53 protein-coding genes, 33 tRNA genes and 1 rRNA gene (1 of these 87 only partly in view) are annotated in these 57,321 nt (G+C 38.4%); 15 read left to right on the top strand and 72 right to left on the bottom strand.

Annotation, left to right across the window (positions count from 1 at the left end; translation table 11 throughout):
- The 6 genes from QNJ52_RS08960 to QNJ52_RS08935 all read right to left on the bottom strand — a co-directional run.
- On the bottom strand, positions 1-865 hold the 5' portion of the coding sequence (locus QNJ52_RS08960; RefSeq protein ID WP_283722407.1) for an enolase C-terminal domain-like protein. 95 nt of this gene lie to the left of the window's left edge; the window shows 865 of its 960 coding nt (coding positions 1-865); the start codon lies at positions 863-865; its stop codon lies beyond the left edge, outside the window.
- The gene (gene menE / locus QNJ52_RS08955; protein WP_219492894.1) at positions 852-2,234 is read right to left on the bottom strand and encodes an o-succinylbenzoate--CoA ligase; all 1,383 of its coding nucleotides are present in this window, start codon (positions 2,232-2,234) and stop codon (positions 852-854) included. Before menE ends, QNJ52_RS08960 begins: the two co-directional genes overlap by 14 nt.
- A 170-nt stretch (positions 2,235-2,404) precedes the next feature.
- Entirely contained in the window at positions 2,405-3,226 is an 822-nt protein-coding gene (menB, locus tag QNJ52_RS08950) for a 1,4-dihydroxy-2-naphthoyl-CoA synthase (protein ID WP_198549578.1), read from the bottom strand.
- A complete protein-coding gene (gene menH, locus QNJ52_RS08945) occupies positions 3,216-4,004 on the bottom strand; it encodes a 2-succinyl-6-hydroxy-2,4-cyclohexadiene-1-carboxylate synthase (protein WP_283722353.1) in 789 nt (262 codons plus the stop codon). The genes menB and menH overlap by 11 nt, the downstream gene beginning before the upstream one ends.
- Positions 3,991-5,643: a 2-succinyl-5-enolpyruvyl-6-hydroxy-3-cyclohexene-1-carboxylic-acid synthase gene (menD, locus tag QNJ52_RS08940; protein ID WP_283722352.1), complete on the bottom strand. Its 1,653-nt coding sequence runs from the start codon at positions 5,641-5,643 to the stop codon at positions 3,991-3,993. The genes menH and menD overlap by 14 nt, the downstream gene beginning before the upstream one ends.
- The gene (locus QNJ52_RS08935; RefSeq protein ID WP_283722351.1) at positions 5,636-6,910 is read right to left on the bottom strand and encodes an isochorismate synthase; all 1,275 of its coding nucleotides are present in this window, start codon (positions 6,908-6,910) and stop codon (positions 5,636-5,638) included. The genes menD and QNJ52_RS08935 overlap by 8 nt, the downstream gene beginning before the upstream one ends.
- Before the next feature lie 143 nt (positions 6,911-7,053).
- Between QNJ52_RS08935 and QNJ52_RS08930 the strand changes: the two genes are divergently transcribed.
- Positions 7,054-7,974, top strand: coding sequence for a 1,4-dihydroxy-2-naphthoate polyprenyltransferase (locus tag QNJ52_RS08930; protein WP_283722350.1), 921 nt, complete (start codon positions 7,054-7,056; stop codon positions 7,972-7,974).
- Positions 7,975-8,042: 68 nt separating this feature from the next.
- Here the strand turns inward: QNJ52_RS08930 and QNJ52_RS08925 are convergent, their stop codons facing one another.
- The 13 genes from QNJ52_RS08925 to QNJ52_RS08865 all read right to left on the bottom strand — a co-directional run bounded on the left by QNJ52_RS08925 (position 8,043) and on the right by QNJ52_RS08865 (position 10,598).
- A complete protein-coding gene (locus QNJ52_RS08925) occupies positions 8,043-8,306 on the bottom strand; it encodes a hypothetical protein (RefSeq protein WP_120786840.1) in 264 nt (87 codons plus the stop codon).
- Between the two features lies 1 nt (position 8,307).
- Positions 8,308-8,781: a PH domain-containing protein gene (locus QNJ52_RS08920; RefSeq protein ID WP_219492901.1), complete on the bottom strand. Its 474-nt coding sequence runs from the start codon at positions 8,779-8,781 to the stop codon at positions 8,308-8,310.
- Between the two features lie 114 nt (positions 8,782-8,895).
- Positions 8,896-8,984 (bottom strand) — tRNA-Ser (locus QNJ52_RS08915).
- Between the two features lie 40 nt (positions 8,985-9,024).
- Positions 9,025-9,096: transfer RNA gene (locus QNJ52_RS08910), tRNA-Glu, on the bottom strand.
- Between the two features lie 3 nt (positions 9,097-9,099).
- A tRNA-Asn gene (locus tag QNJ52_RS08905) sits at positions 9,100-9,174 on the bottom strand.
- Between the two features lie 4 nt (positions 9,175-9,178).
- Positions 9,179-9,252, bottom strand: a tRNA-Gly gene (locus QNJ52_RS08900).
- 7 nt (positions 9,253-9,259) lie between these two features.
- A tRNA-His gene (locus tag QNJ52_RS08895) sits at positions 9,260-9,335 on the bottom strand.
- A 22-nt stretch (positions 9,336-9,357) separates the two neighbouring features.
- A tRNA-Phe gene (locus QNJ52_RS08890) sits at positions 9,358-9,430 on the bottom strand.
- Between the two features lie 5 nt (positions 9,431-9,435).
- A tRNA-Asp gene (locus QNJ52_RS08885) sits at positions 9,436-9,511 on the bottom strand.
- A gap of 8 nt (positions 9,512-9,519) precedes the next feature.
- Positions 9,520-9,593 (bottom strand) — tRNA-Met (locus QNJ52_RS08880).
- Between the two features lie 210 nt (positions 9,594-9,803).
- Positions 9,804-9,891: transfer RNA gene (locus QNJ52_RS08875), tRNA-Ser, on the bottom strand.
- A 1-nt stretch (position 9,892) separates the two neighbouring features.
- Positions 9,893-9,967: transfer RNA gene (locus QNJ52_RS08870), tRNA-Asn, on the bottom strand.
- Positions 9,968-10,052: 85 nt separating this feature from the next.
- Positions 10,053-10,598 (bottom strand): competence protein ComK, encoded by a 546-nt coding sequence (locus QNJ52_RS08865; RefSeq protein WP_219492903.1) that lies wholly within the window; start codon positions 10,596-10,598, stop codon positions 10,053-10,055.
- Between the two features lie 259 nt (positions 10,599-10,857).
- On the opposite strand from QNJ52_RS08865, the gene QNJ52_RS08860 reads away from it, so the two are divergent.
- Positions 10,858-11,064 (top strand): IDEAL domain-containing protein, encoded by a 207-nt coding sequence (locus QNJ52_RS08860; RefSeq protein WP_219492904.1) that lies wholly within the window; start codon positions 10,858-10,860, stop codon positions 11,062-11,064.
- Between the two features lie 64 nt (positions 11,065-11,128).
- On the opposite strand, the gene lplA is transcribed toward QNJ52_RS08860, so the two are convergent.
- Genes lplA through hemE form a run of 4 tightly spaced genes read right to left on the bottom strand, consistent with a single transcriptional unit; the run spans position 11,129 to position 15,497 of the window.
- Positions 11,129-12,118 (bottom strand): lipoate--protein ligase, encoded by a 990-nt coding sequence (gene lplA, locus QNJ52_RS08855; protein ID WP_283722349.1) that lies wholly within the window; start codon positions 12,116-12,118, stop codon positions 11,129-11,131.
- 12 nt (positions 12,119-12,130) lie between these two features.
- Positions 12,131-13,501, bottom strand: a complete 1,371-nt coding sequence (hemY, locus tag QNJ52_RS08850; RefSeq protein ID WP_283722406.1) for a protoporphyrinogen oxidase — start codon at positions 13,499-13,501, stop codon at positions 12,131-12,133.
- 14 nt (positions 13,502-13,515) lie between these two features.
- Positions 13,516-14,436 (bottom strand): ferrochelatase, encoded by a 921-nt coding sequence (hemH, locus tag QNJ52_RS08845; RefSeq protein WP_283722347.1) that lies wholly within the window; start codon positions 14,434-14,436, stop codon positions 13,516-13,518.
- A gap of 14 nt (positions 14,437-14,450) precedes the next feature.
- Positions 14,451-15,497, bottom strand: a complete 1,047-nt coding sequence (hemE, locus tag QNJ52_RS08840; RefSeq protein WP_283722346.1) for a uroporphyrinogen decarboxylase — start codon at positions 15,495-15,497, stop codon at positions 14,451-14,453.
- 134 nt (positions 15,498-15,631) lie between these two features.
- On the opposite strand from hemE, the gene QNJ52_RS08835 reads away from it, so the two are divergent.
- The gene (locus tag QNJ52_RS08835; RefSeq protein ID WP_283722344.1) at positions 15,632-16,126 is read left to right on the top strand and encodes a hypothetical protein; all 495 of its coding nucleotides are present in this window, start codon (positions 15,632-15,634) and stop codon (positions 16,124-16,126) included.
- A gap of 59 nt (positions 16,127-16,185) precedes the next feature.
- On the opposite strand, the gene QNJ52_RS08830 is transcribed toward QNJ52_RS08835, so the two are convergent.
- Positions 16,186-17,397, bottom strand: a complete 1,212-nt coding sequence (locus tag QNJ52_RS08830; protein ID WP_283722342.1) for an ABC transporter permease — start codon at positions 17,395-17,397, stop codon at positions 16,186-16,188.
- Positions 17,390-18,124 (bottom strand): ABC transporter ATP-binding protein, encoded by a 735-nt coding sequence (locus tag QNJ52_RS08825; RefSeq protein ID WP_283722341.1) that lies wholly within the window; start codon positions 18,122-18,124, stop codon positions 17,390-17,392. Before QNJ52_RS08825 ends, QNJ52_RS08830 begins: the two co-directional genes overlap by 8 nt.
- 132 nt (positions 18,125-18,256) lie before the next feature.
- On the opposite strand from QNJ52_RS08825, the gene QNJ52_RS08820 reads away from it, so the two are divergent.
- The 5 genes from QNJ52_RS08820 to QNJ52_RS08800 all read left to right on the top strand — a co-directional run bounded on the left by QNJ52_RS08820 (position 18,257) and on the right by QNJ52_RS08800 (position 21,419).
- Positions 18,257-18,673, top strand: a complete 417-nt coding sequence (locus QNJ52_RS08820) for an HIT family protein (protein WP_283722340.1) — start codon at positions 18,257-18,259, stop codon at positions 18,671-18,673.
- A gap of 61 nt (positions 18,674-18,734) precedes the next feature.
- On the top strand, positions 18,735-19,091 hold the full coding sequence (locus QNJ52_RS08815) for a YtxH domain-containing protein (protein ID WP_219492918.1): 357 nt from the start codon (positions 18,735-18,737) through the stop codon (positions 19,089-19,091).
- A 173-nt stretch (positions 19,092-19,264) separates the two neighbouring features.
- The gene (locus tag QNJ52_RS08810; protein ID WP_241427454.1) at positions 19,265-19,816 is read left to right on the top strand and encodes an HTH-type transcriptional regulator Hpr; all 552 of its coding nucleotides are present in this window, start codon (positions 19,265-19,267) and stop codon (positions 19,814-19,816) included.
- Between the two features lie 34 nt (positions 19,817-19,850).
- Positions 19,851-20,426 (top strand): DUF3267 domain-containing protein, encoded by a 576-nt coding sequence (locus QNJ52_RS08805; RefSeq protein WP_219492921.1) that lies wholly within the window; start codon positions 19,851-19,853, stop codon positions 20,424-20,426.
- An 81-nt stretch (positions 20,427-20,507) separates the two neighbouring features.
- Positions 20,508-21,419: a peptidylprolyl isomerase gene (locus tag QNJ52_RS08800; RefSeq protein WP_283722339.1), complete on the top strand. Its 912-nt coding sequence runs from the start codon at positions 20,508-20,510 to the stop codon at positions 21,417-21,419.
- A 35-nt stretch (positions 21,420-21,454) separates the two neighbouring features.
- Here QNJ52_RS08800 and yhaM read toward each other — a convergent pair whose 3' ends face one another.
- From yhaM to QNJ52_RS08760, 8 genes are all read right to left on the bottom strand, one after another.
- Positions 21,455-22,396: a 3'-5' exoribonuclease YhaM gene (gene yhaM, locus QNJ52_RS08795; protein WP_219492925.1), complete on the bottom strand. Its 942-nt coding sequence runs from the start codon at positions 22,394-22,396 to the stop codon at positions 21,455-21,457.
- Entirely contained in the window at positions 22,397-25,318 is a 2,922-nt protein-coding gene (locus QNJ52_RS08790; protein WP_283722338.1) for an ATP-binding protein, read from the bottom strand.
- Positions 25,308-26,492, bottom strand: a complete 1,185-nt coding sequence (locus tag QNJ52_RS08785) for a metallophosphoesterase family protein (protein ID WP_283722337.1) — start codon at positions 26,490-26,492, stop codon at positions 25,308-25,310. The genes QNJ52_RS08790 and QNJ52_RS08785 overlap by 11 nt, the downstream gene beginning before the upstream one ends.
- A 161-nt stretch (positions 26,493-26,653) precedes the next feature.
- The gene (locus QNJ52_RS08780; protein ID WP_219492930.1) at positions 26,654-28,123 is read right to left on the bottom strand and encodes a coproporphyrinogen III oxidase; all 1,470 of its coding nucleotides are present in this window, start codon (positions 28,121-28,123) and stop codon (positions 26,654-26,656) included.
- 90 nt (positions 28,124-28,213) lie between these two features.
- The gene (locus QNJ52_RS08775) at positions 28,214-28,570 is read right to left on the bottom strand and encodes a YlbF/YmcA family competence regulator (RefSeq protein ID WP_099482157.1); all 357 of its coding nucleotides are present in this window, start codon (positions 28,568-28,570) and stop codon (positions 28,214-28,216) included.
- A 54-nt stretch (positions 28,571-28,624) separates the two neighbouring features.
- Positions 28,625-29,755, bottom strand: coding sequence for a DUF445 family protein (locus tag QNJ52_RS08770; protein ID WP_283722336.1), 1,131 nt, complete (start codon positions 29,753-29,755; stop codon positions 28,625-28,627).
- A gap of 134 nt (positions 29,756-29,889) precedes the next feature.
- A complete protein-coding gene (xdrA, locus tag QNJ52_RS08765) occupies positions 29,890-30,354 on the bottom strand; it encodes an XRE family transcriptional regulator XdrA (protein WP_101040077.1) in 465 nt (154 codons plus the stop codon).
- Positions 30,355-30,530: 176 nt separating this feature from the next.
- Positions 30,531-31,826: a dicarboxylate/amino acid:cation symporter gene (locus QNJ52_RS08760; RefSeq protein ID WP_219492934.1), complete on the bottom strand. Its 1,296-nt coding sequence runs from the start codon at positions 31,824-31,826 to the stop codon at positions 30,531-30,533.
- Between the two features lie 177 nt (positions 31,827-32,003).
- Between QNJ52_RS08760 and QNJ52_RS08755 the strand changes: the two genes are divergently transcribed.
- Positions 32,004-32,876 carry a cation diffusion facilitator family transporter gene (locus QNJ52_RS08755; protein WP_419956620.1) on the top strand — a complete coding sequence of 291 codons (873 nt, stop codon included), beginning with the start codon at positions 32,004-32,006 and terminating at the stop codon, positions 32,874-32,876.
- Positions 32,877-32,916: 40 nt separating this feature from the next.
- Here QNJ52_RS08755 and QNJ52_RS08750 read toward each other — a convergent pair whose 3' ends face one another.
- Genes QNJ52_RS08750 through QNJ52_RS08735 form a run of 4 tightly spaced genes read right to left on the bottom strand, consistent with a single transcriptional unit; the run spans position 32,917 to position 36,676 of the window.
- A complete protein-coding gene (locus tag QNJ52_RS08750; RefSeq protein WP_283722335.1) occupies positions 32,917-33,345 on the bottom strand; it encodes a hypothetical protein in 429 nt (142 codons plus the stop codon).
- Between the two features lie 51 nt (positions 33,346-33,396).
- A complete protein-coding gene (locus QNJ52_RS08745) occupies positions 33,397-34,026 on the bottom strand; it encodes a response regulator transcription factor (protein ID WP_099482152.1) in 630 nt (209 codons plus the stop codon).
- A complete protein-coding gene (locus QNJ52_RS08740; RefSeq protein ID WP_419956621.1) occupies positions 34,023-35,132 on the bottom strand; it encodes a GAF domain-containing sensor histidine kinase in 1,110 nt (369 codons plus the stop codon). Before QNJ52_RS08740 ends, QNJ52_RS08745 begins: the two co-directional genes overlap by 4 nt.
- 5 nt (positions 35,133-35,137) lie before the next feature.
- The gene (locus QNJ52_RS08735) at positions 35,138-36,676 is read right to left on the bottom strand and encodes a bifunctional GNAT family N-acetyltransferase/carbon-nitrogen hydrolase family protein (RefSeq protein WP_283722334.1); all 1,539 of its coding nucleotides are present in this window, start codon (positions 36,674-36,676) and stop codon (positions 35,138-35,140) included.
- A gap of 108 nt (positions 36,677-36,784) precedes the next feature.
- On the opposite strand from QNJ52_RS08735, the gene QNJ52_RS08730 reads away from it, so the two are divergent.
- Both QNJ52_RS08730 and QNJ52_RS08725 read left to right on the top strand, forming a co-directional pair.
- Complete coding sequence (locus QNJ52_RS08730) at positions 36,785-37,606, top strand: RluA family pseudouridine synthase (RefSeq protein ID WP_283722333.1); 822 nt, start codon at positions 36,785-36,787, stop codon at positions 37,604-37,606.
- 59 nt (positions 37,607-37,665) lie between these two features.
- Positions 37,666-38,280, top strand: a complete 615-nt coding sequence (locus tag QNJ52_RS08725) for a nitroreductase family protein (protein WP_283722332.1) — start codon at positions 37,666-37,668, stop codon at positions 38,278-38,280.
- Positions 38,281-38,421: 141 nt separating this feature from the next.
- Here the strand turns inward: QNJ52_RS08725 and QNJ52_RS08720 are convergent, their stop codons facing one another.
- The 4 genes from QNJ52_RS08720 to QNJ52_RS08705 form a co-directional block, all read right to left on the bottom strand.
- Entirely contained in the window at positions 38,422-40,584 is a 2,163-nt protein-coding gene (locus QNJ52_RS08720; protein ID WP_241427520.1) for an RNA degradosome polyphosphate kinase, read from the bottom strand.
- A 49-nt stretch (positions 40,585-40,633) separates the two neighbouring features.
- Positions 40,634-42,169, bottom strand: coding sequence for an exopolyphosphatase (gene ppx, locus QNJ52_RS08715; RefSeq protein ID WP_283722405.1), 1,536 nt, complete (start codon positions 42,167-42,169; stop codon positions 40,634-40,636).
- Positions 42,170-42,186: 17 nt separating this feature from the next.
- Positions 42,187-43,572, bottom strand: coding sequence for a class II fumarate hydratase (fumC, locus tag QNJ52_RS08710; RefSeq protein ID WP_219492942.1), 1,386 nt, complete (start codon positions 43,570-43,572; stop codon positions 42,187-42,189).
- 110 nt (positions 43,573-43,682) lie between these two features.
- The gene (locus tag QNJ52_RS08705) at positions 43,683-43,823 is read right to left on the bottom strand and encodes an SAS053 family DNA gyrase inhibitor (RefSeq protein ID WP_283722331.1); all 141 of its coding nucleotides are present in this window, start codon (positions 43,821-43,823) and stop codon (positions 43,683-43,685) included.
- Positions 43,824-43,902: 79 nt separating this feature from the next.
- Between QNJ52_RS08705 and QNJ52_RS08700 the strand changes: the two genes are divergently transcribed.
- Positions 43,903-44,793: a nuclease-related domain-containing protein gene (locus QNJ52_RS08700; protein WP_283722330.1), complete on the top strand. Its 891-nt coding sequence runs from the start codon at positions 43,903-43,905 to the stop codon at positions 44,791-44,793.
- A 248-nt stretch (positions 44,794-45,041) separates the two neighbouring features.
- On the opposite strand, the gene QNJ52_RS08695 is transcribed toward QNJ52_RS08700, so the two are convergent.
- The 6 genes from QNJ52_RS08695 to QNJ52_RS08670 all read right to left on the bottom strand — a co-directional run bounded on the left by QNJ52_RS08695 (position 45,042) and on the right by QNJ52_RS08670 (position 50,526).
- On the bottom strand, positions 45,042-45,653 hold the full coding sequence (locus tag QNJ52_RS08695) for a 6-phosphogluconolactonase (protein WP_219492945.1): 612 nt from the start codon (positions 45,651-45,653) through the stop codon (positions 45,042-45,044).
- Positions 45,654-45,955: 302 nt separating this feature from the next.
- Positions 45,956-46,690, bottom strand: a complete 735-nt coding sequence (nfsA, locus tag QNJ52_RS08690; RefSeq protein ID WP_283722329.1) for an oxygen-insensitive NADPH nitroreductase — start codon at positions 46,688-46,690, stop codon at positions 45,956-45,958.
- Between the two features lie 14 nt (positions 46,691-46,704).
- The gene (gene trmL / locus QNJ52_RS08685) at positions 46,705-47,178 is read right to left on the bottom strand and encodes a tRNA (uridine(34)/cytosine(34)/5-carboxymethylaminomethyluridine(34)-2'-O)-methyltransferase TrmL (RefSeq protein ID WP_012657482.1); all 474 of its coding nucleotides are present in this window, start codon (positions 47,176-47,178) and stop codon (positions 46,705-46,707) included.
- Positions 47,179-48,300 (bottom strand): tRNA epoxyqueuosine(34) reductase QueG, encoded by a 1,122-nt coding sequence (gene queG / locus QNJ52_RS08680; protein ID WP_283722328.1) that lies wholly within the window; start codon positions 48,298-48,300, stop codon positions 47,179-47,181.
- Positions 48,301-48,359: 59 nt separating this feature from the next.
- Positions 48,360-49,082, bottom strand: coding sequence for an amino acid ABC transporter ATP-binding protein (locus QNJ52_RS08675; RefSeq protein ID WP_283722327.1), 723 nt, complete (start codon positions 49,080-49,082; stop codon positions 48,360-48,362).
- Complete coding sequence (locus tag QNJ52_RS08670) at positions 49,075-50,526, bottom strand: ABC transporter substrate-binding protein/permease (protein ID WP_419956622.1); 1,452 nt, start codon at positions 50,524-50,526, stop codon at positions 49,075-49,077. The genes QNJ52_RS08675 and QNJ52_RS08670 overlap by 8 nt, the downstream gene beginning before the upstream one ends.
- Before the next feature lie 157 nt (positions 50,527-50,683).
- Between QNJ52_RS08670 and QNJ52_RS08665 the strand changes: the two genes are divergently transcribed.
- The gene (locus tag QNJ52_RS08665) at positions 50,684-51,850 is read left to right on the top strand and encodes a pyridoxal phosphate-dependent aminotransferase (protein WP_283722326.1); all 1,167 of its coding nucleotides are present in this window, start codon (positions 50,684-50,686) and stop codon (positions 51,848-51,850) included.
- A gap of 94 nt (positions 51,851-51,944) precedes the next feature.
- On the opposite strand, the gene QNJ52_RS08660 is transcribed toward QNJ52_RS08665, so the two are convergent.
- A complete protein-coding gene (locus tag QNJ52_RS08660; RefSeq protein ID WP_219492952.1) occupies positions 51,945-52,991 on the bottom strand; it encodes a PTS sugar transporter subunit IIC in 1,047 nt (348 codons plus the stop codon).
- 176 nt (positions 52,992-53,167) lie between these two features.
- Here QNJ52_RS08660 and QNJ52_RS08655 point away from each other — a divergent pair, with 176 nt between their 5' ends.
- Both QNJ52_RS08655 and QNJ52_RS08650 read left to right on the top strand, forming a co-directional pair.
- Entirely contained in the window at positions 53,168-53,722 is a 555-nt protein-coding gene (locus QNJ52_RS08655) for an ATP-dependent Clp protease proteolytic subunit (RefSeq protein ID WP_283722325.1), read from the top strand.
- Between the two features lie 306 nt (positions 53,723-54,028).
- Positions 54,029-54,880, top strand: a complete 852-nt coding sequence (locus tag QNJ52_RS08650) for a hypothetical protein (protein ID WP_283722324.1) — start codon at positions 54,029-54,031, stop codon at positions 54,878-54,880.
- Between the two features lie 24 nt (positions 54,881-54,904).
- Here the strand turns inward: QNJ52_RS08650 and QNJ52_RS08645 are convergent.
- The 24 genes from QNJ52_RS08645 to rrf form a co-directional block, all read right to left on the bottom strand.
- Positions 54,905-54,986, bottom strand: a tRNA-Leu gene (locus tag QNJ52_RS08645).
- A gap of 103 nt (positions 54,987-55,089) precedes the next feature.
- Positions 55,090-55,164 (bottom strand) — tRNA-Gly (locus tag QNJ52_RS08640).
- Between the two features lie 19 nt (positions 55,165-55,183).
- A tRNA-Cys gene (locus QNJ52_RS08635) sits at positions 55,184-55,257 on the bottom strand.
- A gap of 5 nt (positions 55,258-55,262) precedes the next feature.
- A tRNA-Gln gene (locus tag QNJ52_RS08630) sits at positions 55,263-55,334 on the bottom strand.
- A gap of 12 nt (positions 55,335-55,346) precedes the next feature.
- A tRNA-His gene (locus QNJ52_RS08625) sits at positions 55,347-55,419 on the bottom strand.
- 2 nt (positions 55,420-55,421) lie between these two features.
- A tRNA-Trp gene (locus QNJ52_RS08620) sits at positions 55,422-55,495 on the bottom strand.
- Between the two features lie 32 nt (positions 55,496-55,527).
- A tRNA-Tyr gene (locus QNJ52_RS08615) sits at positions 55,528-55,611 on the bottom strand.
- Between the two features lie 8 nt (positions 55,612-55,619).
- Positions 55,620-55,695 (bottom strand) — tRNA-Thr (locus QNJ52_RS08610).
- Positions 55,696-55,714: 19 nt separating this feature from the next.
- Positions 55,715-55,787, bottom strand: a tRNA-Phe gene (locus tag QNJ52_RS08605).
- Positions 55,788-55,792: 5 nt separating this feature from the next.
- A tRNA-Asp gene (locus QNJ52_RS08600) sits at positions 55,793-55,868 on the bottom strand.
- Positions 55,869-55,876: 8 nt separating this feature from the next.
- Positions 55,877-55,950, bottom strand: a tRNA-Met gene (locus QNJ52_RS08595).
- Positions 55,951-56,005: 55 nt separating this feature from the next.
- Positions 56,006-56,098, bottom strand: a tRNA-Ser gene (locus tag QNJ52_RS08590).
- 10 nt (positions 56,099-56,108) lie between these two features.
- Positions 56,109-56,182: transfer RNA gene (locus QNJ52_RS08585), tRNA-Ile, on the bottom strand.
- Positions 56,183-56,217: 35 nt separating this feature from the next.
- Positions 56,218-56,291: transfer RNA gene (locus tag QNJ52_RS08580), tRNA-Met, on the bottom strand.
- A gap of 19 nt (positions 56,292-56,310) precedes the next feature.
- Positions 56,311-56,386: transfer RNA gene (locus QNJ52_RS08575), tRNA-Ala, on the bottom strand.
- A 16-nt stretch (positions 56,387-56,402) separates the two neighbouring features.
- Positions 56,403-56,476 (bottom strand) — tRNA-Pro (locus tag QNJ52_RS08570).
- A gap of 13 nt (positions 56,477-56,489) precedes the next feature.
- Positions 56,490-56,566, bottom strand: a tRNA-Arg gene (locus tag QNJ52_RS08565).
- Between the two features lie 15 nt (positions 56,567-56,581).
- Positions 56,582-56,670: transfer RNA gene (locus QNJ52_RS08560), tRNA-Leu, on the bottom strand.
- Between the two features lie 16 nt (positions 56,671-56,686).
- Positions 56,687-56,761: transfer RNA gene (locus QNJ52_RS08555), tRNA-Gly, on the bottom strand.
- Positions 56,762-56,766: 5 nt separating this feature from the next.
- Positions 56,767-56,850, bottom strand: a tRNA-Leu gene (locus QNJ52_RS08550).
- Between the two features lie 17 nt (positions 56,851-56,867).
- Positions 56,868-56,943: transfer RNA gene (locus QNJ52_RS08545), tRNA-Lys, on the bottom strand.
- 6 nt (positions 56,944-56,949) lie between these two features.
- Positions 56,950-57,025: transfer RNA gene (locus tag QNJ52_RS08540), tRNA-Thr, on the bottom strand.
- An 11-nt stretch (positions 57,026-57,036) separates the two neighbouring features.
- Positions 57,037-57,112, bottom strand: a tRNA-Val gene (locus tag QNJ52_RS08535).
- Between the two features lie 10 nt (positions 57,113-57,122).
- A 5S ribosomal RNA gene (gene rrf, locus QNJ52_RS08530) occupies positions 57,123-57,237 on the bottom strand.
- Positions 57,238-57,321: the final 84 nt, after the last annotated feature.

The following is a 57,321-nucleotide window of genomic DNA, read 5'->3' as shown; positions in this document are numbered from 1 at the left end:
CAAAATAAGTGCCTCTCTTTGTAACGTCAGGCACTGTGCCAAACTGTTCTCCAAGCATCGCTGTAACATATTTGCTGAGACCAAATTCATACATCCCTCCTGATACGTAAGTCATTTGCTTCGGTAATGACTGTACTTTCGTAATACCGCCGATACGACTATATTTAACGACTGCTGTCGTCACACCGATATCTCTAAATGCTTGAATCGTTTGACGATCTGTTGCACTTTCGTCGATGGCCAGTGGAATATGCGGGTGACGTTTCAGTAATGCATCGTACAGTTTAATGTGCTTAAACGGCTGTTCGATATATGATATGTCGTATTGTGATAGTGTATTAAGTAATTCGAAGTGATCTTCCTGTAACAGTCCGTTCGCATCGATTACAATCGGTATATTGCTGGACTCACGTATCGTTTGCACCTGTTCGGCAATATTATGATGCATCTTTAGTTTTATGCGCTTTGAATCATGATTAAATGAAGAAACCCCTTGATGCAGTGTCTCACCGATTGGTACAGTAACACTCTTTAACGGATTGAAATATTGATAGGCAATGACATCAAATGCACTGCTTGCGTTCGGGGCATCCACTTTTAAGTAAGGCTGCAATGCTTCGATCGAGGGTATATCAATATGCTTTACGCTATTAAAGATATCTGTACAGTTATCAATCGATGTTGCAATCGTCTCGTAATGATACCATGGTGTCTCAAAGCTGTTTACTTCAGCAAAATATTCCACACCGTCGATAACAACGCCTACTACAAGCACTTTACGTTCATTCATCTGAACGAGATTTGTCTTAATCGGTACTTTGAATGGTGCTTCATATGTATATAAATTAAGCTCAGTACATTCCATCAAACCATTCCTTCACTTTATGACGTGATACTTTACCGTTTGATGTGCGTATGAGTGAATCTGTTCTGATAAATTGTTTCGGATGTTTATATTTCGCAAGACGGTCACATAGGACATTTATAATCTTCTCATCCAGATCGTCATCCGCTTCATATACACAGACCGGTACTTGTCCCCACTGTGCATCACTTTTTGGTATAACAGCTATTGCATGAATTTCTGTATTGTTTAATATGACTTGCTCTATCTCACTCGGGTATATATTCTCCCCACCTGATATAATCAGATCTTTCCTGCGGTCTAATATATATAAGTAGTCGTCCTGAATATAGCCAATATCACCTGTCATAAAGAATCCGTCACGAAAGGCGTGAACGTTTGCTTGTTCAGGATATAAATAACCGTGCATCACATGCTCACCACGCACGCCAATTTCACCGATGCCATCTACACAGTCAAACAGTTTAAAGTTATCATTGATGCGTCCGACACTATTACGGGCTTGTGCGATATCATCAGGCGTTGCTGTGATCATTTGAGAGCATGTTTCAGTCATTCCAAACGACGTATAGATTGGAAGATTGCGTTTAAGCGATTGTGTTAATATACGTTCATCCAGTTTCGCGCCCCCTACCAGAATTCCTTGTAAATAGGATGGCTCAAGGCCATGATGTAATAATCGTTCAAGTGTCTGAGGGACGAGCGATAGATGAGTCACCTTATATGTATTCAGATCGTCTATGATCTGAGCCTCATGAAATCCATCATGCAGTACGACCGTACAATGATCCATTACCGCGCGCAGCAATATGCTGAGCCCACTAATATGGAAGAGTGGCAGTGTATCAAGCCATACGGACTGACTAGAATACGTAAACGTCTGCTTGCATAGTGCAGCACTTGCCTCGTGGTTACCGTAAGTTTGAGGCACTGCTTTTTGTACCCCTGTCGTACCGGACGTGAACATAATCGATAATATATCATCTTTATTATTCTGAACTGGTGTATAAGTCGTATGTGCACGCAGCGCATCGTTTACAAAAGTATTCGTATTTATAGCGTCTATATTCATTTCTTTAGTCGTAAACAACGTATCGACTTGCACCGACTTCATTTGTCGCACAACTTCAGCTGCAGTCAGATGTTTGTTGATCATCACAATTTCAGTCCCGGCAAGCATCGCACCGTGAATCATATAGACATTAACCAGTGTATTCTCTGCAATTAACGCGATACGGTTATAATGATGTAGCGCATGTGCAACTTTCAGTGCATGTCTATATAACATTGCATATGTAATTGTATCGTCGTTATAGATTATCGCTGTCTTATGCGGCACTTTAGTCGCACTATCCTTTAGCCACTCCATGACCATCATCCTTTTGTATAAAGATTAAAATATAAACTTGCAATCCAATAAACGGTGGAACAAATGTTGCCCCATGCGGCAAAACCCGGATAACGCAGAAAACAAAAAGCATTTTCTTAGCATTATCCGGGTTTTGCTTCGGGTCAGAACACATTAGTTCCAACCTCTCTTTATGGGAATTTCGGGAACTGATCGAAGTTTGGCTCGCGTTTTTCTTTGAATGCGTCACGGCCTTCTTTCGCTTCATCACTTGTGTAGTAAAGTAATGTCGCATCTCCTGCGAACTGCTGAAGTCCAGCTAATCCGTCAGTATCCGCGTTCATCGCTGCTTTTAAGAAGCGTAATGCTGTTGGTGAGTGCTGTAAGATTTCTTTACACCATTTCACTGTTTCATCTTCTACTTCAGCTAATGGTACAACTGTATTCACAAGTCCCATATCTAGTGCTTCTTGCGCATCATATTGACGGCATAAGTACCAGATTTCACGTGCTTTCTTATGTCCGACAATACGTGCTAAGTAACCTGAACCGTATCCTGCATCAAATGATCCTACTTTCGGTCCAGTTTGTCCGAAGCGTGCATTATCTGCTGCAATTGTTAAGTCACAAACGATGTGTAATACGTGTCCGCCACCAATTGCATAGCCACGTACCATCGCAATAACTGGTTTAGGAATAACTCGGATTAAACGTTGAAGATCTAAAACGTTTAGACGTGGAATGTTGTCGTCTCCTACGTATCCGCCGTGTCCGCGTACTTTCTGGTCTCCACCTGAACAGAATGCCATATCGCCTTCACCTGTTAAGATGATAACACCAATTCTTTGGTCGTCACGTGCACGTGAGAATGCATCGATCATTTCCATTACTGTGTTCGGTGTAAATGCATTACGTACATGAGGACGGTTAATTGTAATCTTACCGATTCCTTCGAAATATTCGTATTTAATTTCGTTATATTCTTTAATTGTTTCCCAAACTCTAGTCATGATTTTCCTCCTTGATAAACGATACTATTATTGTATCAAATATTTGTGAATTCTCCACATGAATTGTATGACCTGCGTCAATTATTGTATGTGTGCTGTTTGGCAGCATTGTATGCATGCGCTTTGCGATAGTGCAGAACTTCGTGTCAAGACTACCGGTCAGTAATAGTACGGGTTGTTTAAGCTCAGGTAAATGTGGCCAGAGATTTGGCTGCTTCCCTGTTCCGTAATCTATCAGTGCTTTCGCGACAGCTAATGGTTCATGATTGAGTCGTGTATTGCGCTGTCTTACTTCAGCAACGTGTGATAATGGATGGTATGTCTTGAACAGCGGTAACTGTTCCCAGCGTTTAACGAAAGCTGCGTAATCCGTTATCATTGATGCTGACTGCTGTAAGTCTTGTTTAATGCGCGCTATTTGTGCGTCTGTTGTTTCCAGTCCTGGTGTCGATGATTCTAATATGAGCTTATGAATATAGTCTCTATAATGGATGGCTGTATACAGTGCAATGCGTCCACCCATCGAGTAACCATATAAGTAGACGTTGCTATAGTGAAACTGCGCGATAGTTTCAATGAGCGCCTGACTGATATATGGAAAGTCCCACGTTGCTTTAAAGTCACTTCCTTCTCCATGCCCTGGACATTCAACCAGTATGATATCAACATGTTCTTCAAGCTTGGCAATGTAAGGTTCAAAGGTATGTACATTACCGAGAAACCCATGAATCATGACAAGGACATCGGAGTGGTTATGCGTAATGCGTTTATAGTTCAGCATTGAGCTTTTCCTTTAAGGTATGCTGCAGCTGTCTATGTGCATTTAAGTTCTCTTCTCGGTCGGTAATGACTTCGATAATATTTGCCCCGCTTTTTGGCAGTGTAATGTTATCGAACACATTATATTTATAGTAGTTAAATTCATAGAGTGCCGCTGCATGTTTAAAGTCGATGTCGAGCGGTGTACCAAACAATCGCTCGAAATACGTGCCGTCCTCTTTTTGTGGCAAGTAGCTGAAGATGCCACCACCATTATTATTGAACACGACGATATTAATATTGATGCCTTCAAGCTTCTTCATAATGAGGCCGTTTAGATCATGGTAGAACGATATATCACCGATAATGAGCGTGACCTTTTTGTGAACTGCCATCCCCATCGCCGTACTGACAACGCCATCAATACCGTTCGCACCGCGATTACAGAAGGGTTTGCCGTTAAACTGGGTAAAGAATGTATCACAGTCACGTATCGGCATACTGTTGCCGAGAAAGATCACTTCATTGTCTTCTATCTGACTGAAGATATGATAGATGGCACGACCTTCGTCCGTCACAACTTGGGTATGCTGATGAATCTGATTGGTAATGAAGTCATTCAGCGTCTGCCAGTATTTAAGCCATTCTCGGTTATCAACAGGCTGCTCCTCTGCCAGCTGTCTGAAGAAATCATTAGCAGTCATCTCAATAAAGAGATCCGGCACTTTCGGGAAAGTATCCGGTGTCGTGCGTGACTGCACCAGTACTTGCGGGACATCAAGCGCTGCCAGCCACTGATTGATCGGCTTTGATACGACAGCGTGGCCCACACGAATGACGTAGCCTGGCTGAACATTGGTCAATGCTTTAAACGCACTATCACCGGTCGTTATCACGTTCGGATGTCGTGTATCACGCAGTTGACTAAGCGGATCTGCAATTATCGGAATATGATGTATCGTCGAGAAGATAAGCAGCTGCGTCAAATCTTCCTGCTGTGCATCTCCTGCGATAATTAATCCATTACCTAACGAAAGTACTGGACGCATGAGGTGTACATTAAAGGACTTTTGGTAGAGCACTTCTGGGACAGGCATATAGCTGAGCAGATGCTTCTGTTTTATGTCTGGCATCAGTGGCTCTCTAAAAGGTATATTAAAATGCACAGGCCCACGCATCGGCCCTTTGAAATGTGCACTTGCCTGCTGCATCACGTGTTCGATGAAGTTTACAGTGCCTGTCGTATCATCTGCGATTGGAAAGTCACGTTCATACATGATGAAGTTCTGGAACATTCCGACTTGATTGATTGCTTGTGGTGCACCGACATTGCGCAGTTCATGCGGACGATCGCTCGTCAGCACAACAAGCGGCAGATGACTGATAAACGCTTCTGTAACTGCCGGTACGTAGTTGCTTGCAGCAGTACCAGAAGTGCATAATATCGCAACAGGCTTATTTGTTGCCTTAATCAGCCCAAGCGCAAAGAAAGCGGCACTACGTTCATCCGGATGAATATAGGTCGTCATTTGCTCATGCAGTTCACAGGCGATGGCTAATGGTGTCGAACGCGATCCCGGTGAAATCACAACCTCTTCAATCCCGTAATCACGCATACGTTTAACTAAATGAAATACTTGTTGCGTCAATGCATCATTCATGATGTGGCACTCCTAACATTTGTAACATCGGTTTAAATTTAATCTCTGTCTCATACACTTCACTCTCAACTTCACTATCTTCAACAATCCCACATCCAGCAAACAGTATCGCACGATTGTCCTCAATAACCATCGAACGAATCGCAACGATAAACTCACCGTCACCTTGAGCATCCACATAGCCGACTGGTGCACCATATAGACCGCGGTGCTCTCCTGCTTTTTCTAGAAATGCCATCGCCTCAATTTTCGGATAACCGCCTAGCGCAGGTGTCGGATGCAGTGCACGTGTGACACGTAGCGTACTGCCGTTATTCAGCTTTGCTTTGATCGGAGTATAAAGATGATAGAGAAATTGATTCTCGAGAATTTCAGGATAATCTTTCATAATAATATTCTGACTAAAAGGCGCTAAGTCCTGCTCAATACTTTGTACGACGATACGATGTTCATGAAGATTCTTCTCATCGCTCTGAAGTAAATCTTTAGCATCACTTACTGTCTTCGGCATCGTTCCAGCGATTGCATTCGTATAGATGACACTGTCCTTAACTGCGACGAGCTGCTCTGGCGTCTTAGAGATAAATGTCTTACTCCCTGACTCCATCACCATCGTATAGCTCAGCTCGTGATTACGTGACGCTGCATCAATTAACGTCTCAACTTCAATCGGTGACGTCATCGTCAGTTGTCGCTTACGAGACAGCACTACTTTATCGAATGCACTTTGCTGCATCTTTTGAATCGCCTCTATCGCATTCAATCGGAATTTGTCTAATTCCACATCTTCACTGTGAACAAGCGCATTGTGCTGAATATCCACTGAAGGGAGCGACATGAGATCACTGCATATGCGCTCACGGTCAAGCGCAGGGTCCGTAAAGATGATCCATGACGCCGCTTCTTCTATGATAATCTGTATCTTCGGGATTACGAAATGGCTTTTAGAGAACGTATCGAAGTGCGGACTCTCTGCTTCATCGAAATAAAATCCTCCGAACAGCTTCAAATGCAGTTTGGAATCCCCATGAAGCTGCGCATCCGCGGTTTGTTTATGAAACGCCGCTTCTACACCTACTGGATCAATCGTACTGCGTGCAATCAACGACTGAACCCCGATACCGATAATCTTTAATGATTTCTCTTTATTAATATATAGATATCTTTCCCCTTTATATTCGGCAAAGTGACGGAAGATTGCAGCTTCGTGAGTCACACCTTCATAAGGGTATTGATATATCGCCTTCAAAGTTAGATCTACTGGCACAAAAAAACACTTCTTTCTAAACGAAATAATATAATTCCTATTTTACCATTATTCTATAGACTTATGACAATTTATATACTTATTGACTGAAACGTATTTTATGCATAAAATTTAATCATCACATAATAAATGAGGTATATAAAATGTCGGAACATCTTCAAACCCATAGCGGGCTAAAAAAGTACTATCACCTTATGCGTCCACACACGTTAACTGCAAGCTTCGTTCCTGTATTAGTGGGGACGGCCTGTGCCAGATATTTTACAGAAATACGCATGGATATGCTGATATTGATGCTCATCGCATGTCTCTTAATTCAGGCAGCAACAAATATGTTCAATGAATACTTTGATTATAAACGTGGTTTAGATGATCATACATCGGTCGGTATCGGAGGCGCGATTGTACGTAACGGAATGTCTTCGAAATCGGTCTACAATCTCGCAGTAGCATTCTATATTATTGCAGCAATCATCGGTATCTACATCTGTGCAAACTCATCATGGCTCATTCTGTTTGTCGGAATATTATGTATGGCTGTCGGTTACTTCTATACAGGAGGACCAGTACCAATTTCATGGACACCGTTCGGAGAAATCTTCGCAGGCTTCTTTATGGGATATGTCATCATTATGATTACGTTCTATATTCAGACAGGTCACTTACATGCCTATCCTGCAATCGCCAGCATCCCTGTATCTATTAATATCGGTATGATCAATATGGCAAACAACATTCGTGACCGCGTGAAAGATAAAGTAAGCGGCAGAAAGACATTCGTTATTCTTGTCGGTAAGACGCTTGCAATCTATACGATGGCTGCACTTTACCTTGTCAGTTTTCTCGCAGTCTTCTACTTAGTATTTACGAAGCCATACGGTTCGCTATTTATGTTACTTGTACTTCTGAGCTTTAACTTACCGATTAAGGCAGTACGTCGATTCTTACACGGTAATACACCGATTGAACTGATGCCAGCGATGAAAGTAACTGGACAGTTCAATACAGTATTTGGTCTGCTGTTTGCACTTGGTCTTTACCTGGCCGGCCTGACAGCAATTTAATATTATCAATAAAAAGAGCGATGTTAGAAAATTTCTTTTCTAACATCGCTCTTTCTTATAATAACATTTTACGCATGGTCAAAGAATTCGTTTAAACGATCCACAACTTCTTGTGTATCGCTTTCTGTTACCGCATCTTTTAAACCTGCTTGATTCAAATCGATTGTATATTGATCTGAGTGATAATGCACAATAATGTTTGTTCCACTCACTTCGTATGAAGAAGGCTCAATCTCATGTGCTTCTTCTTCACCATGATGTTCTCTATAATCCATGCCAATTTGACCTAATTTTAATTCTGCATATGATACAAGTTTATCGATATTCGTCATATTATCCTCCAAAATTAGTTTCTGATATTTTTATTCTAATAAACTGTGTCATTTCAGGCAAGTCATCGTTCTTAATCATACGAATCGTATAAGACTTATCACTTAAATGTTCACGATTGACCTTTAAGAATAAATTCCCAAAACTATCTTCTTGTTTCTCGAAATCTACATCTTCGACATTATGATATGGAATAATATCATAATACTTACGCTTTGATTTTGGTTTACTATGAATGAGCACGATTCTGTCATTAAGCAATAGAATTAATCCTGACTGATTTAAGTTGATCTGACTATAAGAAGCGAAATAGATCATCTCTTTATTCTTTATATCCTTACAAATTACTTTCAGCAACTTTATAAAGAATCTACGTTCAGATTTTTTAATTCGTTTAAAGATCTTAGAGAATCTTTTATATCGTACTGGATATGTAAGATTCGCGAGAACCTTTCGTGTTGAGAATTTATCTTGCATGACGCCCACCTTTTATCGTTAGTTTATTCATAATTTATACATCCATTAAATGTATTGCACATTAAATAATTATAGTAAAAAAGAGATTCTTTTCGCAAAAAGAATCTCAGTTAGCGGAAGGTAAGGGATTCGAACCCTTGAAACGCGGTTAGCGTTTACACACTTTCCAGGCGTGCTCCTTCGGCCAGCTCGGACAACCTTCCTAATAAAAAAATCAGAAGCGATATTTCACTTCTGATTATATGACCCCTACGGGATTCGAACCCGTGTTACCGCCGTGAAAGGGCGGTGTCTTAACCGCTTGACCAAGGGGCCTTATGGCTCCACAGGTAGGACTCGAACCTACGACCGATCGGTTAACAGCCGATAGCTCTACCACTGAGCTACTGTGGATCAATGGAGCGGGTGATCGGAATCGAACCGACAACATCAGCTTGGAAGGCTGAGGTTATACCATTTAACTACACCCGCTTAACAATGGGGCGACTGATGGGAATCGAACCCACGAATGTCGGAACCACAATCCGATGCGTTAACCACTTCGCCACAATCGCCTTGTATAATAAAATTAAAATATGGCTCAGGACGGAATCGAACCGCCGACACAAGGATTTTCAATCCTTTGCTCTACCGACTGAGCTACTGAGCCAAACATGGCGGTCCCGACGGGAATCGAACCCGCGATCTCCTGCGTGACAGGCAGGCATGTTAACCGCTACACCACGGGACCACTAATAATTGCGGGAGGCGGATTTGAACCACCGACCTTCGGGTTATGAGCCCGACGAGCTACCAGACTGCTCCATCCCGCGATAATAATAAATAATGTCTCAAAAACGAGTACTTATATAATATAGCACTTTAGTTTTGTGAATGCAATATTAAAAAAGTGTAAATAACCTCTTATTTTGCATTAATATAATAAAATCTTTATAAACAATAATATATTCTTCTGCATCTTTAAATGTGAGATGCATCGAAACATAAAAATAAGAACAAGGCGAACGCCTTGTTCTTCATAACGGAGATGGAGAGATTTGAACTCTCGCGCCGGTTACCCGACCTACACCCTTAGCAGGGGCGCCTCTTCAGCCACTTGAGTACATCTCCATGGCTCCACAGGTAGGACTCGAACCTACGACCGATCGGTTAACAGCCGATAGCTCTACCACTGAGCTACTGTGGATTAATTAATCAACAAATACTATTATATCAATTCAAAGCAATTGGTCAATAGTTTTAGCAAATTTTTTTATGCTACTTTTACACTATTAACTCAGTAATGAATACATCGATAGTATTTCGATGAGTTTTGGGTTCATTTGTTCATCTATATTGAGTTTATGTAGTCGATCTTGTTTCTTAAGCTTTGTCCTAAGTGAGTATTCCAGCTTAATGGTATTGATGAACTGTGAATTAAACACATACTTACTGATTGGTACAGAGATATTCGACTTATCATCAAAGTAGACGATTGTATCTAGAAACTCCCCTTCTTTATAATAATCGACATATTGCAAGTTAATCCAGCTTTGTTCTTTAGAACGATCGCTATGGGTCGGGAAGAAATAGGCATTACATACGGGGTCAACAACTACAGGGGGTTTCGTCGTAATATTGGCAATGAGCTTTGTCGCAAGCTTACGGTTATTATAAGATGAATGGTAGAAAACACATGAGGACTCTATAATTGAGAGCGGTCGTTCTTCTACGATAAATGGAGTTTCATTAAATTCTCCGACGAGCGACAGATGCTTCTTCTTTTCAAAATGACTTTTAATATACATTGTACGTTCTGTAATAATATATTTCGCCATCATTAATCTCCTTATCTCACGAATGTTAGCTTTATTATACGTGAATTTTTTTAACATTTGTTAAATTGTCAAAAAATTTAAAAAACTTTACATTTTTTTATTTTTCTTATATTTTTTTTAAATATATCATTGTTAACGTTTAAATTTATTGCGAGCAGGCTATAGTGTTATATATAATAATTTAAATTTTCAGAATTATATTGCAATTTTGTTTTTACTACTTTATACTCATTTATAATCACTTAAGGAGGTCATTAACATGAACCAATATCAAGCACAGCTAAGCGGTCTGGAAACATTCGTATCAAATCTAAATTCACTTTACATTGAATTAATTATCGATGATGCAGTGAAATCACATCATATTAAAGAACTGAAAGTAAAGATTGATGAGGCGCTGATACATGATGACAAGGAAGCTTTCTTTAATTATACAAATGAACTAAAGGCGCTGGAGGAACTATAATTGAACACCGTAATAATAAATTGAGCGTATATTCACTGTTATTATGTGAACATACGCTCTTATATTATATTGCGATTAAACTTAAAAACTCTTCCGCTGTCACTTTGCCAAAATAATGAGTAAAATCTATCTTCTCGATTTGTGCTTCGACAGCCTGCTTTTGGTGCGGCAATCCTTTTAACATCGCTTCTACGTCTGCAATCTCTCCGACACCGAAGAAATCTCCGTAAATTTTAACATCTTGCATAATACCATTTCTTACATCTATTTTAAGCTCCAGCATTCCGCCTGGAAACTTCTGTTTAACTTCATAATTATATTTCGGATTCTTACCATAATTCCAGTCGAAGTTACGATACTTTTCGTTACTGAGTGCTTCAATCTGCTTCCAGTCTTCATCTGTCAGAAAATATTGCTCTACTGATTCACCTTTGAATATTGAATGGAGTAACGTTTTCTTAAACGTTTCCATATCCATTGGTTCATCAAGAAACTCCTGAATATTAGCCACACGTGAACGAATAGATTTAATACCTTTTGTAATCAGCTTCTTCTCGTTAACTGACAAGCTCTTGACAACTTCTTCAATATCACTATCCAGCATTAACGTTCCATGGCTGAACATGCGATCTCCCGACTGAAACATTGCATTTCCGGATATTTTACGTTCACCGACTTGCAGGTCATTACGACCACTCATTTCAGCGTCAATTCCTAGACCGTTTAACGCTTCTACGATTGGTATCGTAAACTTCTTAAAGTTATGGAAACTATCTTCATCTGCTTTAGTGACGAAACTAAAGTTAAGATTACCAAGGTCATGATACACTGCACCACCGCCAGATATACGGCGTACTACATGAATGTTGTGTTCATCGACATAGGATTGATTAATCTCTGCAAATGTATTCTGATTCTTACCAATAATAATAGAAGGTTCATTCACATAGAATAAGAAATATGAGTCATCTTTTGGCAGATGCTTTAATACATACTCTTCCATTGCAAGATTGATTGTTGGGTCTGTTATATTGTTGTTATGAATGAATTTCATATTGCCCTCCTCTTAACGATGTGCAATCTTTAATGCCGCTTTTTGCGCCTGTGAGATACAGTCAGGTAATCCAACTGCTTCAAATGATGCACCCGTAATCACTAAATCAGGATAATGTGTCGATACGTAGTGCTGAATCGCATGGATCTTATCGATATGTCCTACTTCGTATTGCGGCATACTGTTATAGAGTCTCGTAACGATAGAGAACTCTGGTTCTCCAGTAATTTCCATCATCTTGTCTAGATCTTGACGGGCAAGCTTAACAATAGCTGCGTCATCATGATCTTGAACGACAGTGTCTCCCGGTCTCCCTACATAGGCACGCAGTAACGTCTTACCTTTAGGTGCTGCATGAGACCATTTTTTATCTGTCCAAGTACATGCAGTAATAACTGTATCTGAATTACGTGCGATAACAAATCCAGTGCCGTTCTCCTTATTATTTACCTGTGATTCATCGAAGGCCATTACGACTGTTGCTACGCTTGTCGTTTTCATCGTCTGGAAATAATCTAGCGGTCCATCCTTAAACCAGTCTTTAAACACTGTATGTGGTACAGTTACAATAACACTGTCATAAAAATGAGTTTCACCATTCATTGTGATCTCATAGCCTTGTGAAGTCTTATTAATCGCTTCAACTTTGTGGTTATATTTAATTGTAACCCCTTTGTCGACAAGCACTTCAGCAAGACGCTCTATAAAACTTTGCAAGCCGTTTTTGAACTGACGAAACTGCCCTTGTTTTGGTGCTGATTTCGTCTCTCTACGATTACGGCGCATCCCTTTTATTAAACTGCCATGACGTTCTTCTGTCTTCTTGAAGTCCGGAAATGTTGACTTCAAGCTCAGTTTATCAATATCCGCTCCGTATATACCGGACATCAGGGGTTCAATAAGATTCTCAAGTGTTTCATTGCCGAGACGACGTCTAAAGAATGCTCCGACTGAAACATCCGGATTCATCGGTTTCGGTTTGATGATATAATCCATTCCTGCTCGAACTTTCCCAATTGGTGAAATCAATCTTGTTGTAATAAAAGGGCGCAGTTCAGTAGGGATGCCGAGAATAGCACCTCCTGGTATCGGATGGAGCTTATTCTTTGCATATATATAAGACTGGCCTGTATTGTTGACAACAAGATCATCTTTCATTCCAACATCTGCGGCAAGTTCTGTCATGATTTTCTTTCGACCTAAATAAGATTCTGGTCCTAATTCAATCGTATAACCATCTTTGCGATATGTTTTAATCTTACCGCCTGGAACATCACTTGCTTCAATAATATCAATCTCAAAATCGGGTGATTCCTGTCCAAGATAATATGCAGCTGACAGTCCAGTGATACCCGCTCCGATAATTGCACACTTCTTCATAATATAACAGCTCTTTTCTATGAATTAATTACTGATACTATTTCGTCTACCATCGCACCGATAAATAATGGATGCGTGTCTGGCATATGTGGCCTATGATACTTGACACCGAGTTCATCGCATACGACTTTACATTCATAGTCATTATCATAGAGCACTTCCAGATGCTCACATACGAATCCCACTGGTGTATAGATAAAATGCTGATAATGCTTCTCTTCATAGATTGCTCTGGTTAAATCCTGAACATCCGGACCGAGCCAAGGATCAGGCGTATTCCCTTCAGACTGCCAGCCTGTTTCTACATGTTTAATGTCTGATTGTTGTTCAATCAGCTGTGCCGTTTCTTCTAGCTGAGCTGGGTAAGGATCTCCCATCTCTTTAATCTTCTCTGGAAGACTGTGCGCACTTACGATAAGTACTGTATCATCCTGCTCAGATTCAGGGATATGTGAAAGCGTCTGATTTACTTGTTCTGTCCAGTACTGAATAAACTTCTCCTGTTTGTAGAATGCGTCTACATGATACAGTTTAATATCTTTCGTTTCTGCAATCTCACGTGCACGTTTATTGTAGCTGCCGACTGAAAAGTTCGAATAATGTGGTGCAAGTACTATCGTTACCGCTTCTGTAATTCCGTCTTTCGCCATTTGGTCCACTGCATCCTCGATAAATGGTGCGATATGCTTTAAACCGATATACAGTTGATAATTTTCACCTGTTCTTTCATTTAAAGCCTGCACAAGTGCTTCAGCCTGACGTTCAGTCGTTCCTGCAAGCGGAGAGATTCCACCGATTGCTTTGTAACGATCTTTTAAATCCTGCAGCGCTTCTTCACTAGGCTTTCTACCGCGTCGTATATGTGTATAGTATGGTTCAATATCTTCTTCTGTATATGGCGTACCATATGCCATTACAAGTAGCCCTTTTTTTGTCATAAGTCAATTCCCCTTTATGATTTTGATTTATAAGCGCGTGAATAATCATGTACAAACGCACTTACACGTCTTAACGTATCTGGTTGTACTTCTGGAAATACGCCGTGACCTAAGTTAAAGATGTAGCTATCTGATTGTAGTCCTTGATCTAGAATACGCTTAAGATGAGACTCAATTACTTCCCATGGCGCCATAAGGATCGCGGGATCTAAGTTACCTTGAAGTGTCTTTGTAATACCTAACTGACGTGCCTCTTCAATCTGTAATCTCCAGTCGAGCCCTAATACATCTACAGGTAATGCGTTCCACTCTTGGATTAAGTGACTTGCACCAACTCCGAACGTTGTGACCGGTACACCTTTCGCTTTAATTTCTTTAAATATGCGTTCCATGTGTGGTGCAATAAATGTATGATAATCCGCACGATTTAATGCACCTACCCATGAATCAAATACTTGGATCATCTTACATCCTGCATCAATTTGTGCATGTGTATATGTAATACACATATCTGCGAGTTTCTCCATCAGTAAATGCCATGCTTCAGGTGCTTCATACATCATTGCCTTCGTCTTATTATAGTTTTTAGAAGGGCCACCTTCAATCATATAGCTCGCTAATGTAAACGGTGCGCCTGTAAAACCGATCAAAGGAACATTTAGCTGTTCAGTCGTTAATAATTTAATCGTATCAAGAATGTAAGGCACATCCTGTTCTGGATGTATTTCACCTAACTTTTCTACATCCTTCTTTGAACGGATTGGGTTATCGATAACAGGACCGATACCCGATTTGATTTCAACATCCACACCAATAGCACCAAGCGGACTCATTATATCCTTATATAAAATTGCAGCATCTGTATTATATTGATCAACCGGAAGTTTTGTTACATAAGCACACAGCTCCGGATCGTGCGTAATTTCAAATAAGCTATGCGTCTCTTTAATCTTTCGGTATTCCGGCTGACTACGCCCGGCCTGACGCATAAACCATACCGGTGTATGCTCCGTCTTCTCTCCACGTGCAGTTCTTAAGATAGTGTCATTAAATTGATTCAAGCGTATTTCCCCCTACTATTAATATATACTCGATTTTATCATACAAACAGATTAGAATAACTATTATTAAACAATGTCATAAAACTGACATATATCCTTTAAAATCGGGTAGTGTATATAAAGGAGGAATTGTGATGAAAACGTATATTACGTATGGAACAGAATATTTTCTTAAACAAATTGTTAATAACAATAAAACACGTGATATCTTTACTTTTGTTGCAGAAGATAACACGTATTTATATGAAGAAACAGATCAAGAAACGTTATTCAGTGCACCACAGACATTCGATGTTATTCGTCAAGATGCAGTGTTGCTTGAGCTGCCGATGTTAATGATATACTTTGTTGTCAGTAACGCAAGACAAGACGTATTCGATACTCATGAACTACCTCTTGAAGACTTATACCGATATGAAGGCTATCATGCTTTGCGATTACTTAAACCCGTACGTGGTGAAACTTACGCTTACGTGCTGCAATTTGATTCAAAAGCACATATGACAGACTTTAAGAAAAGTAGTTTCTTCCGTAAATATTTAAGCGAAGAAGCATTAAAACAATATCAGTCTGCGGACTTTATCAATAATATTTATTATACGAAGCATCTGTTTCCGCTTGAAGACTAGAATATCAATAAAACCATCCTTTCCAGAACGTTGGAGAGGATGGTTTTTATATGGATATATCAGTCCCTTAAGAGATTCATACGCTTCTCAATCTTCGCTGAAACACTATTCAATGCAAAGAACATCATCACATAAAGGATGATAGCGAAATAAAAGTGTGCTGGATAGATAAGGATATAACAAACAGCAATCACTGTCGTCGTTACAATCGAAAGTTTACGCATAAACTTTCTAAATCCTTGAAGAACGAGCGCTTCAGGTGTCGGCCATACTTTCGGCCACAGACTGAACGCCTGCATCTTATAGAACTGTGAAGCTTGCATAATAATCGCATAGCTAAAGAATAAACCGATGATAAGCCCTACTATATATTGGTGCACGAGCCACATAAGAACGCAGCCGACAACAATCAGACGCACTACAATCCACATACTATCATTACTTCTCACAAAATTTCTGACGAATAAATATTCAAACATATGCTCTTCTGTATAGTGAGACTTTCTCGGAAGCAGTGCATCAAAGTATCGTCTGCGTACTGCTTTATCCTTCATCCCTTTTACATCTGTAAACATATTGATCAGCTTATTCTGTGCTTGATACAGCTGATGCTCATAATCTATATACTGTCCAAAGTTGAGAAGACGGTGTGCTGCATTCTTATTAAATAGATAGATTAACCCTAACGTAAACATAATAATAGAAATAATCGTAACCGGTAATCCTTCCAGTGCAGTATAGATGCCAGACAGCGCCATTAAAAAGATGAGGAAGCTGATATAGCCATTCATAATGCCTAGCTTCATCATCAAATGGCGCATAATAAGTCCGCTATAGATCATCCACACCCCCAGAACAATCGCGCATACATACCCTGTCACCGATGCTGTTCTTTCCATATATAATGGTGCTAACAGGCCACCCATTACGATAAATAATAGTGTGCGCAATATACCGCTCCTAATAATGGCCTGTTTAAAGTAAGGGTCCATATCGCGTTCGAAATTGAGCAGAAATATGCTATCTGCAGATTTCATAAAAGTTCTGAGCGGGGTAACTGTAAACGCTGCAAGTATTACAGCGATGATCAGATTATAGTTGACATTCTCTGGCAGATTCTTGAGCAGCTGAGAATATTGCAGCATCAATGCACCAAATGCAATCGTCAAGAAAACAATAAAATGGCCATTAAAGATAAATTTACTATAATAAGCGACCTCTTTGTCGTTTCTTGCCTTCCTGTCATAAAATAATTGGCGTGCCTTATTCATGTGCGTCACCTGTCACATGAATATAGATGTCATCCAGTGATGCATGCGGCATATCAAACTGACCTTGCAGATTATTAAGGGTCCCATAAGCAATAAGTCTGCCGTGATGCATCAGTAAGAAGCGGTCACAATATTTCTCAGCTGTTGCAAGAATATGTGTACTCATCAATACAGTCCGATTGTTCTGACGTGCTTCAACCATAAGTTCCAGCATCGTTTGAATACCGAGTGGATCGAGGCCGAGAAATGGCTCATCGATAATATATAGTTCAGGCTGAACGATAAATGCACATATGATCATCACTTTCTGCTTCATTCCTTTAGAGAAATGTGCTGGAAAAGCTTTCAATTTATCTTCTAATCTAAAGACTTTCAATAATGGTCGTGCGCGTTCCATCGCTTCATCCAGTGGGATATGATAAGCCATTGCAGTCATATCTATATGCTCTGCTAATGTCAGTTCCTCGTATAAGACAGGAGATTCTGGAATATAAGAAAGCTTATTTCTATATTCATAAGGATGTTCTGCTAACGATACACCATCAATTTGTAGTGTTCCTGAGATGGGTCTCAGTAACCCAAGCATATGTTTGATTGTCGTACTCTTACCCGCTCCGTTAAGTCCGATAAGTCCGATGATCTCACCATTTTGAAGTTCAAAATCGATATCATGTATGACAGGCTGATTGCCATAGCCGCCTGTCAAGTTCGTCACTTTCACTGTCACGTTCATTCTCCATTCTACAAACTATTTTCATCATTGTATCAAATGTATGATTGTTGCTACAATTATAACGTATGTTGTGAATATTTTAATAAAATCTTATATAATAGAGAAAATTGCATAGGAGGCCATACAATGTCAGAAACAGTATTCAGTAAAATATTAAAAGGTGAGATTCCATCATACAAAGTCTACGAGGATGAATATACGTATGCATTCCTCGATATTTCGCAAGTATCTAAAGGACACACGCTTGTTATCCCTAAAAATGCTGCACCAGATATACTTTCAATTGCACCTTCAGACTTACAGCATGTCATCACATCAGTACAGAAGGTTGCCAAGGCCGTCGATAAAGCATTCCAGCCAGACGGAATCAATGTCATCCAGAATAATAGAGCTTATGCAGATCAATCTGTATTTCATCTGCACTTCCATGTCATCCCACGTTATAAAGATGATATAGATGGCTTCGGTTACGTTTGGGAGACGCATCCAGATGCACTTGATATGGAATCATTAAAAACCGATATTCAAGATGCAATCGAATAACTTTCCCTACATAATATTTATTAATATGGGTATACTATAAAAAAGACAGGAGGCTATAATTATGAAATTATCTAGAATTGTACTTGGTTTCGGTGTCGGCATCGTTGCTGGAGGTGCCACTGCGATACTGAACGCACCAAAGTCAGGGAAAGAACTTCAGCAAGGATTCAAATCCACTGCTTATAATACGAAAGCGCAAGTCAACCAACTGAAGGCTGAAACGAATGAAGTGAAGGATTCAATCTTAAACACGAAAAATACTTCTCAAGAGGCAATGTCTACCATGGTTGATGAGATTAAAACGATGATCAGCAACTACAAAGCAGATATCTCGCCGAATATCGATAACATTAAGAATAATGTAGAAAACCTGAACAATCGAAAGAACGAAATTACGCAGGAACTCTCTGAAAAATAATATATTAAAAATTCAGAATAAATATTCATAAAGTTTTTGTACTATGCTAAAATAATATTATTAATCACTAGAGTATGATGTTACCATCATACTTTTTTTATATTACTATTAGTATATTGTTAAATGATAATTATTATGTAAAATGCATGAATATTCTGGAAGGTGGAACCGACATGAAACGTGAACGCGAAAAAGAAATTATCGATAAAATGTTATTTACGCACAAAGTGTCTCAATTAAGTAAAGCACTTTGGAAAACAGTAGAAAAAGACTGGCAGAACTGGATTAAACCATACGATTTAAATATCAATGAACATCACATTCTAGTCATTATAAGGAACTTGGAGAAGGCAACAATCTCAGAAGTAAGCCAGTACGGTGTGATGCACGTATCTACAGTGTTCAACTTTGCAAAGAATCTAGAGAAGCGCGGCTATTTGACGATGCCAAAGAGTAAATTTGATAAACGTAATACATATCTTGAACTTACTGAAAAAGGAAAAGAAGTGCTCTATGAAACATACAAAGGATACAAAGAGTCTGATGACCGTATTTATGATGCTGCGAGCAACTACCAGGAATTAATGTTTGATCTTCCGCCATTTACTGAACTGAAATTTATCGTTGCACAAATCTATGGAGCAGACTTCATTACGCACCTTGAAAAGAGTCACGACGACCTATTAAAAATATTACTTGACGAAAACAATAAAGATAATGCATAATTGCTAGGTAAATTAACCGAGTAAGGAGATTGCCATGTATTTATGTAACAAAAATTTTAATATCAGATCGACATACGGAATCCAGAGAATCATGCTCATTTCAGCATTACTTGGAATTATCGTTTACATTGTCAGCTTTGAAATTTTCTCCTCTTTATTCGGAAAAAAATTCTCAGATGACAATTTTTTATTATTCTTGATCAGTCTGATTTGTCTCTACCCTATTCATAAATTATTGCATATGTTGCCATTTATACATGATACGAAATCATTAATCATACAGAAAACAACGAAATCCAGATTCTTTCCACTTATTAATACACGAGTGAATCATCCGGTTCATAAACTACATTTTGCAATTGCATTAGTCTGCCCAGTTGTCATCATTACAGTGGCAACACTTATATGCGCAGTTACACACCCTATGTTCGCCCATTACTTCTTATTTATATTCGCGGTGAATATCGGATTATCATTTATAGATTTTGTATATTTACGTTATATGTTCAACACTCCGCAGTGTTCCTATGTTGAAGAACGTAAATACGGCTTTGAAGTCCTGAGCAAACACGATCTACCAGCAGACTTTTATCATTCAGATGTAAGATAAATGTATTCTAAATCATTTTATGTTAGAATTTATCATTAGTTAGAACATTTACTAAACAGTGCACTTAAAAGGAGTAGTATTATGACAAACTTAAAGAAAATTATGATGCCAGCAGCACTTTCTGTATCAATCTTAGGATTAACGGCATGTGGAAATGGTGGCGGAGAAACACTTGTTTCATCTAAAGCTGGTGACATAAAACAATCAGACATCATGAAAGAGATCGGTAATGAACAAATCGCTAAAACGTCATTCCAATTAATTTTCAATGACGTTCTTAAAGAGAAATATGGTAAGAAAATCGATGAAGATAAAATCAATAAAGAAACAGACAAAGAAATTAAGAAATATGGCGATGAGAAAACATTCGAACAAATTCTGCAGCAGCAAAGTTCTGGAATGACAGTTGAACAGTATAAGAAAAAGCGCGTTACTGATGAATATCAGAAGCAGTTTCTAAATGACACAATCAAAATTTCAGATAAAGATATTAAAGATAACGCTAAGAAAGCTTCACATATATTAGTTGCAGTGAAATCTGAGTCTAATAAAGATGGATTAAGCGATAAAGAAGCGAAAGCGAAAGCTGAAGATATCTTAAAACAAGTTAAAGCTAATAAAGATGATTTCAAGAAAATTGCTAAAAAAGAGTCAGATGATACACAATCGGCGAAAAATAATGGTGAGCTCGGCTACGTAGTTAAAGGTCAAACTGTTGAAGCATTCGAAAAAGCATTATTCAAACTAAAGCCGGGTGAAAATTCAGATATCGTAAAAACTGAATTTGGTTACCATATCATTATGGCTGAAGACGATAAAGACCTCGCCAAAGAAAAAGACAAACTCGCTCAGACGATTCGTCAGAACAAGTTACAAGATAATCCGAAACTATACGTACAAGCAGTACAAAAATTATTCAAGGAATATGATGTAGACTTTAAAGATAAAGACATCAAAAAGTATGTTGATGATCAAATCTTAAAAGTAAAATAAAAAAGGAAATGAAGCCTTTGCTTCATTTCCTTTTTTTAGTCCAGAGAAATCGGCTTATAAAACTGACGATTTTCTAACGCAAAAATACGCTCTGTATATTGTCCTTTCTCTACTTTCTTCATATGCTTATCAAACATCTGCATACGTGCATCAATATTATCAATAAAGTGAAGCATCTCTGCTTCTTTTAACATCGGTAATTTCGGTGATCCATACTCATACTTTCCATGATGACTTAATATCATATGGCGCAGTAACATTACTTCTTCCCCTTCAATATTATGTTCACGTGCAATACTCGCAACTTCATCGCTCATAATCGAAATATGACCGAGTAAGTTTCCTTCTACTGTATACGTTGTTGCAACAGGTCCGGATAATTCTTTAACCTTCCCCATATCATGTGCAATGATACCTGCGTAGAGCAGACTTCGATTTAATGTCGGATAGATATCACATAATGCTTTCGCTTGTTTCAACATCGTTAATACATGGAATAATAATCCCGAGACGAAGTTATGATGGTTGCTGCTGGCAGCAGGGTATACCATAAATTGATGTGCATATTTCTTAAGTAACAGACGAATAATACGCTGTAAATTTGCATTTTCAATTTCGATGACATAATCCATCAGCTGCTCCATCATATCATCTTCATTCACCGGTGCACTTTCTAAGAAATTTTCTAGTTTCACACCGTCTTCTGGTGTAACAAGTCTGAATTGATTTACTTTCATCTGTTTACGACCGCGGTAATCAATCACATCACCTTTAACACGAATTAATTGTTCAGGTTGTAACAATTTTATATCTTCTTCAGAGACCGTCCATACTTTTGCTTCGATTTCTCCACTTTTATCTTTAAGATAAAGTGTTAAATATGGCTTACCTTGTCCTGTTACCCCTTGAATTGATTTATGAATTAAAAAGTAATGATCCACTTGAGATCCGGGTTTTAATGTTTCTATCGTTCTCACTTATTTAACCTCCTTCTTATTGCGTTCCAGTACAATTGTCTGCTTACTGTTAATTGTAGAAGAACGGTTGCAAGTGTAATAGATAATTTGATTATGCTGTTGTTTAAGCATATATTCAAGTATACGCTCACGCCTGTTTTTGTCAAAGTGAACAAACGCATCATCGACAATGATCGGGAATGGGTAATATCTTCTTAATGAATGAATTAAACTCAGTCTTAATGCAATATATAATAATTCTTTCGTTGATTGTGACAATTCTGTCGGATGATATACTTGTCCATCCGCAGCTACAGTTGTCAGATGTTCATCATAAACAATCTTCGTGTAACGTCCTTCAGTTAGATAGTTAAAGATTTCTGTCGCATCATCAATAACGAATGGCATTCGTTCTTCACGTACCTCTTTAATATGTGCCTGAATTAAAGTATCGATATAATTTACAGATAAAAATGTTTCCACAAGTTTGTTAAATTGATTTTTCTTTATTTCATATTCAAACTTCAGTCTTGATAACGTATCATCGTCACATATTTGATGCATAGCATGTTCTAGTTCTCTTAACTGTTGCTGCACATTACTGCGTTCATCAACCAACGATTTAATATGTACATTAATATCTATCAACTGCTCATTCAGTATGGCTTCTGGCACTTCAGCAAGATGCGTATTATCCTCGTACGTGAATGCTTGATTTCTAAGCAGTTCACTTAACACATTAAAACGCTCTAAGTTTGTGTTATAACTCGCATATTCAGCCTCTTTAGCATAATAACTTGAAGTATCCTCCACCCCTGCTTCTTCAAACAAAGCATGCTGCTCATCAATATTCTGCTGCAACGATGCATTAATAATTTTGATTTCTTTCTTTAATAAATCTCGTTGATTTGCATTTTTACTGTACTGGAATTTCTCTTTCTCATCGGTCGTTAACATATTCTTTAAATCATGGAATATAGATGATGCCTCTGTTTTCACAGGTAATTTCGGAATAAGCGTTAATATGCTCTGATCGAATGTAGCAAGACGCTCTTTCATTTCCTCGATTTTAGCATTACACTTTAAGATTTCATCATGGATGCGCACTAATTTATGTATCGTACGATATGCAGAAGCTAATCGGTTATTCGGATAATTACTCTCTATTTTAAGCGCTGTTTTGTATTGCTTGAGCAATTGGTGTGTCGCTTCAATTTCTTTATGTGAAATGTCTAAATGTTGCTTTAAAGCTTCTTTTTGAGATTGCTCACGATTTAACTGAGTGATAACATTTGATAATTTATGGCGTAATAACTTTTGTTCATTCAAATCAAACGACAAATCAAAGTCATGTTCAAGTTTATAAATATTACCCTCTAATTGTTTTACTCCATCCGCTAATTCATCATTAAATCGTACATCCGGCTTCTTATTTAAAATAAGCATCAGTAGTACAATGATGCATACGAATGAGAATATACTACCTGAAATCCATAGCGCATTCATAAAACTATAGACAAGTGCTACAAGACTAATGACTACCGTTATCGCATAGATTGTCTGCTGCAGCTTATGTTTCTTGAGTTCACGCGCTTCATAAGCAGTTGCTTCTTCACTCAATTTATGAAAGAGCTTTGATTTACTTTCAAGTTCCTTGCGCTGTTCTTGAAGTTCCTGTGCTTTATTAAAACGTTCGTCATGCACTTTTTCTTTATTCAATACTTTAGATTCATCAGATAATCTATCTACGTTTAGTGTTACAAATTGCAGCTCTCTGTTAATTTGTGTACGTTCGAGTTCTTGTTTCTCAAGCTCGTTGAGTGCTTCAGTGATATCAGATTGAACTTTCTGATTCAGTTCAACGGTTTCAAACTTCTGCCATCCGATATCCTGCATTAAAGTATTCATTTCAGTCGTCAGTGCATCGCGTTGCTGTGTTACACTTCGAACATCACCATGCAGCTGTTTAATCGGATGTTCTCTTTTGATAATGTCTCTTGAGGCTTCAATTAAGTGGTCAGGCAATAGTTGAATATTATCCATCTCTGATGTTATCTGGCTTAACTTCTCTTCACGTAGTTCAAGATCTTTACTTAATTTCTGGACCTGATGCTTCAACGCCTCAAATCGATTAATCCCTTGCTCAGGAAATTGCGGCGGCTCTATGTTTAATTGTAGTTCTAATGCTTTCCATTCCTGTGCTTGACTCTGATATTTAATTTCTCTTTCTTTATGTCCTTTAACTTCTTCAAGTTCTTTAATCTGTAATTCAATATGTTCAACTCTTCTTGAATCCTTCTGATACGTATCATATATTTGTGCATAATGTGCTTTTACATCATCCTGCGCTCTTATATCCGCTTCTAGCTGCTGCAATTCTCTTGCTTTCTCAAAAATGATACCAGTATCTTCATCTGTATTAAATAAACGTACCTGCTCCTCATTTATCGTCCTTTGTAAATCTGTAAATTCCGTCGAACCGAATGAGCCTGCCTGAAGTAAGTAAGCTTCAAGCTTTTCTTGTGTCAGTTTACGATGTACTTCCTGCAAACCGAGTACATCAAATGAAAATATTGATTTATATGTATCTTTTTTCATATAATTCATCAACTGGTTGAGCCATTCAATCGATTTCTCTACACCCTCGTGAATGACTTTTACTTTTTCTTTACCATGAACAAATACACGTTCAATCATAATCGTTGTACCATCTATATGTTCGAGTTCTATATTACCGCCATATTGTGGTGCGAATCTCGGTTCTAGACGCGGTTCGTACTCACCATCTTTCGGAAAACCGAAGAGTAACGCATGAATAAACGCCTGCATTGTAGATTTACCTGCTTCATTTTCTCCAAATATCTGAACGAAATCGTGATTAAACTGAAACTTGCGATGTTCCAATCTTCCATATCCGTATATTTCTAAAGATTTAATCTTCATGGCGGTCACCTTTCATCAACATTTTGAGATGCGCTTCTCCATAATCTATCAACCGCTCTGTATTAACTTCATCAAAAGAGATAAACTTCTGGATATAGGATTGTTGTACAGGTTCTTTCGCTGTTGTTAAATAAGACAAATCATGAAGGACATCACTGAACTCATCTTTTAATGTATGCGGTGCGTACTTTTCATTTGTGTAAATATCATCGATCCATACAAACTGTTCTTCTGCCATTTCGCCAATTTGGATCTGGTCCTTTATTTGCGATAACATTTGCTGATCTATTAAAGTCTCACCATCATTTTGTAGTGTTAATCGATAAAGTTGTCTACCGTTTGGGCGCACGGATTGTTTAAATGCTTCGATATCCTGATAGATTGCGTGACGCTCAATACTCTTTAAGTTTAATACTGTCTCGTGGAATGTAATCATATTTACTGGCACAAAGGTCGCATTCAGCTGACTGCTGTCCCCTTCAACATACATATATCCACTATCTCCGCCTTCCATAAAGCTTGTTGCCTGAAGCGTACCGGGGTAATGCATATGTGGCAGTTCGTTTAAGGTCATATGCCTATTAAAACCGCCAAGTGCCCAGTAATGATATAATTTACGGTTTAATTCCTCGATATGAAATTCTGTATGTGTGTCTTCCCCTTTTAACTTATGATGTAAACCATTCAGTATGCCAATATGAATAGTCTGATTAACTTCATTTACAGGATACTGATCAAGCTTGTACTCATAGTGAGAATGTTCTTTATAACTGAACCCATGAAAGAACACACTTGATTTGTTTTTCGTAACAAGTTCATAAGTCTGAACTTCATCAGAGAAAACAATTACATTATCAGGAAACTTATAAAATGATTGTATGGACATATTGTCCTCTATACCGTGTATATAATAAACGTAAATATTCTCTTCCTTTAATCTTGCGAATTGCTTTGCTACGTAGTCATCTGCCTTAATGTTGCGATTTTTACTTGAAAATAAATTTCCACTTATAATAATAAAGTCCACTTGTTTTTCAATCGCATCATCGACAACGCGTTTTAAACTTTGAAAGCTTGAATTACGAATCGACTTCATTATATATTCAGGAACATCTCCAACTAACTGAAACGGTTCATCTAATCGTATGTCTGAGCAATGTATAAATTTGATCATCATAACCCTCACTTTAATTGATACTCTAATTTTACAACAAAATCGTATATATATGTAATGAAACTACAAAATCATCTATATTTATAATCTTTATTCATAAAAAAACTCATCTGTAAGATATGCATTATCGCCATATCTTACGGATGAGTTTCAAATATTGTTTATTTGTCTTTTTGATCATAAAGAAGGTTCAGTTTATCAATTTTCTGATGTGTATAATCTTTATATGTCTTATTATAGCTCTTTGGATCTTTAGGGTTTAAATAGTTTTCAATCTTACCAGTCTCAGGATGAATCAGCTTGCTAGATGCCCCGCACCCTAATCCTATGATCGTCTGTACTTCTTCCATAATCAAGATGTTATACAGTGACGCTTCTCCCGCTTTAGAATAACCGATGTTCTCAAGATTACCGAGAATATTCTTCTGACGGTATAAATAATAAGGAATATAGTCATGCTGTTCGGCGAAAGTTTTTGTCAAGTTCATCATATAGATAATTTCATCTCGTGCTGCAACCGGATACTTTGATTTATTACGTGTCATCTCGCTCGCTGTCTTAAAACTTAACGTATGCACTGTAAGCGATTCAGGGTTCAGCTTCTTCGTTTCATTCAGCGAATGGATTACTTCTTCACGCGTTTCATTCGGTAAGCCGATAATCAGATCCATATTGATGTTATTCATATGGTATTCGCGAGATAACTTGAATTTATCGATTGTTTCCTGCACGCTATGATGGCGGCCGATTGCCTTTAAAGTTTCGTCGGTAAAGCTTTGTGGATTTATACTGATGCGATCGATACCGAATGTATTAAGTACTTCTAATGTCGCTGCATCAATTGTATCCGGACGCCCTGCTTCAACAGTAAGCTCACGCACATGTGTCATGTCAAAGTTTATATACACTGCTTCAAGCAACAACTTTAAATCCTGTGCACTGATAGAAGTGGGGGTACCTCCACCGAAATAGATAGACGTCACTTTAATATTACGTGCTTTAAGCCACTCGCCGATATGTTCAATTTCATATAATAATCCAACGAGGAACTCTGGCACGTCATTTTTATGGACTTGAATTGCATACGCCGGAAACGTACAATATGCACACTTCGTCGGACAGAATGGAATGCCGATATAGATGCTGACTTCCTGCTCTAGCTGATGTAAGTCTGGAATCGCATTGAGCTGCGTCTTCGTAATACGTTCCATCAGTTCAAGCTTATCATCTGCAATCAAATAGTCACGCTTTAATCTTTGTTTAATAGCATTGTCTGAGTGCCCTTGTTTTAAATATTTATGATATAGCTTAAGTGGTCTGATTCCTGTCAATGTACCCCAGCTCTGTGTTATACCGGTATGTGCCGTTAATATCTCAATCAACGTCTCACCGAGTGCCTGCTTCATTGCACGTTTGTCTGTCTGTTTGCGTTCGGCACGCTGTGTATAAGTATTGCCATCTATCGTCAACGTTGTTGTCACGATGGTGCAGCGCTCCTGATTGATATTTATCGTAATGCAGTTATCCCCTTGACCTTCGAATAAATACGCATCCTCGAAATAGAGATTTAGTATATTGCGAATATAGAGCTGCAGCTGTTCAAACTGATCGTGTTCTAAATAAAATTTCATAATCTACCTCTCTTACATTATGCAAAAACCGAACAGTGCGAAATATCTGCACTGTTCGGATATATTAAATATTGTTATCCCTATAAAGAATTAATCTTCAGCTTTAACACCATATAATTCTTCTAAAGGTTTCATGATGATACGGTTTAATTCTTGAATAATAAAGCTCATACGTTGTTCAGCTTCCATTAATTTTGAGATATTTTCATCTTTTTCGATTAATTCAGCTGAAGCTTGTGCTTTATTTAAATCTTCTTCAGTAATTTCTTGACCTGACATTTGTTTTTCTTGAAGTGTTAATTGAATTTCTCTGAATTCATCGAAGATTTTCTTTGATTCAGGGTTATTGTTAACTGCTTCATAATGATTCTTAATCGCATTATATTCATCACTCTGACGTAATGAACTTTCTAATTTATTCGCTTCATCATAAATATTAACAGACATATTCATTCTCCTTTATGTTTAATGTTCCTAATCAATATACCACGAATACAGGCATTATACAAAAATCGCGATTATCCCTTGCAAGATACCGATGATACCGCCTAAGATAAAGCCAAGTATTGTGATTAACTTCAATTCTTTATTCGAGATTTCAATAACGAGCTGTTCAAGGAATGAAAGTTCAAAATTATCAATCTGGTCCTTAATAATTTCAGCAATACGAATCTTCTCTAAGATGACTGCAACATTGTCAGCTGTCTTCGTCATTATATAATGGATTAAACGATCTCCACCTTCAGTTTCAATGTAATGAAACAACTTCGGTACAAGCGTATAAAGTGGTGTCTTCATATAATAATCTATATGCATTGCACGCACAATATTTGTATTTAACTCCCCTTTGAAATGAGCGATATCATGTGCAGCAACTAAAGTTTCTGGTGTCATCGCCATTATACGTGCGTACTCTTTTTTAAGCTCAGTTTCAATGATTGATTTGATTTTAGGCTCTTCACTTAAAGCATTCGCTTCTTTTATAACACGGTCTGCAATCATCTCCTGCGTCATAAACATTTGAATCATGCTGACAAATCTTCCTTTCTCCATAAAAAAGCGGTCGATCATCTGCATAATATCGTTGTAACCTGATTCGCTATTAACGTAAGCTCTAAGCTTTTCAATGATCATTGTAGGTGCTGCTTCAACCTTACTGTCTATCTTATCCTTTAAATCTTGTGGCAGTAATGCATCGATTGATTGGGACTGATATGTCTGAATCTTCTCTTCAAGCAGTTCATTCACCTTATCGTGAACTTTTTTCTCAGCAACATTTGTAATATCAATATTAAAGCGCTGCGCAAAGTCATCGATGCTGTACTGTCCTTCTTTTAAAGCCTGAACTTGTTTATTCAGCATACTTTTTAACAGCGCTTCAGTCTGCCTTGTCATTAATTTCTCTTTAAACACTTCAGGTGTGAGTAGATGATGTGTGACCATCTCTCCAATCTTCAGCGAGAGTTCATTACGTCGTTTCGGTATCAATCCTGGTGTAAACGGGAGCTGTTTCCCAAACAGAAATTTCGGTTCAAACGGTCTGAACAACATCTTAATCGCAATAAAATTCGTAAATCCACCAATCAACGAGCCAATAAAGCCCATAAATAATATTATTCCTAATGCGTACAATTCATCACCTTTTTCTATAATGTTTCATTACAATAGTTTATACCACTCTGTTCCAAAAACAAACCGAGAGACATCGTTCTAATAAAATAGCGAGACAAGGGTCATTAAGCCACCTTGTCTCGCCTATAAATTAATTATACAGTGATCAGCTGTTCATTTCTCTTCTTATTATAGAACATCTCTGCTTCACGCGCTTTATTAGAACCATATAACGGTTGCATAGAACCATCTAATACACGATAAAGGTTCGAAATTTTATTCTGCTGAAGAATGATATCACGATCTGCTTCAATCGTTGACCACCATAATTCATTTTTATTATCTTGGTCAGGGTATGCACACGCACCTCTTGAGATTACTTGAATGACTTCTAAAGGATCTCCACCTAAAGTATTCTGCAGCACTTCAGAATCTCTGAATAATGCACATAGTGACACGCAAGTTGTCCAGTTTGGAAGTACACGCTCTTTTTCAATCTGAACTAATGTTTTCTTAGATAGTCCGATAGTTTGTGCCATTGTATCTTGAGTATATCCTGCTTCTATACGAACCATTTTAAACTTTGTTTGTAATAAATCTGTGAATTGTTGCTTATCCATGCTTCTACGACCTTTCTTGTATATATTATTATTTTTAGATTGTTCATTTAATAAAATAGAAATAATACACTATTCATTTAAGGGACTTTACCATCTTAATATAATTTACAAAAAATTAAAAGAGGAAAACCTCATGATTTTCCTCTTTTCTTATAAATTTTATTTCTTAGACAAATTTATGCAACATTTTTAGCAAGTTTTTGCTTTTCTCTCTCATTAATCACGACCGCACAAGCAGCATCTCCAGAGATATTTATAGCGGTACGTGTCATATCAAGTAATCGGTCGATACCTAGAATAATACCGATTGCTGCTGGATTAAGCCCGACTGAAGTCAGGACCATCGCAAGCATTACAAGTCCCACACCCGGTACACCGGCTGTACCGATAGAGGCAATTACAGCGATTGCGACAACCATGACCATCTGCATAATAGTTAAATCTACACCAGATATTTGAGCGATAAAGATGGTTGCAACCCCTTGCATAATGGCTGTACCGTCCATATTAATCGTGGCGCCAAGTGGTTGAACGAAAGATGAGATTTCTTTACGTACACCTAAATTATCTTGAGCGCATTCTAACGAGATTGGCAATGTTGCATTGGAACTCGAAGAGCTAAATCCTACAGTCATTGCAGGTGCGAAACCTTTAAAGAACCATATCGGACTACGTTTCGCTAAAAACTTAATAGCCCCACCATATACTAAAATCATATGTAGGAAAAGCGCTAGTAATACGACAAAGAAATACATTCCAAGCTGTTTAATCGCACCAAACCCGGCATTAGTAAATGCTGTTGCAACTAAACCAAATGTACCAATTGGCGCAAAGTATTGCATGATTGCTGTAACGATAAACATCAATATATCGTTCGTCTGTTCAAAGAGCAGCTTTACTCCGCTTACTTTCTCCCTCAGTGCAATCATGCCGATACCGATAAAAATGGCGAAAGTAATTACTTGCAGCATGTTTGTTTCACTCATCGCAAGTACTGGATTTTTTGGAATCAAGTTAATCAAAGTCTGATCGAAAGTCTGATTCACAGAGGTTCCTTCCGCTTTTGCTGCTTCTTCTTTTTGTTTTTGTTCTAAAGCGTATTTCTTCACGTCGTCACTATTCATTAAATCTGCCTTGCCTGCACCAGGTTTAAACACAAGAGCTAAACACATCGCAAGTGTAATTGCGAGCGCCGTCGTTACTATAAAGAATCCAAGTGTCTTTAGACCAATCGACCCAAGATGCTTCGGGTCCCCCACGCCTACGACACCGAGTACAATTGATACAAATACAACTGGTACTACAAGCATAAAGATTAGATTCAGGAAGATTTGTCCGATAACATTAAATACGTATTGATTAAACCATTTCACCCATGATGCATCCTGATATAAATTAAAGATAGAACCTACAATAATACCGACCACCAATGCAATGATGATTTTAAGCGTCATATTTCCTTTAATTTTCATAACCCACCTCTTTAACTGAATTTTCTAACAAATATATCTATAATTATAAATAAAGATTCACTATAAGTAAATAAGGTTCCCCTAATTTTCTAAAAAGTAGAAATACGTTTCTACTGCTATACATTCACCGACATTTGATTAATAATAGAGAAAATAATTATTTAAAGGATGAACAAGATGCAGGTTAAAGACCAGTTACAGCAAGCTCAAAAAGGAGCTAAGGTGAGTATCATCATGTATGTACTGCTCACAACTTTCAAATTATTATTCGGTTACATTCACGGATCTCAGGCGCTTGTCGCAGACGGTCTTAATAACGCCACCGATATTGTAAGCTCAGTAGCACTGCTTATTGGGCTTGCGATCAGCATGAAACCTGCCGATAAAAACCACAACTACGGGCATTACCGTTCAGAATATATCGGTTCATTGATTGCATCATTTATTATGTTTGCTGTGAGTGTTCAAGTTATATTGCAAGGAATTAAAAATTATATCCGTCAGGAATATTCAAGTCCTTCTATTGAGACTGCAGTTGTAGCAATACTATCAGCATTTGCGATGCTCGCCGTATACATTTATAATCGCAATCTTGCGAAGAAACTGGATTCCAGTGCACTCAAAGCAGCAGCAGCAGATAATTTATCAGATGCGCTCGTATCTCTTGGCGCATTTATAGGGATCATCGGTGTATTCTTCGGATTGACATTTCTAGATACCGTTGCTGCGATTGTCGTCGGCTTACTCATAATGAAGACCGCTATTGAGATATTCTTTGAAACAGCAATTACATTAACGGATGGATTCGATGCAGATACACTGGATCATATGAAACGTATCGTGTCGTCGGTAGAAAATGTAGAAAGCTGTGTTGATATCAAAGGAAGAAATCACGGAGTTATGACATTTGTAGATGTGACCGTTACTGTGAACCCTAGTTTCACTGTTGCTGAGAGCCACGATATAACAGAACACATTGAATATGCGATTAAAGAAGAATATGGCGCTGTTGAAACAATCGTTCACCTTGAACCCGGAATAGTTAAATAAAAAGTGGCACACCCTCATGTTAGGGTGTGCCACTTTCTCTTCATTCTTCATCTTTTACAATCATTTTATCGATATCGGATTGTTCATTAAATCGATTATCAAATTTAATCAGGATCCAGACAATCAGCACTGTTACCCCAATTCCTATAAATTTATACGGAAAACTTACATACATCAGACAATAATAAAATAATAAAAATATAAGCAGCATAAAAAAAGGTCTGGAGACTACGTAATATTTATCAAAATAATAGCCACGATAAAATTGACTCTGCCTTAAATCCATTCTTTCAATATCGTGCTTAAGATTGTACATCGATATACATACTCTAATAACTGTAAATACAATCAGGAGTGTCATAAAATAAACGATACCTTTATGCTCTCCAAAAATATATTTAAACAGTTCAGTAATCGCAATTGTCGCAAATGCGATTATCCAACTATTACTCCACCATTTTTCAATCATCGTCTCACCTCATTTACCATATTATAACAAAAACATGAGGTGTATGCTGCATTAAATCAGCTTATATTTCACGCCGTACATCGATGCTTGTGTACGGTCCCCGACTTCTAGCTTCGCAAATATATGGCTGACATGAGTTTTCACCGTTTTTTCTGAGACAAAGAGTTGTTCAGCGATTTCTTTGTTGGTTAAGCCTTCGCTCATCGCCTTTAACACTTCAAGTTCTCTCTTTGATAATGGGTTTCTTAAATGTGCGAGATTCATGCCACTTTTTCTGACTTCCATAACATCCGGATGAAATATCTGCTCACCTGCTGCTATCTGTTTTATCGTATTGATCAGCGCTTTCGGTTCACTATCTTTCATTTCATAACCGTCTGCACCTGCATCCATCACGCCAAGGACATGTTCTTCATCGATAAAGCTGGATAGTACGAGCACCTTCACATCAGGGAATTTCGCTTTCACTTGGCGCGTCGCTTCAATGCCGTTAAGCTCAGGCATCACAAGGTCCATAATAATGAGATTGGGTAATTGCATTTCATCTAGATGTTCAAGCAGCTCTCTGCCGTTATTGAAATCAGCAATTACATTAAAGCTTTCTTCAGTTGATAGTAGAAATTTCATCCCTTGTCTTACGATATGGTGGTCATCCACGAGTATAATATCCATGACTTTCATCCTTTCGGGTAGGTGAATTGTACCGTCGTTCCATGCATTAATGTACTGTTTATTTCAAGTATACCACCAATCTCCTGTGCACGTTGCTGCATATTCCTCACCCCATGTGTCGGAAGCGTTGTCGTCAGTGCATTGTTATAACCTTTACCGTTATCTTTAATCCTCAGAACAAAATGCTTATCATCCTGCTTCATTGATATCATTACTTCTTCTGTTTCTGCGTGCTTCTTCACGTTATTCAGCGCTTCTTGAACGATTCGAAATGCACTGTTTTCAATTTTATTCTCTAAATTGATGAACCCTTCCACTTCAATCGTTACATCGAGGCCGAGTATGTTGCCATAGTTCTGCACTGCTTCAACAAATCCATGCTCAAGCCCTAAAGGTTTCAACTGCCAGATTAATGCGCGCATCTCACTTACTGCATCCTGGCTTGTCTTCTCGATAATCTGAAATGCTGTCTTTGCACGTTCATCATCAGTCATACTTTCAGCTGCATGTGCTGTAAGTTTCAGTGAAAAGAGCATTTGATTCACTGAGTCATGCAAGTCTCGTGCAAGTCGAGTTCTTTCTTCCTGTAGTGCATTCTCTCGTTCTCTTGCTGTAAGATAGATACGCTTAATCGCGCTACCGATTTGAAAAGCCACGGATTCAAGCAATGCTAAGTCTTCATCTGAATATACTTTTGTAAAAGGCGTGGCAACGTTAAGCAATCCGAAACGTTCTTCTCCAGATTGTAAAGGAACGGTCGCGTGGTGTGTAATATCATCTGTCATATCACTATATTTTTTATTTGCTTTTACAATTCGAGAACAAGTGATGATGTTCGAAGCTTTCGTTAATTTCTTCTGATGATAACGTGATACGCACCAGCATGGGCCTTCTGTCATATAGCGACATGACTCCATCTTCAGTGCTTGTGGGAGCTTATAATCAGATACGAGTGTATGTTTGCCATCATCATCGATGAAAAATATCCATCCAGTAGAAAAATTGGTCCCTTGAACAAGTCTGTTCAAGGCACCATTCATCATTGAATATATATCTGTCTCTTCATTTAAAAATTCCGCGATTTCTTTCAGTAAAGCTGTACTGTTCTGCATCATATCACCTATTTTTTATATTCAACGTTGTATAAATCATGTCGTCTATCGCGTAATTGTCTTACTGTTCCATTCTCTCGTCCACGGCGTAATACTTCAAGGTCAATATCACCAATAACAACCATTTCTACGTTCTCACCTGTTTCACCTACAATACCATCTCTTGCAAAGCCAAAGTCACTTGGTGAATAAATACCCGAACCTGAATACTGGATATCCATGTTTTCAGTTTGTGGTAAATTCCCGCACGTTCCACTTGTTACTGTGTAGATCTGATTTTCAATCGCGCGTGCCATCGAACAATACTTCACGCGTAAATAACTTTGTCTGTCTTCAGTTGAGAATGGAGTGAAGATAATCTTAGCACCTTTCTCTGTAGCAATACGCGCCATCTCAGGAAACTCAGAATCATAACAAATCTGAATCGCAATCTTACCACAATCTGTATCAAATACTTCTACGTCATTGCCTGGAGAAATCCCCCACCATCTACGTTCATTTGGTGTAACGTGAATCTTGTACTGTTTCTCAATTGAACCGTCACGACGGAATAAGTATGAAATGTTGTAGATTTCATCCTCTTCTTCAACGAAGTGACTACCACCAATAATATTAATATTGTAACGTACGGCAAATTCATTAAACATCTCAATATACTGTTCAGTATATTTCGTAAGTTGACGAATGGATTCTGCTGGATTACGTTTCTCATCAAAACTCATCAGTTGTGTCGTAAGTAATTCAGGGAATACAACGAAGTCACTTTCAGCATCATATGCCACATCAACAAAGTATTCAATCTGGTTTGCAAACTCTTCAAACGAATCAATTTTACGCATCATATAGTTAACCGTACAAATACGGACAGGGTCACTTGTCTTAAAGTGAATGTTTGATTTAGCAACGTAATCCGGGTTGTTCCATTCCATTAATGTTGCATACTTACTTGAATTCACATCATCCTTTAGATAATTTGGGTTGATACGCATTAAAGTAAATCCATTCATATACTGGAATGTCAATACTGGGTCTTTAATCTTATGCTTCATCACATCGTTAACATATTCTCTTGGTGTGAGTTCATCCTGATATTTGTGATAATTTGGAATGCGTCCACCAATAATGATTGATTTTAAATTCAATTCATAAGCGATTTCTCGACGTGCCTCATAAAGACGTTGACCCACTCTCATCCCACGATAATCAGGATGAACCATCACTTCTATACCATATAAGTTATGCCCGTGGTCATTGTGGTTCGTAATATAACCATTATCTGTAATACTATCCCACGTATGACGATCATCATACTCATCGAAATTAATGATTAAACTTGAACAACTTCCGATAATTTTACCATCATACTCAATAACCATCTGTCCGCGTGGAAATAAATTAATATGGGACTCAAGATGCTCTTTCTTCCACGGTTCCATCCCCGGGAAGCATATGTTTTGTAAGGAGATAATTTCGTCGATATCATCTCTGGTCATCTGTCGCGCCTCGATTGATTTATTAAACTTATCTAAGTTTATTTCTTCTGTCATGTATATTCTCCTCTATTTGCTCTATAATAATAAATAGACAAATCATTTTATTAGTCTATAATTTATACCCTATTATTATAAACGATAAAAGTGAATAGGAGAAAATATATGAAATTACGTGTAATAGAAGAATGGAATAATATGACGATAGAGGCATTGCTTAAACATTTACAAATACCAAAGAAGCCGACACATGAGCTACGTATGTCTAAAGCAATTACGATAAATGGTGCAGCTGCTACATTTCGCGATACGTTAAGTACTGGAGATGAACTTTACTTACCTGTTGCAGAAGAAAAGAGCAATTATAAATCAAGCTATCGCATGTGCGAAGTGAAATATGAAGATGATTATTTAGCGATACTCGTTAAACCAAAGGGTGTTAAGACACATCCAAATGATATGAGTGAGTCAAATACGTTGTTAAACCACGCAATTTATACACTCGATTCAGAATATGTGGAACCGATACATCGTCTCGACCAGGAAACTGTCGGCTTATTACTTGTCGCTAAAAATCCATTTATCAAAAAGATACTAGACCGTATGCTAGAAGAACGATTAATCAAGCGTACATATCGTGCGAAAGTTAAGAGTCACCTACCATTGAAGAATCAGACAATCGATATGCCAATCGGTAAAGACAAGTTCCATCCAAATAAACGCCGTGTTTCGCAAACAGGCGACCGAGCAGTTACACATATCGTAAGCTCTAAAGCGAATGGCGACGGTACTGCAGATGTCGAACTGCAGCTTGAAACAGGACGTACACACCAGATTAGAGTACATCTTGCTGAAATCGGACATCCCGTTATCGGAGACCCACTATACAGTGATTCACACCTACGTCAACTCGCGCTAGAAAGCTATAAACTGGAGTTTGTACATCCATTTACCAGTGAGACTGTTGCAGCAACATTAGAGCAATAGTTTTGCATAACGTATAGTGATTCACTATGATATAGATATCAATATTTAGGAGGATCAAAATGATAGCCACAGATATACAAGAGAAATTACTGACACGCCGCGCAGTGAAACAATACGATCCAGCGTTCAAACTTTCTCAGGATGAAATACTAGACTTACTCGACGCTGCAAATAAAGCACCGTCAGCATGGAATCTACAACATTGGAAGTTTATGGTTTTTCACTCAGATGAAGGTAAACAGAAGTTACTTCCTATCGCCTTTAACCAGCAGCAAATTGTTGATGCAAGTGCGGTTATCGTAATTTTAGGTGATAAAGAGGCAAATAAGAATATCGATGAAATTTGCGCACCAGATATCCAAAAAGGACGCATGACTAGTGAGATTAAAGAACGTCTCGCAAGTCAGGTGAACAATGTGTATCAAAATGAACATTATGCTTATGAGGCAGCAGTAATGAACTCTACATTCCCTGCAATGCAGATTATGAACTTTGCAACGTTACGCGATCTAGGCTCATGTGCCATCGGTGGATTTAACCGTACACAATTAATTGAATCGTTCAATATCGACGAGCGCTATGTTCCAACAATGCTAATCACTGTTGGAAAGTCTATTAAGACCCCGCGTGAAACAGACAGAAGAGACGTACAGACTATTACAGAATTTCATTAAAAAGAGAAGTTACGAAAAAATAGGCAGGAAACTTATAAGTTTCCTGCCTATTTTTCGTGCCTAAACGCTCGTGTCACGACCTTTTGACGGCGTTTCAAAAGTTGCCACTACGACAAAACCAGAACACTTCTGTCACGACCTTTAGTTACGTTTTAGTTTATTCTTCACAAACCCTAATAATTTTGCACGTTTACTCATCATCGGTTTATGCATGACTTCTTTCGGTCTGATAAACGAACGTTTAAATTCCTCTGCTCGATATATCAATTCATCTTGTGAATTAATCGCACGTGCATCATTCCTTACATAATGATATATACCATTTGAATCTTGCTCACGTGCTTTTTGATTATCTTCTAGCTGCAGATTTAATATATCTTTTAATTCCTCTACAATCTTGCTATCAATAATTGGGAATAAGATTTCTACACGTTTAATCATATTGCGTGTCATCATATCTGCTGAGGATAAGTACATCTTCTCTTCCCCATTATGATAGAAGTAATAAATTCTTGAATGCTCAAGGAATCGTCCTACAATGCTGATGACACGAATGTTCTCACTTACACCAGGAATTCCTGGTTTCAAGCAGCATATTCCTCGAATAATCAGTTTTACTTGAACACCGGCGTTACTCGCTTCATATAACTTCTTAATTACCGTCTTATCCGTTAACGAGTTCATCTTCGCAATGATCAGTCCATTTCCGTGCTGTTTCTGACACTCAATCTCCCGATCGATATGTTCAATAAATTCATCACGAATCTCAAATGGTGCAACATGTAATCGCTTATAAGTCGGTTTCTCAGAGTAACCACTTAAGTAATTGAAGAAGTTCATCGCATCTTCTCCAATTTCTTTATTCGTCGTAATGATACCCATATCTGTATAGATTTTAGCTGTTTTATCGTTATAGTTCCCTGTTCCTAAATGAACATATGATACCATTTCATCATTTACTTTCTTAACGACTAACGTAATTTTACTGTGTGTTTTAAGGTGTGTCATACCGTAAATAACGTGACATCCCGCTTCTTCAAGCATACGTGCCCAGTGTACGTTATTCTCTTCGTCAAAACGTGCCTTCAGCTCAACAAGCACCGTCACTTGTTTACCCGCCTCAGCTGCATTTTTCAGTGCATCAATAATCGGTGAGTCGCTTGATACACGGTATAGCGTCTGTTTAATCGCCAATGTATTCGGGTCTTCAGACGCTTCTTTAATAAAATCCACAATCGGCTGGAAAGATTCATATGGATGATGAAAGAATATATCACGCTTTAAAGCTTCAGCATAAAGCTCACCATTTCCAAGATACTTCGGCGGACATGGTTCAAATGGCTTAAAGGCAAGTTGAGGGTAGCGTTTCTCTATCATTCCTGATAATTGGAATAACATCGTTAAATCTAGTGGCCCTTCAAGTTTATATACATCACGATCCTCAATTTCAAGTTCATCCTTTAAAAATGACGCATTGATTGACATATCCTGTCGCGTATCAATCTCAAGACGCACAGCCGCACCACTTTTACGCTTCTTAAGAAATTTCTCTATTTCAATCAGAAGATCCTCTGCTCCATCTTCATGAATTGTTAGATCTGCGTTACGCGTAATACGGAAAGCAAATGTACGCGTTACTTGATAGCCGTGAAACAGCTTATGAATAAAATGTGTGATAACATCTTCCAATAGAACATATACTGTTTTTTCACCATTTGTCAATTCAATAATTCGGTTAAGTAAAGCTGGAATCTGGACGATCGCTGATTTCTTCTCACCACTATCCGTCACTACATCGACAAATATGTTTAACGATTTATTAGATAACTTTGGAAATGGTCGGTATGCATCAATTCCAAGCGGCGTTAATGTCGGAAGAATCTCGAAGTTGAACTTCTTTTCAATGATGCTATAACTTTCTGGTGATAATTCATCCACCGATTTGAAGTACACATTGTACCCTTCAAGATCACGAATTAACGCATGATATTGATCATACTGCATCTTCACATTATCTCTATTTGCCTTATCAATCGCAATCAGCTGTTCTGTCGGTGTCATCTGCGTCTTATTCTCTGGTTCACTGAATCCCATCGTTACCTGATCTTTCAGGCCACCCACACGAACCATAAAAAATTCATCTAAGTTTGAACTGGCGATTGCTAAAAATTTAATACGTTCAAGTAATGGGTTCTTCTGATCAAATGCCTCTTCTATGACTCTACGGTTAAAATCAACCCAGCTCACTTCGCGATTATTATAATATGCTTTATTCCCTAAATCTAAATTCTGTTTCATCATCATCACGTCCACTTTCATGTTTTCATAATTCTGCCTATTCTACTGTACCGAATTAATGTAAAGCTTTTGTAAATATGAGGTTAATTTTAGATTTAATTATTTTTTCGATATGTTTCTTCTGTCTCTCTGTCTGATATTCTTCAGCTATTGGATCTCCGTTGTATTCGATGATTAGATTATATTTATCGTCATTCTTCTCAAAATAAAGTGATTCGACGATATTGGTATTGCTGATATTTAATGCATGTGAAAACTTCAGAATGCTGCCAAGCATCTGGATGACATCTTTCTCATCACTGTTAAACCATTTCGTTTCATCTTCATAGAACTTCAGTAAAGATTTATTCTTATAACTGGAGAGTAAAGCGAGTTTCACGCGATTTTTGTGACTGATACCATTTAAACTTGAGTTTGAAAGAATATAATATGTGTGCTGGCTCGCTGCATCAGAATCGATATAGCTTCCTAAATAGTAAAGGTACGCAGCATGCTTTAAGAAAGTCTTGTCCTTTTTATTTCCTTTGATCAAGTCATGCTTTTCCATTTCGTAATATAGCATCTCTGCAATCATGGTACGCTGCATTGCTTCATCGTGCTTGATATTGTAATCACTCGCTAAGTTACGTAATGAATCTTTAAATACATTATCTTTATCAAACGGTAGTACGTATTCTTTTTCAAGAACTTTCATAATGACACCTTCACGTAATCCTTTACGGGAAAAGATGAATTCCGTCGCATCTACTTCGTCGAACAGCGTATTAAATAACACACAAGATGGTACGATAATATCTTGACGATCGCGACTCAAGCCATCCAGGTCTTCAAGTTCGTCTTTAGGGGTATGAATTAACGTCTTAAATACGAGTTCAAGATCTTTCTCTTTCATACCATAACCATGTACACCCGCAATCGGATATTCAGTTAATGATTGGTGAATACGTGCGATATTTCGCGCAGAACCACCAATTGCAATAATTGGACATTTACGTTTTTCGAGCCACTTTAAGCTTTCTATTTCATTCTTAATATATTCACCCGCTGCTTTAATCGCTTCTTTATCATTATGTTCCTTGCCGTCAAAGAACAGTTTCTGTAACGTTACGACACCGAATGGAAAACTATGTGAAAACTTAAGTTCCTTATCTTCAAAATAAGTTACTTCTGTACTTCCCCCACCGATATCTACAGTTACACCATCTGCATAGTCCAGTGTATTAATCACTGCATAGTAGCCATAGAATGCTTCTTCCTGTTCAGTAATAATGCGCACATCTATTGCAGTTTCTTCCTTCACGCGTGCGCTAATTGCCTCAATATTAGACGATTGACGTACAGCTGCTGTCGCTACTGGGTAAAGTGCATCTACTTTAAACTTATCAGCAACTTTCTGAAAGCTTTGTAACGTATCACAAAGTACAGCGATTCCTTTATCCGACATTACCTTATCTGCATCAAGATATTGATACAGTCGTGCAGGCGTCTTGATATTCTGTAATTCCTGTAATCCTGCTTCAACTGAATAATCAAAGATTACAAGTCTGATTGTATTTGATCCTATATCTACTAATCCAATTCTCTTCATGATTACCTGCCCTTCACTTCTTATTTCGGATGAATCATTTCCTCTGGTTTAATCCATTCGTTAAACTGTTCTTCTGTTAGATAACCACTCTTAAGTGCAGATGCTTTTAATGTTAGGCCTTCTTTATGTGCAGTCTTCGCAATATATGCTGCTTTCTCATATCCGATATGCGGGTTCAATGCTGTTACTAACATTAAAGATTCGTTTAAATATTTCGTAATATTCTCTTCAATCGGCTCGATGCCTACAGCACAATTATCATTAAATGATTGCATACCATCCGTTAATAAGTAGATCGATTGTAACGTGTTATACATAATCACAGGTTTAAATACATTAAGTTCGAAGTTCCCTTGACTTGCCGCAATACCAACCGCTGCATCGTTCCCCATAACTTGCACCGCAACCATCGTTAACATCTCAGACTGCGTCGGGTTTACTTTACCTGGCATAATTGAAGAACCTGGCTCGTTTTCAGGAATAGAAATTTCAGCTAAACCAGCACGAGGTCCTGATGACAGCCAGCGTACGTCATTTGCAATCTTCATTAAATCAGCTGCTAACGCCTTTAATGCGCCGTGAACAAACGTTACTTCATCATGTGCAGTTAGTGCGTGGAACTTATTTGGAGATGAAATAAAGTCATATCCTGTTTGTTCACCAATTTGTTTTGCAACACGGTCACCAAATTCAGGGTGAGCATTAATTCCTGTACCAACTGCAGTGCCACCAATCGCAAGGTTTAATAATTCTTTCTTAGAAGTATTGAGTAGCTCCTCACATTTATCTAACATAAAGCGCCAACCTGAAACTTCTTGTCCTAATGTTAAAGGTGTTGCATCTTGTAAATGCGTACGACCAATCTTGATAATTGATGCGAACTTTTCTTCTTTTTCTTTTAAAGTGTTACGCAATGTATTTAAAGAAGGTAATAATTTAGCTTCAATTTCGTGGAATAATGCAACATGCATCGCTGTCGGATACGTGTCATTAGAGCTTTGTGATTTATTAACATCATCGTTCGGGTGAACTGTTTCATCGCTTCTAGCTTCCTTTAAATAATTGTTCGCAACAAATGCTACAACCTCGTTAACGTTCATATTGCTTTGTGTACCACTACCTGTCTGCCAGACAACTAATGGGAAGTGTGCATCTAATTTCCCGCTCAATACATCATCACATGCTTTAACGATAGCGTCACTCTTAGCATCTGATAATTTCCCTAATCCTTTGTTTACAATTGCTGCCGCTTTCTTTAAATGTGCAAAGCCATATACCACTTCAATTGGCATCTGTTCTTTACCTACTGGAAAGTTCTGTTTACTACGCTGTGTCTGGGCACCCCAGAACTTATCTGCAGGTACTTCAATTTCTCCAAATGTATCGTGTTCAATTCTAAATGACATGTTATTCTCCCCTTATCTCTTTTATACTTATATTTTACATTAAATAACGCTTTCATTCATTAATAATTAACAAAAAAATCAGAATACATATCATGTATTCTGATTCTTAATTACGCTTCGTCATCTTGCTTTTCTTCATGATTTTCGGCGTTCTGTTCTGATATTTGTTCCATCTCTTTACCGAGCTCTACGACATCTTCAAAGTTAGTAACCATTTCATTTTCCTGATCTTCATAGCGATGAGTTGACATAATTTAACACTCCTTTAACTAAAAGTTAATATTTGTTAACTATAATATAATCTGATACCAAACTATAAGGAGAATCCTCATGCAATACATCGTAAGAATCCCCTCACAACAAGTCTACAGCTTTATGCACCTTAAACACAGATATCATTTCAGTGACACCAATGTACGTGACCTTGAAAAGAAGGAACTCGGCTATATCGGTGAAGTAATAGCTGATAAATTGATACATGAACACTTCAGTAATGACTCATGTATTTATTTAACTGATTTAAACTATACTATTAATTATACCCAATTTCAGATTGATTCTATCTTAATTATCGAAAATACTTTATATATTTTTGAAGTGAAATACTTTAACTTTGATTTGACCTATGATGGTGTGCTTTATTATCTCGCTAATGGCGAAGTGTTTCATTCCTTGAATAATCAGATTGAGAAGATAAAGAAGCTTATGTGCTCTGTATTTGAATTTAAAGTCGACAACATTATTGTCATGCCGTTTTTTACGAATAAAAATCAGATGATTTATTCTAAACATCACGATCACTATTTAACGATGCATAATTATAAAGCATTCTTTAATTCTATAGAGAGACCAAAGTTTTATAATCAGGTCGTTGCGGCTGAGCTTATTCAAATGAGAAAACCAAATGACTTTGATAGACCATTAGAAATACGATATCACGAAGTTGACAAAGGCGCATACTGTCCGAGTTGTTATCACGAATTAATCAAACAATCTTCTCGGAAGTTTCAATGTACGTATTGTAAGACGACATTTTCAAGTCGTGAGATTATCGAGGCAAGCTTCGAAGATCTGCCAATACTGTTTCCGAATATAGTAATAACGACAGCACTACTCTATGACTGGTTCGGTGGACTGATGAGCGAACGAAATTTAAGGAGGTATTGGGATAAACAAGAGATTAAGCAGCCATTTCAGTTAAGCATTAAAAGAGAAAAATAATGAGTGTCACTTTTTTGGTCACTCGTACTAAATTTGGTGCGCGAGTGTCACTTTTTTGGACACCCGGACTAATTATGGACCCCGAGTGTCACTTTTTCGGTCACTCGTACCAAATTTCACCCGCGAGTGTCACTTTTTTGGACACCCGGACTAAATTTCACCTGCGAATGGCTACTATTCGGACATTCACATCTACTCCTTCAACATCACTCAACAAAAAAAGACCCTCATCCGGGCCTTTACTTCAATTAGCTATACATTTGATAGAAATATTCACGCACGTCTTCTGGCAAACCTTGTGCTGCTTCTTTATCCATAATAACGTTCACCATTCGATGCGTCTTAAGATTAGCCGCTTCGAAACGTCCACCTGCTTCAGTTTTATAAAGATTACGAACTATATCCGCTTTATCACGACCTGTTAAGATAAGAACAACTTCACGTGCGGCACGTAAACCTTTGTCATCGTCTTGATCCAGCTCCTTATAGCCTACTGCTCCACTGCTTGTTACAGATGCAAATAAGGTTGTCAGTTTTCCTTTATTCTCTTTAGTCTTTGCTTCTTCATCGATCAAAGACATAATACTTCCTTTACCACCTTTATGATACTGACTTTCCACAATACCGATATTTAAATATTCTGCTTGTTTCTTGTCATAATCAAAGATGTGAATCTGGCTCATATCTACTGGTGTCTTTGCCACATCCGCAGAAAGTTCTGCAAGTACAGCATCAGCCTCATTGCCTAATGCTGTTGCAATAATAGAAGTTGGGTTATTGTTCATCTGTTTACGGAATAAGTCTGCCACATAATTTGCTGCTGTTGATTTATCTTCAAATACTTTAAAGTTCATTGCCATGATGTTTTCCTCCTAATTAATCTCTTTTTCATTATACATGATTACTTTTACTCTTACCCTAAAATTAGCATACATAACCTTATAATTTATAAAGGGCGGTTAGAAATAATGTTTAATTTATTCGAACTTTAGGTTATAATGTGTATATTAATGTTATTTAGGGGGAGTACCAATGAATACTTTATTAATCGGTATGGTATGTATCGCGTTCTTAACTGCTATCTTAACAGCTGGCCGTGAATCTAGTTACGGTTTAAAAGAAGAAGATCTAGACAAGTAAAAAGCAGCCTCGGCTGCTTTTTTTATTGTTTTAAAAACCTTTTTGACTTTAATACCTCATCGACATCAAGTCTCGGTTTACCCTTTAACATACCAATGACTTGCGCACTCCAGGCATCATCTCTCTCACCGTTCGTTCTTTCTTTATAATACGCACTCACACGCGCATCATAATCTTTATAATCATTGAAATCAAATGGCTGATATTTGTTTTCGTGATAAACGACGTCAAATGGCAGACGTTCTTTCTGGCTGCCTGCCTGATCCGGCACCCCTGCTACCATACCAAATAACGGATACGTATACTCCGGTAAATTCAGCAATTCACTCACACGCGCTATATCGTTTCTTAATGAACCGATATAACATATCCCTAAACCCATACTTTCTGCTGCTACTGCCATATTCTGAGCTGCAAGTGCGGCATCTACCGTCCCTACAATTAATGATTCCGTTGTTCCAAAGTAATCATCGACGCTCGTATTAAAATGCTGTCCAAGATGATGATGACGATTAAAGTCTACGACAAACACAAACAGGTGACCGTTATGTTCGACATAGCTCTGAGTGCTAACTGCCCTTAGCTGTGCCTTTAGCTCAGGGTCTGTTACTCCTATAATTGAGTAGCTTTGAACGTAGCTTGAAGTCGATGCATGCTGTGCTGCAGTTACTAATGTCTTAATTTGTTCTTGGGATAAAGGTTCATCCTTAAATTTGCGTATTGAACGATGATTGAGTAGTAAATCGATTGTATCCATAGTGCACCTCCGAATTATTTTAATCCTGGATAGTTCTGCTGACGCAATGCCTCATATATTAAAATCGCTGCTGTATTCGACAGATTAAGTGAACGTACATTATCGTTCATCGGTATACGAAGCGCTGTATCCATATATTTTTCCTTTACCCAGTCAGGGAGTCCTGTCGTTTCTTTACCAAATATAAAGTAATGTTTCTCATCTGTGTTGCTGTAATCAAATGTTGTATGTGGTTTCTTACCGAACTTCGTCAGTAAATAGTAATGTCCTTTATTCTTCTCAAAGAATTCTTCGATACTGTCATAGTACGTAATATTGACAAATTTCCAGTAATCTAAACCTGCGCGACGCAACATCTTGTCGTCGGTCGAGAACCCTAACGGTCGAATTAAATGCAGATCTGTATCTGTAGCTGCGCAACTACGCGCGATATTTCCTGTATTTGCTGGTATTTCTGGTTGATATAATACGATATTGATTGATGACATCTATTCTACACTTCCTAAACTTTTTAATATTTCTATTTTAACATCATTATCTGTTTCCTGCGTATATCTTTCTCTTAAATAATCATGGGTAGACATACTAATTTGTCCAAGTGCCCAGTATGCGGTCCCTTTAATTTCTGGTCGCACATCATTTTCCGCGACCTCTTTCAGGTCATCAATGGCATCTATTTCCTTGAAGTGCGCAAGTGCTAAGATAGCATTACGCTGAATCGGCTTCTTACCACGCCATGCACCAGCAAGATGACCATATTCATTCTTAAACTGTTTGTTATTCATCTTTAAAAGCGGCACAAGTAATGGCTTTAAAGTTTGTGGTTCCAGTTCAATATCATCATGCGTCGTATTGATGCCACGATTTTTAGGACATACTTGCTGACATGTATCACAACCGTATAACCTGTTACCAATCTTCCCCCGGTATTCATCCGGCATAAATCCTTTCGTCTGCGTTAAGAAACTGATACATTTATTGGAATCGAGTTGTCCATCACCAAGCAGCGCACCTGTAGGGCATCGATCGATACATATCGTACAGTCGAGGCATGAATCGATAACCGGATGGTCAGGTGTAAACGGAATAGAAATCAGCATCTCTCCTAAATAGGTCCAAGTCCCAAGTGTCTTATTTAATATAAAGCCATTCTTCGCTGCGTATCCAAGTCCCGCACGCTCTGCGACTGCACGATCACTTAGCACACCCGTATCCACCATATTCATTACTTTCGCATCAGGCACACGTTCTAATATAAATGATTCAAGCAATGATAAGCGTCGATTTAGAAGTGTATGATAATCTATACCCCACGACGCCCGTGCGAATATCCCACGACGCGCCCCGCGCATGCTTTTAGGTGCGTTCGGTAACTTATTCGGATAACCTACTGCAATCGCGATGATGGACTGTGCCTCTGGTAATGATAGCTTCGGGTCAATGCGCTCTTCAATAGAACCTTTCTCAAATCCTGATGCATAGCCTGAGTTGTAATAAGATTCTAGTTTCGGTCGCAGTTCATGGAAAGGATCTGCCGTCGTAAAGCCAATCGCATCAATGCCGACCGTCTTACTATATGCGATAATCTCCTGTTTTAACTGTTCGTTCATCGTACACCTCCTAAACATTTATAGTTTAACACAAAAAAGCATGTGGATATCCCACACGCTTACAATACTTTAGATAAAAAGCTCTTTGTTCTTTCATGCTTAGGGTTTGTAAAAAGTTCAGAAGGCGGTCCTTCCTCTTGCACCACTCCTTTATCCATAAAGATGACACGATCTGCTACTTCTCTGGCAAAACCCATCTCATGTGTTACAACGACCATCGTCATCCCTTCAAGTGCAAGCTTCTTCATAACTTGCAGTACATCTCCTACTACTTCTGGATCCAGTGCTGATGTTGGTTCATCAAAGAGCATCACATCAGGGTTCATCGCCAGTGCACGTGCAATTGCAACACGCTGCTTCTGCCCACCTGAAAGCTGCGACGGATAATGTTCTGCTCTATCCTGTAATCCAACTTTATCAAGCAATTCCAGAGCTGTTGCCTTTAACCCAGATTTATCTCCTTTATTAAGCAAGGAAGGTGCAAGCATTAGATTCTCAATAACCGTCTTATGGGGAAAAAGGTTAAAGCTCTGAAATACCATCCCCATCTTCTGCCTTAGTTTATTGATGTTTGTCCCTTTCGCTGTAAGCTGATTGCCTTCGAAGATAATTTCTCCGCTCGTTGGGGTTTCAAGCAAGTTCAAACAACGTAATAATGTTGACTTTCCGCTTCCAGAAGGTCCGATGATTGCAACAACCTCACCGGTACTTACTTCAAGGTCAATGCCTTTTAACACTTCAACTTCTCCAAAACTTTTATATAGCTTATTCACACTAATCACTTACACTCATCCTCCTTTCAAAGACATTCATCACACGCGACAATCCGAATGTCAGTATAAAGTACACAACTGCTGCTATCAATAACGGTGTAAATGGATCAAACGATGCACCTTGAACCACTTGAGCATTGAACATCAGTTCAGATACCCCGATCACCGAAACGATAGATGACTCTTTAATCACAGTAATAAATTCATTACCAAGTGCTGGCAATATCTTCTTGATTGCTTGTGGCATAATGACTTTGTTCATCGCCTGCGAATTGCTTAATCCAAGTGAACGTGCCGCTTCCATCTGTCCTTTGTCCACTGCTTTAATCCCTGCACGAATAATCTCAGCTATATATGCTGCACAGTTGATCACAAGTGCAATCGCACCGCAGATGAATGCTGAAAGATCGATGCCGAGTACTGCTGTCGTACCGAAGTACACCAAGAATACTTGGACGAGTAACGGTGTTCCACGAATAAACTCGATATAGATCCATGATATCGTTCTGGCAATAATATTCTTGCTTAGTTTCATAAATGCCAGGATACCTCCAAATAATGAACCAAGAAGTACACCAATTAATGAAATAACAATCGTTCCACCAATCCCCTGGATAAAGAATGTTCCATATTTACTAAAGAATGAGCCATCATCAAACATCTCCTGATTTGCTTTATCTTTATAATCCTGAATTAAATTCTTATCATTTACTTCCTTTATATGTTTATTTAATTCACTTAACAGTTTCGGTGAATTTTTGGGAATAGCAATCGCTGTTCCTTTTTCAGCATCTGCAAACTGCAACTCTGAGAATGCTAAGGTTTTATTTTGAGAAAGATACGCCTCTCCTACTGGGCCCTCTAATATCACACCATCAATCTTTCCTGTATTGAGCGACATGATTATTTCTGGAACACGTGTTAATGACTGCACCTCTGCTTCTGGTATTTCTTTCTTAGCTAGCTCTTCTTGTGTCGTCTGTTTCTGTACACCGATCGCTTTACCAGTAAAATCTTCTATCGCCTTTAATTTATCTTTATCTTTCTTTTGTATAATCATACGTTGCTGTACATGCATATAGTAGTCTGTAAAATCTACTTCTTTCTTACGCTCAGGCGTTGGACTCATACCCGAAGCAATCATATCAATCTTTCCTGTTTTAAGTGCCCCTAGCAAGCTATCAAACTGCATATTGACGATTTTGAGCTCCACACCTAAATCTTTGGCAAGTTTTTTGGAGAGCTCTATATCAATCCCTGCATATACTCGCTTACCATTCTTTGTCTTTTCGAATTCATAGGGTGCGTAATCTGCTGACAGACCCACACGTAGTACTCCATTCTTCTTAACCACATCATATTGGTCTGTCGCACTACGCGCTGTAGAAAAAGGAAAAACGGATAGTAATACTATAAACACGAATGTTAATTGCATGACATTTCTTATTTTCATATGAGTACCCCTTTCTGTTATAATCGAATTATACATTATATAGAATAATTATACAAGATTTTTATTTTTACAAATGTTCTAATAATTTTTATTTTTTTGATTCTTTATAATCATTACTGTACAATTTATAGAACAAACTAACGAAAGAGTGAAACATATGCCAACATTAAACAACAATATCTTAGAAGTAACCATTCCAGGGACAAGAGAATTCGCAAATAAAGTAGCAGGTCTACATGATGCTGTTGATTTAACGCTCGGTCAGTCCGGTTTCGACGCACCACAATATATTAAAGATGCGATGATTGAAGCAATCAATGACAATAAACTGCGCTATACACATAACCGTGGTCTTATTGAACTGCGTCAGGCTATCAGTGATAAGTTAAAACTTGACTTCAACGTTGACTATGATGCTGAGCATCAGATTGTCGTAACAAACGGAGGATCAGAAGCAATAGATGATATTTTTAGAAGCATCATTAATCCAGGAGATGAGGTGATTATTCCTTCTCCAAGTTATCTTGGATATGAACCAATTCTGAAGTTGCTCGGTGCTAAAGTCGTGAACATTGACACGCGCGATACACATTTAATTCCGACACCAGAAGCGGTCAAAAGAGCAATCACTAAAGATACGAAAGCGATTCTTTTTAACTATCCGACAAATCCAACCGGAAAGACATTGACGTATGACCAGATTAAAGGTCTTGTAGATGTGCTGAAAGATGAAGATATCTTTATCGTGACAGATGAAATTTATTCAGAGAATATATATGATGTAGAACATCATTCATTTATCGAATTTGACAGTGTTCGTGATCGATTATTTGTTATCAATGGGTTATCGAAATCACATGCAATCACTGGCGCACGTGTCGGCTATGTTGTATCTACGCCTGAACTCATTAAACACGTTACAAGCGTTCATCTATACAACTCTATCTGTGTAGCAACACCAAGTCAGTACGGGGCGCTTAGCGCGTTCACACATGATAATAAAGAGATCATATCAATGAATAAAGCGTATAAAGAGCGTAGAGACTATCTTTATGACAAATTAACCCAGATGGGATTACCCGTAGAAAAACCCCAAGGTGCTTTCTATATCTTCCCGGATATCTCTGCCTATAATTCAGACTCATATCAGTTTGCTACAGACTTACTAGAATCCGAACGTCTTGCAGTTGTTCCTGGCAGTGCTTTCTCTAAATACGGAGAAGGTCATATCCGTCTGTCTTTCGCATCAACAATGGAAGAAATTAAAGAAGCCTGTGTAAGACTTGAACGATTCCTGAATAATTATCCAAAACAACCGAAATAAATTTATATAAAAATAAACCCATGCGCTACGAAGATTGCATATCTTCATTGCACATGGGTTATTTCTTTGTCATGATATCAATATCTAAAACAATCTACTGCTGTGGCGTAAACTTATACAAGCTATCCTGATATTTCGGCATAACTTTCTTTAGAACGATATGTGTAACAAATGCGATCGGCAATGGAATAATCACGTATGCGAGAAGCAGGCTGAGTATATTTGCAGCGAAACTTCCTTCCATGAACTTCAGCGCATTAATTGGACCAACGAGCCCTGTATATCCGAAACCTGCACTCATCGGCGTACCTTGAACATTAAAGAAATATGCACATAGTCCAGCCACAATCCCGTTAATAAAGAGCGGTAAAGCAATTAAAGGGTTCTTGAAGTATACAGGCATCATCATCTTCGCAGCACCAATAATTAAAGTCAGTACCGTTCCGCGATCATTCACCTTTAATGAACCGAAGATAAACGTGTAGCAACATGCTACAATTCCGAGATTCGCTGCCCCGCTTCCTAGTCCTGAAAGACTAATCACAGTAGCAATAGCCACAAGAGAAATAGGTGTTGCCATCAGTAAACTGAATGTAATACCGATCAATATACACATCATCAATGGATTCAGTTCTGTGAAGCGTTCAATCATCTGACCAATCGCTCCCGTAACGTGCTTTACGTAAGGTAAAGTCAGCGTACCAATGAAGCCAGGCAGAATTCCAGCAAGTAACGGTAAAAATACAATATTTAAACTACCCATCTTGTTGCCGGCATAGATTAATATCGCTGCACTGATAGCAATCGTCAGCATCATATTAATCAAGTCACCAATACCGACGAACTGAAAACCTTTGCCATTAAACTGAACAGCACCAGAACCGAGCATCGATGCTCCTGAGAGTATCGCTGTCTGCAGTGCACTGAACTTAAACTGAGCACCAATTGTAATACCAGCAAGTAAGCTTAGCGTAAACTGGAACACCATCAGCAAGTGTCCTAAATTTATAAAAATATCATTATATTGAGCGAGATACTTAAACAATTCACCAAGCATCGCATTCGGTACAAGTGCAACGACAATACCCGCCGCCATACCATTAAGAATATTCATAAAAAACTGTTTTGGAGTTAACCTCATTGTTACACCTACCCTTTTTCGTATTGATTATATTTTTAACATACTTCATTACTTAAAAGCAATAAATTTTTGAAAAATATAACACAATTATAATCTTATAAATCCGTGAGTATTATGTTTGACTTAAATTGACCAAACCAATAAAATAAAAATAACAAGCATATAGGAGGCTTATTATGCCAAACGAAAACAAAGATCTAATGATAGAAAAAATGATAGAATCAAGAACAATCCTAATCTCTGGAGGTATTGATGACAAATCAGCGAAAGAAGTTGTCAATCAATTATTACTTTTAGATTCAATCAATCATGAACCAATTAAATTAATCATCTCATCTCCTGGTGGACATGTAGACTCTGGTTATTTAATTCACGATATGATTAATTTCATCGAATCAGAAGTGAAGATTATTGGTGCAGGTTGGGTAGTGAGTGCGGGCGTATTAATTTACTTATCAGGTAAGAAAGAAAATCGTTACGCATTGCCAAATACACGCTTTATGATCCATCAGCCAAGTGGGGGCACTCAAGGACAAGCGTCAAATATGGAGATTACAGCGAAAGAAATTATCCGTACACGCCAAAAGTTAAATGAATTAATCGCACGTGAAACTGGTAAATCTGTAGAAGAAGTCGAGCAGCATACAGGCCGTGACTACTGGTTAAATACAGAAGAAGCAAAAGAATACGGTATCGTAAATAAAATTATTGAAAACCAAAAAGAAATCTAAAAAAATCTCAATGCACATTACGTTGCATTGAGATTTTTTTGGAATTAAAGAAGCAACGAATATTTAGTGAAGTAATGACCTCTAGCTTATTAATGCTGCATATTTACTTTCTTATTAAAGCTCCTAATTTATAACGAAATTCAACAGATATTAAAAGTACCGAATATTTCTTATCAGAAAGAAATTGATGGAATCCTATCCCCTGTTATTAATGACATACAGCATAACAGAAAGGGTGCCTTCATATTTAAGCATTATGCATATACGAAAGCACGCATTAATGATATTGATAATGCTGTGAAATATATGAATAAAGCGAAATCAATCTATGCTGATAATGATGATATAAATGAATTAATAGAGGTTGAAAAAGATTACGCAAGCATATATTATCTTGTAAGGGATTACGATAAAGCATTGCAGCATGCGATTACAACTTATGAAAATTATAAAGATGACCTATCTGTTACAAATCCAAATATCATCCCTAACTTACTCGTATCAATCGGAACGTTCTGCTATCAGAACTACGATATTGATGACTGTATTAAATACTTTAAGCTTGCTGAAGAAAAATGTATAGAGAACAAGACTTACAAACATCTGACACCAATATATAAATCATTGTGCGTCATGTATATATTGAATCAGGATGAAACACACTATAGAGACACATATAAAAAATTTGATAATATAAAGCTGTTAAATCCAGATGATTTTCAGACAAACTTCGATATATTTACAACAGATATCATCTATTACTTCTTTAACGAGGAATATCATAAGCTGTTATACCTACTGGATCAAAGAGATACACTGTTAAAGCACGATCAGTATCAGCAGCAAGTAAGCGATAACTTCGAGGACTTCTGGAGCTTATATAAAGCAATTGCACTTTATAACTTACAACAATACGAGAGCGCAATTTCCATTTTGAAAAGCGATGACGCTGATACAAAATTTATGGCGCTTGCGGACGTAAGTATACATGCACAGAAATACACATATCTTGCTTTAAATGAAGAGCGATTAGGTAATGATAAAAGCGCATGTGATTACATTATTAAGGCGATGGATATGATTGAATCAATCCCATCGAATCACTTCACTCAAATAACCGAACAGACATATGAACGTATCATAAATAAAAGCCTCTAAACGCAATGTTTAGAGGCTTTAGTATACCACCGGTCGGGGTCGAACCGACACTCCGTGAGGAACCGGATTTTGAGTCCGGCGCGTCTGCCAATTCCGCCACGGTGGCTAAATATTAAATTAATTGTAGCAAACTAAGTATAGTGCTAATTACCAGGATAGTCAATGACAGTGTGTAAGAAAAAAATAAGCTACCCTATGGTAACTATAAATGGAGCGGAAGGTAGGACTTACACCTACACCTCAGATCAGGAAGATCTGTATTCTAAAAGTTGAAATACTCCCGCAATATAAAATTAGTAAAGATGGAGGCGCCAACCGGATTTGAACCGGTGATAGAGGTTTTGCAGACCTCGGCCTTACCACTTGGCTATGGCGCCTTTAACTGGGCTAGCTGGATTCGAACCAACGAGTGACGGAGTCAAAGTCCGTTGCCTTACCGCTTGGCTATAGCCCATTAATAATAAAGGGCGACTGATGGGAATCGAACCCACGAGTGTCGGAACCACAATCCGATGCGTTAACCACTTCGCCACAATCGCCATGGCAGGGGCAGTAGGAATCGAACCCACACCAAAGGTTTTGGAGACCTCTATTCTACCGTTGAACTATGCCCCTATATTAATATTATAGCATATGTATGAATCAAATGGTGGAGGGGGGCAGATTCGAACTGCCGAACCCGAAGGAGCGGATTTACAGTCCGCCGCGTTTAGCCACTTCGCTACCCCTCCAGATGGAATGGTGCCGGAAAAAGGACTTGAACCCTCAACCTACTGATTACAAGTCAGTTGCTCTACCAGTTGAGCTATTCCGGCATAATACAAAATAAAAAGATGGCTCAGGACGGAATCGAACCGCCGACACAAGGATTTTCAATCCTTTGCTCTACCGACTGAGCTACTGAGCCATACATGGCGGTCCCGACGGGAATCGAACCCGCGATCTCCTGCGTGACAGGCAGGCATGTTAACCGCTACACCACGGGACCACTAATAATTGCGGGAGGCGGATTTGAACCACCGACCTTCGGGTTATGAGCCCGACGAGCTACCAGACTGCTCCATCCCGCGATAATAATAAATAAATTGAAAACCATATTTTATTGAGTGCTGAAGTAAAAAATAATGGCGGAGGAAGAGGGATTCGAACCCCCGCGAGCCGTTAAGCCCCTGTCGGTTTTCAAGACCGATCCCTTCAGCCGGACTTGGGTATTCCTCCATATATAAAGTGGACCTTGCAGGACTCGAACCTGCGACCAAACGGTTATGAGCCGTTTGCTCTAACCAACTGAGCTAAAGGTCCTAAATCCAAAGGTAAACACTTATTAAAATAAATAGTGGCGGCAGAGGGGATCGAACCCCCGACCTCACGGGTATGAACCGTACGCTCTAGCCAGCTGAGCTACGCCGCCGAAATAATAATTAAGTTTATGGTGGAGACTAGCGGGATCGAACCGCTGACCTCCTGCGTGCAAAGCAGGCGCTCTCCCAGCTGAGCTAAGCCCCCATATATGTAAAGCGAGTCGGGAAGACAGGATTCGAACCTGCGACCCCTTGGTCCCAAACCAAGTGCTCTACCAAGCTGAGCTACTTCCCGTAGCTAATAAAAATGGCGCGCCCGAGAGGAGTCGAACCCCTAACCTTTTGATCCGTAGTCAAACGCTCTATCCAATTGAGCTACGGGCGCATATTAAAAATTAAATGGTGCCGAGGACCGGAATCGAACCGGTACGGTAATCACTTACCGCAGGATTTTAAGTCCTGTGCGTCTGCCAGTTCCGCCACCCCGGCATTCAAAATTTAATAATGGAGCGAAAGACGGGATTCGAACCCGCGACCCCAACCTTGGCAAGGTTGTATTCTACCACTGAACTACTTTCGCAAAAATGGTGCGGGTGAAGGGAGTCGAACCCCCACGCCAAAGGCGCTAGATCCTAAGTCTAGTGCGTCTGCCAATTCCGCCACACCCGCATATAAAATTATTAAAATGGTGAGCCATAGAGGATTCGAACCTCTGACCCTTTGATTAAAAGTCAAATGCTCTACCAACTGAGCTAATGGCTCTAGAAATGGTGCCGGAAAAAGGACTTGAACCCTCAACCTACTGATTACAAGTCAGTTGCTCTACCAGTTGAGCTATTCCGGCATAATATTAAATGGTGGAGGATGACGGGCTCGAACCGCCGACCCTCTGCTTGTAAGGCAGATGCTCTCCCAGCTGAGCTAATCCTCCTGGGTATATTGCCCGGCAACGTCCTACTCTCGCGGATCGTAAGACCAACTACCATCGGCGCTAGAGAGCTTAACTTCTGTGTTCGGTATGGGAACAGGTGTGACCTCTCTGCCATCGTCACCAGACAAATGAAAGAATATGATATCCAGTTTCAACTCGCTGTCCCTATTCATTTTCTAGATTTCAATCGAATCTGGCGATTCTCAGTC

Origin of the sequence: Macrococcus sp. S115 (assembly GCF_030067655.1) — a bacterium.
Lineage (GTDB): Bacteria > Bacillota > Bacilli > Staphylococcales > Staphylococcaceae > Macrococcoides > Macrococcoides psychrotolerans.
This window is presented reverse-complemented; position numbering and strand designations above follow the sequence as displayed.

What these genes read in the sequence shown, in the direction of transcription:
- QNJ52_RS08785 (WP_283722337.1), bottom strand. Translation starts at nt 26,492, where the DNA reads ATGATCAAATTTATACATTGCTCAGACATACGATTAGATGAACCGTTT.
- menD (WP_283722352.1), bottom strand. Translation starts at nt 5,643, where the DNA reads ATGAATGATGCATTGACGCAACAAGTATTTCATTTAGTTAAACGTATG.
- QNJ52_RS08800 (WP_283722339.1), top strand. Translation starts at nt 20,508, where the DNA reads ATGACAAACTTAAAGAAAATTATGATGCCAGCAGCACTTTCTGTATCA.
- QNJ52_RS08790 (WP_283722338.1), bottom strand. Translation starts at nt 25,318, where the DNA reads ATGAAGATTAAATCTTTAGAAATATACGGATATGGAAGATTGGAACAT.
- QNJ52_RS08925 (WP_120786840.1), bottom strand. Translation starts at nt 8,306, where the DNA reads ATGACGAATATCGATAAACTTGTATCATATGCAGAATTAAAATTAGGT.
- QNJ52_RS08820 (WP_283722340.1), top strand. Translation starts at nt 18,257, where the DNA reads ATGTCAGAAACAGTATTCAGTAAAATATTAAAAGGTGAGATTCCATCA.
- QNJ52_RS08830 (WP_283722342.1), bottom strand. Translation starts at nt 17,397, where the DNA reads ATGAATAAGGCACGCCAATTATTTTATGACAGGAAGGCAAGAAACGAC.
- xdrA (WP_101040077.1), bottom strand. Translation starts at nt 30,354, where the DNA reads ATGGATAAGCAACAATTCACAGATTTATTACAAACAAAGTTTAAAATG.
- QNJ52_RS08775 (WP_099482157.1), bottom strand. Translation starts at nt 28,570, where the DNA reads ATGTCTGTTAATATTTATGATGAAGCGAATAAATTAGAAAGTTCATTA.
- QNJ52_RS08705 (WP_283722331.1), bottom strand. Translation starts at nt 43,823, where the DNA reads ATGTCAACTCATCGCTATGAAGATCAGGAAAATGAAATGGTTACTAAC.
- QNJ52_RS08865 (WP_219492903.1), bottom strand. Translation starts at nt 10,598, where the DNA reads ATGGCGAAATATATTATTACAGAACGTACAATGTATATTAAAAGTCAT.
- lplA (WP_283722349.1), bottom strand. Translation starts at nt 12,118, where the DNA reads ATGAAATTCATTCATAACAACAATATAACAGACCCAACAATCAATCTT.
- QNJ52_RS08835 (WP_283722344.1), top strand. Translation starts at nt 15,632, where the DNA reads ATGAAAACGTATATTACGTATGGAACAGAATATTTTCTTAAACAAATT.
- menE (WP_219492894.1), bottom strand. Translation starts at nt 2,234, where the DNA reads ATGGAGTGGCTAAAGGATAGTGCGACTAAAGTGCCGCATAAGACAGCG.
- menH (WP_283722353.1), bottom strand. Translation starts at nt 4,004, where the DNA reads ATGCTGAACTATAAACGCATTACGCATAACCACTCCGATGTCCTTGTC.
- QNJ52_RS08750 (WP_283722335.1), bottom strand. Translation starts at nt 33,345, where the DNA reads ATGATTGAAAAATGGTGGAGTAATAGTTGGATAATCGCATTTGCGACA.
- QNJ52_RS08780 (WP_219492930.1), bottom strand. Translation starts at nt 28,123, where the DNA reads ATGAAATTTTATTTAGAACACGATCAGTTTGAACAGCTGCAGCTCTAT.
- queG (WP_283722328.1), bottom strand. Translation starts at nt 48,300, where the DNA reads ATGAACGAACAGTTAAAACAGGAGATTATCGCATATAGTAAGACGGTC.
- QNJ52_RS08810 (WP_241427454.1), top strand. Translation starts at nt 19,265, where the DNA reads ATGAAACGTGAACGCGAAAAAGAAATTATCGATAAAATGTTATTTACG.
- QNJ52_RS08720 (WP_241427520.1), bottom strand. Translation starts at nt 40,584, where the DNA reads ATGATGATGAAACAGAATTTAGATTTAGGGAATAAAGCATATTATAAT.
- QNJ52_RS08665 (WP_283722326.1), top strand. Translation starts at nt 50,684, where the DNA reads ATGCCAACATTAAACAACAATATCTTAGAAGTAACCATTCCAGGGACA.
- QNJ52_RS08920 (WP_219492901.1), bottom strand. Translation starts at nt 8,781, where the DNA reads ATGCAAGATAAATTCTCAACACGAAAGGTTCTCGCGAATCTTACATAT.
- QNJ52_RS08755 (WP_419956620.1), top strand. Translation starts at nt 32,004, where the DNA reads ATGCAGGTTAAAGACCAGTTACAGCAAGCTCAAAAAGGAGCTAAGGTG.
- QNJ52_RS08695 (WP_219492945.1), bottom strand. Translation starts at nt 45,653, where the DNA reads ATGGCAATGAACTTTAAAGTATTTGAAGATAAATCAACAGCAGCAAAT.
- QNJ52_RS08740 (WP_419956621.1), bottom strand. Translation starts at nt 35,132, where the DNA reads ATGATGCAGAACAGTACAGCTTTACTGAAAGAAATCGCGGAATTTTTA.
- QNJ52_RS08815 (WP_219492918.1), top strand. Translation starts at nt 18,735, where the DNA reads ATGAAATTATCTAGAATTGTACTTGGTTTCGGTGTCGGCATCGTTGCT.
- QNJ52_RS08730 (WP_283722333.1), top strand. Translation starts at nt 36,785, where the DNA reads ATGAAATTACGTGTAATAGAAGAATGGAATAATATGACGATAGAGGCA.
- QNJ52_RS08745 (WP_099482152.1), bottom strand. Translation starts at nt 34,026, where the DNA reads ATGAAAGTCATGGATATTATACTCGTGGATGACCACCATATCGTAAGA.
- fumC (WP_219492942.1), bottom strand. Translation starts at nt 43,572, where the DNA reads ATGTCATTTAGAATTGAACACGATACATTTGGAGAAATTGAAGTACCT.
- trmL (WP_012657482.1), bottom strand. Translation starts at nt 47,178, where the DNA reads ATGTCATCAATCAATATCGTATTATATCAACCAGAAATACCAGCAAAT.
- QNJ52_RS08725 (WP_283722332.1), top strand. Translation starts at nt 37,666, where the DNA reads ATGATAGCCACAGATATACAAGAGAAATTACTGACACGCCGCGCAGTG.
- QNJ52_RS08805 (WP_219492921.1), top strand. Translation starts at nt 19,851, where the DNA reads ATGTATTTATGTAACAAAAATTTTAATATCAGATCGACATACGGAATC.
- QNJ52_RS08930 (WP_283722350.1), top strand. Translation starts at nt 7,054, where the DNA reads ATGTCGGAACATCTTCAAACCCATAGCGGGCTAAAAAAGTACTATCAC.
- QNJ52_RS08655 (WP_283722325.1), top strand. Translation starts at nt 53,168, where the DNA reads ATGCCAAACGAAAACAAAGATCTAATGATAGAAAAAATGATAGAATCA.
- nfsA (WP_283722329.1), bottom strand. Translation starts at nt 46,690, where the DNA reads ATGGATACAATCGATTTACTACTCAATCATCGTTCAATACGCAAATTT.
- QNJ52_RS08670 (WP_419956622.1), bottom strand. Translation starts at nt 50,526, where the DNA reads ATGAAAATAAGAAATGTCATGCAATTAACATTCGTGTTTATAGTATTA.
- hemH (WP_283722347.1), bottom strand. Translation starts at nt 14,436, where the DNA reads ATGACAAAAAAAGGGCTACTTGTAATGGCATATGGTACGCCATATACA.
- QNJ52_RS08760 (WP_219492934.1), bottom strand. Translation starts at nt 31,826, where the DNA reads ATGAAAATTAAAGGAAATATGACGCTTAAAATCATCATTGCATTGGTG.
- QNJ52_RS08735 (WP_283722334.1), bottom strand. Translation starts at nt 36,676, where the DNA reads ATGACAGAAGAAATAAACTTAGATAAGTTTAATAAATCAATCGAGGCG.
- QNJ52_RS08660 (WP_219492952.1), bottom strand. Translation starts at nt 52,991, where the DNA reads ATGAGGTTAACTCCAAAACAGTTTTTTATGAATATTCTTAATGGTATG.
- QNJ52_RS08650 (WP_283722324.1), top strand. Translation starts at nt 54,029, where the DNA reads ATGAATAAAGCGAAATCAATCTATGCTGATAATGATGATATAAATGAA.
- QNJ52_RS08700 (WP_283722330.1), top strand. Translation starts at nt 43,903, where the DNA reads ATGCAATACATCGTAAGAATCCCCTCACAACAAGTCTACAGCTTTATG.
- QNJ52_RS08860 (WP_219492904.1), top strand. Translation starts at nt 10,858, where the DNA reads ATGAACCAATATCAAGCACAGCTAAGCGGTCTGGAAACATTCGTATCA.